The following is a 57,671-nucleotide window of genomic DNA, read 5'->3' as shown; positions in this document are numbered from 1 at the left end:
ATGCACCTCAGAAAGAGGGGTTGAATCAAAGTACTTCTCAATCTTACTTACCTTTTTTTCTACATAACTTCTTAATGCTGGAGTTATCTCTAGGTTTTCGCCACGAATGTTAAAGTTCACAGTGAAACTCCTCCTTTCCTATGTATTATAATATTCTATATACCCCTTTATTAATCCTTCATAACCTTCATTTATTTTATGGCAAAATCGTGTCAAAAAGTGTTGAAAAAGTCTAAACAGATAAAGGGACAAAAACCCTTTCAACATACTAGTTGAACTTAAGTAAAATGATTTACGTTCTTCATAACAAAACGGCATCTATTCAAAAGAAATTGCGCGAAACCGAACAACGATTAAACCGGGCACCTTCTTCCGATAGACACCTTAAAAAACAAAAACGAACTGACTACCTTTAGACCGAAAATTTTCATAAAAAAACCTGTCCCTCGCAAAAAGGAACAGGTTTGTACATTTCGTTGTATATGATGCATAAAGCTAAAAATTCATTTCCAACCTGGGATGTGAATTACAGCTTTGTTACGTTTGCAGCTTGAGGTCCGCGAGCACCTTCAACGATTTCAAATTCTACTGCTTGACCTTCGTCAAGAGATTTAAATCCATCAGAATTGATTGCTGAGAAGTGTACGAATACGTCGTCTCCATCTTCACGCTCGATAAATCCAAAACCTTTTTCTGCATTAAACCATTTTACTTTTCCTTGCATGCTTTCACATTCCCTTCGTAAATTAAATCATTGTGAAAATATTCCACAGTTTCACTATATCAGAACTTCTATATAGGCGTCAAACCCCTTTGGCTCTAAAGTTTGCGACAAATATTGACGAAAATTTCGCCCATCAATTTCCGCCCTGAATCCAGGTAATCGACTAAATTATGTTATTAAAATGTTAAATATAGTGAACTGTGGATTTTCGATATTTATTATCTCTGAAATTCAAACGAATATACGCGTTTTTGTAAAAAAATTTATCGGTGAAGATAGATTTCGCTATAAAACATGTAGTGAATTTTTATAAAGATCCTGTAAACTGCGGGGTATTATCTCAACCGCTCATCCCTACTTAAAGAGCCCTCACATTACTTTTCACCCCTACATTTTCTCACACCAAAATCACTCACAGTGTCGAAATGATACATATAAAGTTCCACCCCGCTCTCCATAATTAACTTCGATCTGTAATAAAAGTCACAATACTTTTACAATTATTTCAAGAAAATATAATTGCTAATCAATTACCTGTTTTGGTAATATAAAGTCAAGTCAGATTTTGACGAAATATAATCTTTCCTGGGGTTAAATCTAACCCTATACTCATACACAGCCGGTCATCCTCTAGAAAGAGCTGTGGACGCTTTTTACCGCTTCCTACGGGGGTTCGGTGCATAAGCTATCAACTTATGTCCCGGTCAGGTAATCAGCTCCTCCATGCGGTGTACTAGAAAAAGTAAACTGCATCCTGATCTCCACACCTACATAATACCTTCTAAATACACCGCTACTTTTTTAAAAATCAACTCCCTAAACAATAAAACCGATGCGAATTTTGTCTTAATATCACATATGATTACCCCTATTAAAAACACCAGAGGTATGCTAAAGTTTTTATTTGAAATGCGTTTATAACAAGGGGGTACTTATGAGTTCTATAAAAGCTTTACTTGCTAGCTTATCTTTTCTATTAGTTTTAGCAGCTTGCAGCAGCGGGGAAGAAACGTCTAGCCCTAATGCGGACATCCAAGACACTGAAGATGTACAATCAGTCATATCAGTAGATGAAATTATTCAAAAATCGATAAAAGCAATGAATAAATTAGAGAGCTATACGATGGAAATGAACAACGAGCAAGAGCTTGAAATGCCTGGCCAGGGCGGTTTCCAAACAAGTATGACAATGGTGGCCGACATTACTTTGGAGCCAATGAGACTATATCAAAAAATGACAATGACCGGACTTGAGGAAAGTGTAGAATTCATTGAAACCGAAAGTTACTTTACAGAAGACGGAATGTTTGTCAAAGACTCGATGCAAGATGGCTGGGTAAGGTTCCCTGAAGAATTTTCACAAGATATTCTTGAGGTATCTCACCAGCAAATGAATGCGGAAGAGCAACTAAAAGTCTTTAAACAATTCGCTGAAGATACTCAGCTTACCGAAGACGATAACCACTATATTTTAACCGTTCATGGATCTGACGATAACTTTAAAGCAATGGCACATGAAGTAATGGGCTTTATGGATGAAGCCGGCGCTAGCTTGATGATGGATGAACTCCTCGGAATGATGGAAGTTCAAACGTTCAACTATGTGATCTACATCGATAAAGACACGTTTTACCAAACGAAAATGGACGTGGAAATGCAAATGTCTATGAAAATAGAGAATGAAACGATGGTGACGAGCCAACGAATGACGGGCGTCATAACGAACTTCAACAACGTCGGGGAAATCACTATCCCACAGGAAGTATTGGACTCCGCTGAAGAGTTTAGCTTTGAATTCCTCGAAGGCTTAGAAGATATGGAAGACTTCGACCTTGAAGAATTCAACTTCGACGTGATCGAAGAAGAGGAATTAGAGGATGAGGACGAAGTAGAAGCAGACGAAACGGAAGAAGAAGCTTAAGCACGAAAAGCACTCCCACATTCGGGAGTGCTTTTGTTTGCTTTAGCACAATAAAGGTACGTGGCACCTTTAGTCCATTAAAGGTGCCACGTACCGATTATTAACGGTTCTTTTATCTTCCCTGAAACTGCCTTATCGACTTGCTCGTGCGGCTACAACTTTCCTCGTAATCCACTTTTCAATCTCAACGATGACAAAGACAGCAAACCCGATGAGAACTGGAATGATCCAGTAATCGGCAGGAATTGGTGCGGTTCCTAGTACCGTGTTCATAAACGGTAAATAAGTGACACCTAACTGAATGAAAATGAGAAGTCCTGCAACGAGGAACGCAACTTTATTCGTGAAAAAATCTTTCGTCAGAGCAAAGTTTCGTTCACTTCTACAGTTGAACAAATGGAATAACTGAGCAATGACTAACGCTTGTAATGTCACCGTGTTCACCATCGCTTGATCATAGCCGTTGTTCATTAACTCAGCGTTCATCGCTAAAATTCCTCCACCGATTAACAGCGATACAAAGATAATCCGGAAGATATAATACGGACTCAACAGCTTCGTATCTGGCTCTCGCGGTGGCCGTTCCATCGTTCCTTTTTCTAACTTCTCAAACGCAATCGCCAACGAAATCGTCACAGCGGTAATCATGTTGACCCAAAGAATTTGCACAGGCGTTAACGGCATCATCGTCCCAAACAATATAGCCGCAAAGATAAGAAACGCCTCGGCCCCATTCGTCGGTAAAATAAACAGGATCGTTTTCTTTAAATTATCATAAACACGTCGGCCTTCACGCACCGCGTTCACAATCGTTTTAAAATTATCATCGACAAGCACCATTTGCGACGCATCTTTAGAAACCTCGGTCCCCTTAATCCCCATCGCTACGCCAATATCGGCCCGCTTTAACGCTGGCGCATCATTCACACCATCACCGGTCATCGCACAAATATGTCCATGTTCTTGTAACGCTTGGACGAGTTGCAGCTTGTTTTCAGGACTCGTTCGTGCAAAGACATCATAGTCAATAGCTGCTTGCTTTAATTGTTCTGGTGTCATCTGATCGAGTTCGCGCCCTTCAACCGCTCGCGTTCCATCCCCAATTCCGAGCTGGTTTCCAATCGCAATCGCCGTTTCTTTATGATCGCCCGTAATCATTTTGACGACGATGCCGGCTTTCTTACATTCCGAAACGGCCACAATTGCTTCTTCACGTGGAGGATCGATAATTCCTGCCAAACCGAGCAAGGTCAGATCCGATTGCACGTCGACATGATCAATCGACGTCACGTCAGAACTTACTTTTTTCATCGCCGCTCCAATGACCCGTTTCCCCATCTGAGCCTGCTTCTTCATCTTCTCTTCCCACAACGTTCTTTCACTTGAGCCCACTTCTAAGCCCGCCATTTCAAACAGGCGATCAGGAGCTCCTTTCACATAAATCACTTTTTCTCCGTTCACTTCGACTAACGAAGCCATATATTTATAGGCCGAGTCGAATGGAATTTTGGAAAGCGATTCTAACTTCTCGACCGGTCGATTCGCTTTTTCAGCCACTGTCACTAAACAGCTCTCGGTCGGCTCCCCGTTAATTACCCACTGTTCTTGTTCATCTTGATAGAGACTGGCCTCATTGACCGTTTTTACACACGTTAAAAAGTCTTTTAAAGCAGCATCTTTCTCTAGGTCCGCTTCTTGGCCGTCCCATTCGATCCGACCCACAGGCTCATAACCTGTTCCAGTAATAGTAAACTCTTTTTCCGCTAAAATTAACGAAGTCACTGTCATTTCATTTTTCGTCAACGTACCGGTCTTATCAGAACAAATGACAGACACCGCACCTAACGTTTCCACAGACGGCAGGTTCCTTACAATCGCATTGTTACTAGCCATCGTTTGAACGCCTAATGCTAAAATAATGGACAAGATCGCCGGCAACCCTTCAGGAATAGCCGCTACCGCTAAACCAATGACGGCAAGTAACAATTCGGCCGCCTCATAATCATGAAAGATGTAGCCAAACATGAACATCGCCGCAGCACCAAATAAAATAACAACAGAAATCATTTTCCCGAATTTCGCAGTTTGTTTTAAAAGAGGGGTTTGTAGCTCTTCCACCTGAGTCATCGATGTATTGATTTTTCCAATTTCCGTTTGCTCTCCTGTAGCGACAACGACCCCCAGTCCTGAACCGGAAGCAATCGACGTCCCTGAAAACACCATATTTTTTCGATCACCTAGAACGGTATCTTCTGGCAACGTCTCGATTCTTTTCTCGACCGACACCGACTCCCCGGTTAAAGGAGATTCTTCCACTTTTAAGTTGTCCGCTCTCAGCACCCGTAGATCAGCCGGTATTTTATCCCCAGCACGTAACAACACAATGTCCCCAGGCACCAATTCTTTTGAAGCCACTTCCGTCCGAAGTCCGCCGCGAATGACATTCGCCTTCAATGAAAGCATATTTCGTATGCCGTCGAGCGCTTTTTCCGCTTTATTTTCCTGCACATAGCCAATGACAGCATTAATAATCGCAACGAGTAAAATAACCACGGTATCAATATAATGACCTAATACGACGGTGATGAGCGCAGCCGCCAGCAACACATAGATTAATACATCATGAAAATGTTTAAAAAACTTCTTCCATTTCGGCTCGACTTTTCCAACAGGAAGTTCATTTTTGCCGTACTGCCCCTGCCTTGCCGTAGCCTCTTCATTCGTAAGCCCTTGTTTCTCGTCGGTTTTTATTTGTTTTAACACATGATGTGCTTCGACGTTGTACCACTTTTTTTCTTCCATCTTGCTCCCTCCCCTAGAAGTCCCATCGATCCATAGTTGTTTTATTCTACTATCTACTACTCTAGAAAAATATAGAGCCTTAGATTTGTAACCGCTTAAATTCTATAAAATAGAGACGACCACTTTCATAAAATTTTAAATAATCGTATTACCTCCATTGTATCTTTATTCTGCTATCATTTTTTGATTGGATTATGGAGATTTTTAGAAACTTTGTCAGATCCCATCATTAGAAAATCAGTGACATTATTGTGTACTCTATTCCAATTATGGTGGGTATATGGTAGTATTTTTGTAATTATAAATTCCTAATAGGTGGAGATATAAGATGCTGATAGATTTAAAGCAGTTAGAAAATAAAATAGAGAAAAAAAGACAAGAAATGTTAAATCTATCATTAACGTTGGGGTTGTCATCGGAGAAAACCATTAAGGTGAGTCAAGACTTGGATGAGCTTCTAAACCAGTATGAAAAGATGAAAAGAAAGCAGAAAACCAGAAATGAACAGTTGTCGTACTCGACCTAATTCATTTCATATAATAATAAAACAAAAATGGCGGCTAGCACCTTTAAACAATCAAAGGACTAGCCGTCATTTTTTAGTTTAAGCTTTTTCGTCAATGATCAAGCCCACCTGTTCAAGCATCGATGCCACCATATCTAGTAACTCTTTCGGTGGAACTTCGCGGATGACTTCGTCGGTGTCTTTATTAATAAGTTGAATCGATACGCGATCGAGCTTATCGTGGAGTTCAAACTTAAGGGACGTTGAATTTAATTCGAAAAACTTATTCAGACTATCCACGTGCTGATCGACTTCTGCTCTTGTCATATCGTAGTCTTTTGTTTTTTTAACGCCTTCTTTAATTTTTTCAGAGGCTGTAGTTCTTTGTACGTGTTCCGACACAGCTGCAGCTTTTTCACCAGTAAATGACGGATTCTTACTCGCTTGATTTGCGACACTTATAACGTTTTGGGAGATTTCCATCGATTATTCCTCCTACCAGAATAAACCGTTTTTTATTTATATCGGTAGAAACAGTTCAAATTTCAAGAGAAGCTGTACCCTCTTCAGATAAATAAGACATTAGGCCTACCCTAAGAAGAAATGGAGCCCCTATTAAGACGAAAAAGAGCGACCAAACGGCCACTCTCTATGAAGTTCTAAAATTTACGACACAATATATGATTGAAAACTTTTTTCAAGTTCTTCTTTGTACTTCTTAAATTGAGGTACGAGCGTAAACTGTAAGATCTCATTCACTTGTCCAAAATTCTGAGCCTCAAGAGCACTCACAACAAGTTCGAATGTTTTTGTTAGATTTTCTTGAACCTCTTTAATCCCGTGATCATTTAATTCCTTTACTACGGGTGCCGTCGTATTTCCAATCGAAGTATAGGCGACTAACACATCTTCCAATAAAGAGATGGATTGTTCATGACTGCCTTCCCTTAGTAACTTCTGAATTTGCGCTAGGCCTTCCAAGATCGTTTCAGAAAGCTCAAGCGATTTTTTCATCACTTCTATATGTTTTTCCAATGATTTTCACACCTGTCTTGTTTTATGTCTTTGGTGGAATTTAATAAATAAGGTTTTTCAACCTCTACTTCTTAGATTTCCCCCATGTTCGTCCATTACAATCCTCTTTTGTCAAAAAACACACCTTCAACAGTTGTTCCTTCATAAGGGTTATCATACTTTTTCCCTTGATTTTTCTTTACCTTTATTTTCTTCAGTTCATTTCCTAAAAGGATTTTATTAGCTGTTAGTTTTTTAGAGATGAATGCATTCATTTCTACAATAGATGAGGCAAGGTGTTGATCATCTTCTTGAATAATAGGTTTATCGCGCTGGAACTGTTCTATTAATTCCTGTCGCTGTGAAAGTAATTCCTCAACAGAAGCTATATAGACTTCACTCGTTTCTTCATTATCTTTGTCAAAAGTAGTGATGACGCAATCATGAAGGTTTTTGGTCACTTCGTACAACTCATGAAGAACAGCCACTATGCCTTCCCTCCAACTGTTGCCCCATGGCGTTGTTGGCGGTCGAGTTGAACAACTTGTTTCCATGTGTCACGGAATTGAGTTACAAAATCTTCAGCTTGTTTCAACGCATTCATATCATTTTTTACATTAGCATCAATCAATTGGCTTATAATGAAATCATACATTCTCAGCATGTTCTTTCCGACTTCATTATCGGTTTTTAACGTCACCATTAATTCACGAATAATCGCTTCCGCACGAGCAATGTTCTCGTTACGTTGCTCGATATTATTTTCTTCCATAGCTTTCTTTGCACGGTTGATAAATTTAAGGCATCCATTATAAAGCATGAGCGTTAACTCTCCAGGTGATGCGGTGTTCATTGTGTTTTGTTTATATGCATTTTGGTAATTAATAGCCATAATAAGGATCCACCCTTCTTTTAAAAAATTATTGCGGCATCAGTTGCATGTAAAGCATTTCAGCTTGTGAGTTTGCTTGTTGCATTGCCTTCTCCATAGCCGTAAACTGTCGCCATAAACGATCTTCATATTGTTGCAAACGTCGTTCATAATCACTGACGCGACGGTCGATTGAAGTAATCTCACGCCCTAATGTAAACTGATGGTTTTGTCTGAACTCATTACCCGCTCGATTTTCAATAGATCTTCGAACGGTATTATCGAGAACATTTGTCAGACGACGTGATAGTCCTTGCTCTGCTCTTGGACTCGTTGATGATCCGGCCATAAACAATTGATACAGTCCTTCAGGATCTTCTTTGATCGCCTTACGTAATCGTTCTTCTCCCGTTAAACGATCAGCACCTGTTCGGTTTGGATTGAGTTCAAGTTTTCCACCGTCCATAAAGTCCCGCGTTGTAACAATACCAATTTTAGATAGTTGATTGAGGCCATCTTGAGCAATCCCATTCACCGTCTCTGATAACGCCATTCGCATTTGTGTGAGAGCACTCGATAACACCGTATCATTTCGAAGCATTCCGCTCCTAGCTTTTTCTTCCCACAACTCTACTTCGCGTTCTGACATCCCCCGACGCTGTTCTTCTGTTAACGGTCGAAAGTCGCGATGCCGTTCTTCTTTTAACTTGTCATTAACAAAGTCAATCATTTCATTATATTTATTGATAAATTCCAAAACATGGTTAAAGACTTTTTCTACATCCGTCTCAACATTGATTGTAGCGGGCGGTTCATTCTCAGCTATAAGATCTCGCAGAGTAAAAGTTGTATTATTGATCGTGAAAGTGTTCGAGGTTCGTTCCGTTTCAAGGCCATTAATAACAAATTTGGCATTTGTTCCACCTTGTTCTGTTGCCCCATCTAATTTTAAAAGCGAAGCAAGTGAACCTCCAACTTCAATTTCTTTTCCGCTATCATTAAATTTACCTGTGACAGTTCTCGTTAATGACATCCGTCCTGAGTGTTCATCAAAAAAAGCATTAACACCCACCCTTGCACCATTAATATCGGAAATCAATTGGTTAAGTGTTTTATTATCATCCACCAGAAACTTTCTTGTTTCTGGCTCTCCACTTTGATTGTATACGGTAAGTTCAAGTGCTTGTGATTCGTATTGATATCCTACTTGAATATTAACTGGATCATTTGCGTTAAAGCCACTAACTACAACTTCACCATTTTGACTAATCGTAATTTGCCTGCCTGTTCCTATGTGTTCAAATAGCCATTCACCATCATTACTGGAGTCAGCGACTAACGTAAATTCATCGGCTCCTACGGTTACACTCGTTACATTTTGAAGCGTTGTATGTCTAAGTTGAAGCTTCTCATCATTACCTTTATATTGCAGAGTTTCTGTGGAAGGCATATTCGAGCTTTTGAGACTGTCTCCAAACTGGGATTTTAGTGATTGTCTTGGATCAATTCTTTTTCCATCTGTTTGTTGAATTGGAGCAGTACTAAACGTAGATGCGGCCGTCGCCAATTGAGTGACTCGTGATATCGTATAACTCGTATCCCCCGCATCAGAACGTGCTGTAGCGGTTACTTTGCTACTATTACTACTATTAACTACCTTTGCATTTAAGTTAGCCGATCTTGAAAAAGTATCGGTTACATATTTCCTGAAATCTTGTAACTTTATATTTACTTCTCGATAAGCATCTCGCTGCCATTCTTTAATTTGCTTATCTTGAATTAATTTATCTACAGGCATTCGTCGAACACGCATCATGTCATCGACGATTTGATTAATATCCATCCCTGATGCTAGACCTGATATTCTCATTATCCTTTTTCTCCTCTCTAGCCGAACGGTAATTATATGTTTTATATCGGCACGATTCGATAAAAGTTAATAGAAAAGTTGTTAAATCCGACAATAGGTTTTTATAAATACACCAAATTTCCTCACTAAAAAAGAGCAACCTTTTACTGCTGCTCTAATAGAGTTCTTACTATTTGAATACTTACCTTGATACATCCATTAACAACCCTATTGTCGTATGTTTGGCCTTTTGAGCAATGTCAATCGCCATATCCGGTGGAAATGTCGCTACGACACTGCCACTGTTCTTCATCGTAATGCGAAATTGTTTTCCTGCCCCATGTTCATCAATAACGTAGTTTACGTTGTAGTCAGTATTCTCTACTAATTTTTGAAACCCTCGATATACTTCCTCTAGCGATTGTCTCGCAATCTGTTTTACTTGAGGATTAGCTACATTTGCTTCACGTTCTGCCTTCTGCAATGACGGTGTTTTACATTGATCGTAATTGTATTCAGGCGCATTAATTATCGGCCGAAAAATAGTATTAGACGTTTGTATCATCATCGTTTCCTTCACCTCAATTTGAAAATGGAGGATGAGATTGATGCATTGATCATTTTTATGTACGTTTCTTACTCATCTTCTATTAGACATTTAATCTATTTTTTTCTATTTGTTTCGCTCGATTTTCCTGAGCCATATCATACCAGCGGTCACGTGCCATCTCAATAAACAGCTTGTCCCGTGTCGGTTCTTTAATGTAAATTATTTTAGAAAAATATTGCGATGCTTTTGCGTAATTTTCAAAGGACCGATGCAATTCGCCAATTAAATAGACTAATCGTATAACGGACACTCCGGAATTTTTATAATCGGCTTCGTAATACGCCTTCTCAAAATTTTGAAGAGCAATTCTTTTAAACCGTAACACTTCCAGCTCATTTCCCACCGTACGATATAACCAAGAAAGACGCATCGTTAAACCTGCTATAACGATCGGCCGTTCTTTCTTTAAACTGCCGCTGTATACGGCAAGCTTGTAAGCTTCGACAGCTATTTTCACCGTACGTTCATCACTATAGTACGTTTGCCCCACCCACTTGCTAGTGACCGTATCTAGTATTAGATCTTTTGAACCTGGAGGGAAATAACGACTGGCTTCATCTGAAAAGCTATAGCCACATGAAGGACAAACATTGACATAATACAATAGCGGATTAAGGCCTTGATCTTTTTCTTCATAGAGATATTGGGTATAAAAATCCGTTTCCATCTGCCGCGCAGTCCCAAAACGAGAGCGCAACTTTTTTGTAGTAAAAGAATGATTACATAGTAAACAAGTACAAATTTTATCATACAAAGGGACTATTTCACTTTTCAACTCAACTACCCCCATAACTTTAGGTGCGGTAATATATGCCTATATAATACTACTTATGTAGTGTAAGTTAAATAGTTTTTTGGAAGTTTTTGTTTATTCTTATAAAGTACAGTGTTCTGGCTAAATAGGGGTGAGTCGTCATATCAAAAAAGCCTTTGGTATATACGCACAGTTAAATAGTTAATTTTAAAATGCAAAAGAGGACCCTAGCATAACTAGGGTCCTCTTTTGCTCTATGGTTTTGTAGTTTGCCTAACCAACTTTTCTATTATCCAAGTAATTGAAGTACAGCTTGTGGAGCTTGGTTAGCTTGAGCAAGCATTGCTTGAGAAGCTTGAGAAAGAATGTTGTTCTTTGTCATTTCCATTACTTCACGAGCCATGTCTACGTCACGAATACGTGATTCTGCAGCTTGTAAGTTCTCTGAAGAGTTGTTTAAGTTAGAGATCGTGTGCTCTAAACGATTTTGAACAGCACCTAACATTGAACGCTCTGCAGATACAGTTTCAATAGCAGTATTGATTACCGTAATAGCGGCAGATGCAGCTTCTTGGGAAGAAATATTAATCCCGCCAGCTTCAGTAGCTGGAGTACCTGGTGTAGCCTCAACAGCCCCTACTGTAACCTCAGCTTCATCAGCTAAAGCTGAAGCGGTACCGTGATACACTTCTGCACCATCTCTCACTGCTAAAGTTTGTACACCATCTTCCTCTACAGCTTCCAAGTCTTCTAGTTTATAATATCCGGACTCAATTCCTTCACCAGACCTAAATACAGCTACAACATTATCAGCTTCATCTTTTAATACATTTAGCCCACTGAATTCCACTTCATCAACTTCTAAAGTTTGGGCTGCTGCAACAGTATATTCAGTACCATCTTTAGCTTCTGTGCCTGGTGTAGCTTCTTTAGCTTCTGAAGCTACTTTTAATGCTTCTGCACTCATATTAGCAATATTTAATGTAATATCTTGTCCAGCATTAGCACCGATGTGGAATTTACCAGAAAATCCACCTTGTAATTCTCCGTCTACAGTTTCACCTAAAAGATTTTTCGTATTAAACTCCGTGTTATCAGAGATACGAGTAATTTCTTGAGCTAACTGATCAACTTCTTTTTGTAACTCTTCACGGTCTTTATCATTGTTTGTATCGTTTGAAGATTGAACCGCTAATTCACGCATACGTTGAAGGATTGAGTGAGTTTCTTGTAAAGCTCCTTCAGCTGTTTGGATTAAAGAGATACCGTCTTGTGCATTACGTGATGCTTGATCTAAACCACGAATTTGACCACGCATTTTTTCAGAGATTGCAAGACCTGCTGCATCGTCTCCAGCACGGTTGATACGAAGACCTGAAGATAGTTTTTCCATTGAGCGTTGTGCACCCATTTGGTTAACACCCATCTGACGGTGGTTGTTTAACGCTGAAATGTTATTGTTGATAATCATTATAAGTTTCCTCCTTGAATTTTGCTCCGCCCACGTCCTTGTGGTTGGATAATCATTTTATAGGCAATATGGAGGATGTACCGGCCGAACACAACTTCCATTTTGCTTTACATTAATAATATCGACTCTGTTCGGCAAATGTTTAATAGTTTTTTTTCATTTTTTTGTTGTTCAAATTTTTTTCACATATCATTGCTAGTTTAGTAGAGCTTTAGTGTTGATAATATTTCAATTAAGCAAGTGGAAACTTCTTGTTGCATTTGATCGACTTTCTTCCAAATGAACGATATCCAATACCAGCTGCTTGTGCGTCTTCTATTGAATAGCAATTTCGTCCGTCGAAAATAACAGGTTCTATTATTTTTTCTTTGTACATCTCAAGATGAAAGTATTTGAATTCATTCCATTCTGTGACGATTAAAGCTGCATAAGCACTTGTTACAGCCTCTTCTACTGAATGGGCAAAGTTTATTTCTACAGGCATCATACATTTTGCATTATGATTGCAATTGGATCATATTAGGTGCTATTAGAAAAAAAGCAAAAGAGAAGTTTGGCAGTTTAAAAGAACTGCGCATTGTATTACTCGGTCTAGCTTTTAAACTGAACACAGACGGAGAGAAGCGGCTTCATTACCATTGCTGAGAATTAGTTCGGGAAGGAGCGCTAGTTGTAGCTTAGATAGTTATTGACTTCAATTACCGATTTAGGTGAATTTCTTGCTCAACATTTCCTGCAATTTGAATGAAGGCTTTCGTATCTTTTGGGAAGCAGGAACCACCGTAACCGATACCTGCTTTTAAAAATTGAATGCCGATCCGTTAATCCATTCCCATTCCTTTAGCGACATTTGGCATCGATCTTATAGAAAAAATTGGTAATTTAGTTAATAAAACCAATTAACGTTGCTTGGAAAGCTTTAGAGTCCTACTGATCATTTCTGTGCTCTCGATGTTGGTAATTAAGAGAAGTTAACCCAAATGGACGATTGATGTCTGCAATCGTGCGGGAAACTTCGGGACAATCCGCCCCAAAACTACAGAACGTTAATAAAAAAGACAGGTAATGTCTCAAATAGACAAATACCTATCTTTAATGAAAACCATTAGTGATTGTTGAACCCTTTGGTTGTAGGAGCAAACACCGTTTGTTTTTTATTGTAGTTCCGTGGCTTTTCAGCGAAATGTTAGACCCCTTTTAAAAAATCCTTCAGCCCTGAAAGCGAGACATTGGATACAGCTTTACTGTTTTCTTCTTGGATGGCAAGATAGATTTCTTTACGATGAATTTCGATGTTTCTTGGGGCATCAATTCCTATTTTAATTTGATCTCCTTCAACAGAAAGGATTTTGATCTCAATCTCATCGCCAATTTTTATCGACTGATTCGTTTTTCGAGTGAGTACGAGCATTTACTTCGCCTCCCCAGCACTTGCTGTTTCTTGTTGAATAAGAAGGTGCTTCGTTCCGTAGTCACTTTCTGACATCACATATTGTTTTCCTTTTTGTTTTTTTCCATTGATGATTATAGGACCTTGAAGATTGACTGTGGAATCTGAAAACGGTTCTTTGACCGTAACGATAGAGAAGATTGCTACATCTTCTTCTTTCTCAATTTCAAGCTTTTCAAGTAGGCTGTCATTCAGCTTTACTGAATAGTTTTGAAAAAAATTAAACGGGTTGACCATGATAAAGGCTATATCTACTGTTTTTATCGATTGCAAAATATAGAACGGTGTTCCTTCGTCGAACGGAAGAAGCACAAACTCATTTTCTTGTTCAAATGCTGGAAGACCATTAGTGAAATGAATGACTTTATCATCAACTATCTCCATTGGTCCATTAAATTTCGTTTCTACCTTCACTACGATCACCACTACTTTCTTATGTATACATTCAATATTCTACCATATATTTAATCTGTCATACGTTTAGGTACGTTGTCGATCTTTTGAATTAGCTTGGACGGGAGCTTAGACGGATTGTTGTGTCCTCTCTATATGAGGGTCTTGCCTTTTCAATCAAAAAAGCCACCAATCCTCGATGGTGACTTATAATCCTTTATTCACATGGCCACCTACCGCTTGGAACGTGATGCTATTTTTTTGCTTTAAATAAGCGTTCACTTGCCACTTAGGAATGCTGATTTGCGGCTCATTTTGGTTGACTTGAATATCAACTGTATCTCGGTTCACACGAAAGCTCGTTTCACCAGGATCGTAACGGACTTTTACAGAAAACGGCTTCGGTACCGCCGCATACTTGAAATCGAACGTTTTAAACTTACTATTGTCCGATACAATTTGAGAGATTGCCCCTTGGCCATTTTCAATTTTCATCAGCTGATCGCCCTGCTGCACGGTTCTTTGGATGTAGTTCATCGCTTGTTGTTTGCCTTTATGGACTATATCTTTGAGCCGCCTCTCAGCATTTTTAATATTAACATCAGCAAAGGCTTCAGTTTGATCGATATGTAGTTTAGCTGCTCGTTTACTAATTTGCAGATTATCAACGTGCTGTTGCTGAATTTGTAAGTCGGCAGGACGTTGACTGATTTGCATCGGTTGTCGATTCGATTGGAGGTTGATTTCTCCTCTTGTCGTCGAAATGTGAATTTGGGGCATATTCATAATAGGTCCCCCTTAATTATATATATAGCTTTTTTAAGCGGTGCCAGGTAACTTTAGTCCACTAAAGGTACCTGGCACCACATTGTGGTATCGCATTTTTTATTAACACCGTTTTTCACTGCATCATATATTTTGTGCCTATTCTTATCTCAAGAAGTCCATAAGGCTTGGCTGCATGATGCGTGCTCCTGCTGCGAGCGCTGCACGGTGGACGCTTTCTTGTGTCATGAGTTCGATGATGACTTTTTCCATATCGCCATCTTCATTTTGGGATAGAATTCTTCTCGCAATGACTTCTTGCTCCATTAAACGGCTGTCGATCATTTCGACACGGTTTACTCGTGCCCCTAGCTCAGCACGTTCCGCAACAAATCGGTCAATGTGTTTATCAAAGTTTCCGAGCAGCTTCGTAAGATCTGTCCCTTTCGTTGAAGGGTCTTCTAGCATTTTCTCTAAGCGGATGATATCGCCAAACAACGCATTTGAGAATACGTTCGAAGGGCTAATATTCACTGGAATTTTTACTCCCTTTAATAGCTCGATCTCGACATTGTCTTTATTTTGCGATACGGCACTCTTCTCTGAGATCACGATATCCGCATCTTTTAAAGAGGTTTGAATTGCATTCATCGGATCTTGCGGGTCTGGTGAAAAATGATTGACTTCTTTTGTATTCTGATCAATCGTAATTCGACTATTTCCATTTACGTACGTGAAAACCCCATTTTCCGCACTCTCAAACGTATAGCTGTTCGCATTAAAGGTTACTTCTAAACTAGCATTTGGGAAATTAGCTAGATCATCTATTGCAATATCCATTTTCTTTAAATCAACAGGCGGATTTAACGTATCGGTTCCATTAAAAATATATTTATTATTCGATTTCGTATTGGCCATCGACTCAATATGTTCGCGCAGTTGTTTGATTTCTTTTGCAATATTAGCCCTTTGCGTTCCTTCGTACGTATCATTGGAAGCTTGGACCGCCAGTTCACGAATTCGGTGCAGCGCTTGGGTTGTTTTATCTAGCGTCGAGTCTGCTGTATCCATCCAGTTGTAAACTTCACCAATATTTCGCTTGAATTGATCCGTCTCTGTTACTTGTGTACGGTACCTCATTCCGTTCATCGCGACCACTGGATCTTGATGAGCTCGCGTGATTTTCTTTTGGCTCGCTAATTGGTCTTGCAGTTTACCAAGACGTTCATACCCCTGGCTCACATGACGCAATGTATTGAGTGAAAGCATTGATTGTGTAACACGCATTGTATTTACCTCCACTAATTAACTGTGTTTATCTTCTATAGACCCGCTCGGCCCATTCGGTTAATGATTCGATCTAACATATCATCGATCATCGTAACGTTTCGTGCTGCAGCATTATACGCATGCTGAAACTTAATGATATTTGCCATTTCTTCATCAAGAGAAACACTGCTCATAGACATTCGGCGATCTTCAACCGTCGCTTTTAGTGTGTCTGCATTTTTCATCATCCGGTTGGCTTCACTCGTATTGACGGCCATATCCCCAATAATTGCCTGGTAAAAGCTTTGGACGTTCGTCGTTGAACCCCCATAGTTTAACGTCTGGTCTTTTACATTGGCTAATGCCTGCGCATTCGATCCGTCTCCAGAAAACGACCGTTGATTCATCGTTTCAAGTCCAATCGACCAGTTCATATCTCCAGATGGACGGTTTCGCGGTAGGTTGATGACAATTCCATCTTCAAAGATATGTCCATTCACGACTTCTCGCGGCGCTGCACCATTGACAGAATAAAACCATTTGTTATCGGCTGCATTAAACTGCATATCAATTTGCTTTGGATTGGCACCGACGTACAAACCTGCTGCAGTTGGCCTCGGTCCGCTGTATGCAGGGTCAGCCGCAACTAAGTTTTTCACATTGGAAGCACCCGAAGCCGCAATATGATCCAATTCCTCTCGTATTTCTCTCGAGACTTGTAGCCTAGATGCAGCGCCTTTTACATTATCACCTGTTGGCCAAGTGCTAGCGTCACCCGAGAATGTGAAGAAATCAATGGCATCGACTTTCGTGCCATTTTTCATATCGCTCAGCGACCAACCTTGGCGATGGATCGCATTAAATTCCTGAACAAAGGTATACACCATCGTATCTAACTGGTGCAGCATATGAGGGTATTCACCTAATTCATTACCTTGCGCATCTAAGTAGCCGTATGATTCCATCTCACCGACCAACTTACCATGCGCTTTAAATTCATTCACTGTAAAAGAGGTAACTCCTCCAGAAATGTTTAAGTCTCTACCCGAACTCATAATTTGCGGCGAAGTAAAATAAATCCTTTCAATAAGCCCGTGTTCTCCGTTCGGTCCTGCTTCATATCCGACTTTAACTTCGTTCGTATTAAACGTTCGCCCATCGACTAATGTTACTCCGAATTCACGTCCATTTTCGTCCGCTAATTTTATCGTATAAAGCCCTTCAGCTACACTGGACGGCTTTCCACCACTCGGAACCGTTTCTACTTTGATATTTACAATCTTTGAAAGTTCATCCACGAGTTGATCACGGCGATCATAAAGGTCATTTGGGACATACCCATGTGGTTCTACTTTTGAGATTTGTAGATTAATATTATTAATTTGACGAATAATAGAATTCATCTGATGAACAGTACCATCAATCTCTTTTTGTAAATCTCTCTGTATCGTTTTCAAAGAATCAGAGACATAATTGAACGTTTCTGCAAGGGCATAGCCTTGTTGGCGAACCACTGAACGTGACCCTGAGTCCTCAGGATGTACAGATAGGTCTTGCAGTGCATTCCAAAATCGATCCATTGAATTGGCAATTCCATCCTCAGACGGCTCATTCATAATATCTTCCATCTTCTGCATCGCATTGAAACGAGCTTCCCAGAAGCCATGCTTTGCATTTTCATTCCGGTATTGAAGGTCTAAAAATTGCTCCCGGTACCGTTGAACGGTTTCAACTTTTACACCCGTTCCAATTTGTCCAGGAATTGAAGGTTGGTTAAATGAAGCTGTAGGAAAAGCTTCTCCTGGTGTTAAATTCACACGCTGACGAGAATAGCCAGGTGTATTTGCATTGGCTATATTATGTCCTGTCGTATGAAGTGCTGCTTGATGGGCCATGAGACTGCGGCGTGCGGTTTCTAGTCCGTGAAAAGTAGAAATCATTTGGTGTTCCTCCGTGTGATCTTTTATCTACTAGTCTATTTTTTCAGTAGATGTGGATTAATAGTTGATCGTGTTAGTTTGTTAGTAGTGCAAAAATCGTTCGTGTGTTTTTAGCGCATTAATAACCTCTTTTATGAGTAAAGCTATGCTTTTGAATCAAACATCGATCGTTTTGTTTCTGGATCGTAAGTCTTTTGAGCTGGGCGCTGATAATTAATTTCATCCGGTTCTGGCGCCATTAGGTCAAGGGAAAGGTTCACAAACCGCAACGAGTCTTCAATGAGCTGTTGATTGAGCTCATTGTTCTTTTTTAACGTATCAATCTCTGACATAAGAGCGCGATATAATTTAGTTAAAATTAGCTGTTCCTCTTTTGGCGCAATTTCTATAAGTTGATCCATCGTTACGCCTTCTGTTACCAAACCCTTGCCTTTTAAAAATTGTTCCACGAAGAATATCCGATCTTGTTCAAGCTTTCTTAATTGGTGGATCAGAGCCCCCTCTTTTTTGATGAGTACATCTAATGCCGGTATATCACTTTTACGGACGACTTCTGTTTTCTCTAGTGCAATGTCATTAAACGTTTTATGCAACTTAATGAGATCTGCTAAGACGGCGATCACTGCTTTTGCTGACATACTCACCCCTCCTGACCCTTTCAATTATCATTTGTTCCAAAAGTCGTAAAACTTATTGGCTACTGCTTGAGCATCGACCTTATAATTTCCTGATTGAATTTGTTCTTTTAATTCATTCACTTTTTCTTGACGAGCGGCATCAATTTTTGTGCTTTGTTGAAGCTCCAATGCTGCTTTTGAAATTTGAAGTTGATCTTTCTTCATCTTCGTTTCGTTAGTTGCCATTTGCTTTTCCACTTGTTTACGATACGGATTGTTTTGTATCGATTGGTATGGATTGATTTTCATTGATGACACTCCTTTCTCAGTTTCATTTTTCTTGGTCAGATAGTACTCACTATTGATATCGGTAAAAGTTATGCATTTATTGATACTACTTTCTTCTTATTTCATCGTTAAATAAGTGGTAAGTCATCCGGTTAGCCTTTTCTTTTTGGCGGTTTCGTTCGGCAATTTCTTGTTCTTTATTGTGTTGGTCAAGTCCTTGTCGGAGATTATTATTACAACTTGAACAAATTCTTCCTTCACGTATAATCGTTCCACAGGAATCACATGGATACCCTAAGTTTGGAAATTGTGCGATTTGTAATCGGCCTTCACGAATAAATTGGAAGATGTAATCTTCTTTAACTCCAGTGGCTTCTACCACTTCATTTATTGATGCTTTTCGATTTTCTCTTTTTCTAATATACGTGTATACGGTTTGAAACATTTGGTCCACTTCTTTATGACACTTATCACAAACCGACCGTAATGCTTTTATGAAAAGTCCCCCGCATCTTGGACAATTTTCTAAGTTAGCCATACGATTTCCCCCTGATCTTCCTATTATACCCAATCGTTCTAATATTACCTTTTCACATCAGATCACCGTTTACTGCAAAGCAGCAAGACAAATTATGATGGTCTGGGTAATAGCTTTATTCTTTATATCGGCAAGTATGGTGTGATTTTTTAGGATTTTGTGTATGTCTGAGGTTTTTTCTTTGATTTAATTAGGATCAGTTCAATATCAATACAGTTAGATCAGGGCGAATCGCTATTTATTGATGTGGTTTTTTTCGGTGTAATTCTTATATATTGGCGTAACTTCAGTTATTTCGGCGCAATTCTCAATATATCGGCGTAACTTTAGTTATATCGGCGCAATTCTCGATATATCGGCGTAACTTTAATTATTTCGGCGCAATTCTCGATATATCGGCGTAACTTTGGTTATTGCGATGGTATCACCCTCTTGCAACTGTCAGCGAATAAACCGACTTTGCGCCGCAGTCCAGCAGTGCCTTCGCCGCATAACGTACCGTCGCACCTGTTGTGTAAATGTCGTCGATGACAGTGATATGTGCATCTGCAATATCTTTTCGTACATCGGCAACAACGACAAACGGATTTTCAGCCTTATGAATGCGCGCCTCGCGAGTTTTCTTACTTTGCTTTTCTTCGTGGTGTGCTCGCTCCAGGGCCTGTACTGGCTCGCCAATGATACCTGCCAGGACGTGCGCTTGGTTAAACCCTCGCTCATACAAGCGCTCGTCACTTAATGGGATGGGGACGAGAACATTTCCTCTAAATTCACTGCGATACAAACGGAACAGCGATTCACCAAACGCCTCCCCCAGTACATAGTCGCCGCGATACTTAAACTGAGCCATCACTTCTTTTAAAAATGTATTGTATTGGTACAGTGAGCGGTTCTTTGTTAGAACGCCATGCCACTGCACGTCCTCCTCCCAACGGATGCAGTCCCTGCACAAGGTGCCGTTATGATAGTTTTCATCTAGATCATTTAGTGAGCGACCGCATATTTCACATAGTGGCCCGACTAAGCCTTCAAGTTTCTCGCGACATCTCTCGCAAAGCAACGCCTCTTTTTCCACCCCAAAAATCCCTGCCCAACTCGCCCGCGCTTGAAGAGCTGCATCACAATAAAGGCATTGTTTCATCCATCAAAACCTGCTTCCTTATTCATCTGCACGATGTGGCGTTTCGCTTCAACCATGGCTGTCGTTTTCCCATAATGAAAAAAAGTGATGTCACCGGTAGGGAAATCTTTGTGCCGACCAACACGACCGGAAATTTGCACGAATGCACTTTCTGTAAAAATCGCTTCTTCCGCTCCGAGCACGGCGACATCGATATTGGGAACAGTCACCCCGCGTTCTAAAATCGTTGTCGTTATCAATAGTTGAAGTTCGCCACTACGGAATTTCGCGACTTTTTCATGACGCTGTGCATCTTCTGCATGAACACTTTCACAAACAAGCCCTAACTCGCTTAATATCGGAACGAGCTGCTCGCCTACTTCAATCGTCGGTACGAATAAAAAAGCTTGTTTGTTTTTTTCAGAGCGATCGATAAGCCATTGTTGCACATTTTTCGGGAGGCTCTTCTTGGCGATCTGTTTTTTCCAGTGCCCACACCATTCAAATTGAGGAACAGGTAACGGGTGTCCGTGATATCGTTTTGGTACTTTTATATGGGGGATTTTTTTTAGTTCTGTTGAAGGGGTTGCCGTTAAAAAGACCGTCACTCCATCGTCTTTTTGTGCTTTTTTTACAGCAAACTGAAGGCTCTTATCATAGGAGTACGGGAAAGCATCGACTTCATCGACAATGATGACATCAAAATGGTTTCGGTAGCGCAGCAATTGGTGAGTAGTCGAAAGAACCAGTTGAGCGGGTTTGTCGCGATCTTCACTTCCACCATAGAGGGAGATGACGGAGGTGGTTGGAAATGCACTTCTTATTCGAGGGGTTAGTTCAATAACAACATCGGTACGTGGCGCCGCGATTAATACATATTTTCCTTCTGTTAAAGCGTACGCGATTCCTTGAAACAGCATTTCGGTTTTACCGGACCCGCAAACGGCCCAAATGAGAAAGGAAGTTCGTTCTTTAATGGCCTTGACTAGTTGTTTTGATGCTGCTTCCTGTTCATTAGATAATGTACCGTTCCAAGCAAGCACGGGTTCAGTAATTTTGAGCTGCGGCAGTGGTCCGTTCCATCGAATGAGCGGGGTACATTGCGACACTCTCCCAAGCATAATGCACTTACGGCAATAGCCACACATGCGAAGACAACGGGCGCACATAAAAGATACGATGCGATCCGTGGCGTCGTTCCCACACCGCGCACACGAGAGACGACCGGAGAGAAAATCGAGACCACGAGTATACGTAATATAGCCATTCTGATAATGTTCATCTAGTTCTTGAATCTTGAATGGGAGTTCATCAAGTAGGAGTTCACGGCCAGATAAAAAGGATTGCAATTCAGCAGAAAACGGAAACTCGGAGTTTAACGAAGGCTGCGGCAAAGAAGGAACTTGGCCAATCGATGACGGCGGCATAACAACAGACGAGGAATGATACTTTTTTAAGAGTGGTTCAGGAACTAAGTACTCGTTTCCATCCACCACTACAACAGCAAAGCGCAAAAGGTTCACCACCTTATTTAATTGGGGAATTAATATTACACAGTTGTATAATTAGACACACAACACAAAAATTCCTTTTGAAAAATGTGAAGTTCACATTTTGGCAAATAAAATGTTGAAATCGGACAATAAAATTAAAAATCAGACAATAAAGTTGTCATTTCCGCCAATAAATCTTGAAAACGGACAATAAAAGTGTCAATTCCGACAATAAGTTAGATCATGGCTCAAAGAAGGTAGCTGAACCTGCTGAGAAATCAGCTCCCCATTAACGAATTCTACTAAAACTAATGCACTAACTACAAAAATTGTGCAGCTCAACTTCGATTTCCTGAAAAGCCATCCAACCCACTCATTCCCCCAAAAAATTAAAAAAACTCCCGCACAACTACATGCGAAAGTTTATAAATAATTAGAAACTAGCTCCAAGTAGTGCAACTAGAGCGCCTACTAACACGGCTATTAATGGAATAACAATGAAGTTCACCATGAATTTATTTCTTTTTTTCTTTCTATGCATTTCCTCAGGTGTTGTGTACAAGTCCTATACCTCCTTTTTATCGCTGTTTCATCATACGGAGGACGATCAGTTCGGTAACTGGCTGGCATATTGAACAGAACTCCTTCAATGAAGCCCCTTTAGCTTTGCGTCATCATCTTTCAATGATTTTGCCCTTTTCGTATGATACGTTTTTATTATCGACACACTCCGACAAAAGTTTTAGGACTTATTTGTGACAAAATAAAAAACAACTGAACATTTACACGGATGCTCAGTTGTTTTTTATTAATTTATGCGACATACCAACTAATTCCTAGGCTTCCTTCGCCTAAATGGGTTCCAATTACAGGACCAAAGTAGCTAACCCCAACTTCAGCTTCAGGGTACTTCGCTCTTAGCTCCTCTGCAATTCTTTCAGCTTCATTTAAGCGATTGGAGTGAATGACGGTAACTTGTACGTTACTCTCCCCTGCCACGCCTTCATCCAATAAGCTATAAATACGCTGTAATGCTTTTTTCTCTGTGCGCACTTTTTCAAACGGCATAATTTTACCATCCACAAAGTGTAGTACAGGCTTAATTTTCAATAAGCTCCCGACAAATAGCTGCGCGGCATTCAGTCTCCCGCCTCGGTGTAGGTGGTTTAAATCGTCTACCATAAAGTAAGCATTTATTTTATTTCTCATAATCTCAAGGTGAGCAAGGATTTCTTCGATGTTTTTTCCTTCATTCGCAAGTTTGTCAGCCTCAAGTACAAAGTAGCCTTGCGGTGAGCAGCTGATCTTCGAATCGAAGCCTCTCACATCAAAATCCTCTACCATTTCTGCAGCGCTCATCGCTGACTGATAGGTTCCGCTAATGTCGCTTGATAACGTGATGCAAACCGCCGCATCATATCCATCGCGTTTGAGTTGCTCAAACAATTCAACATACAAACCAATTGCTGGCTGGGATGTTGTTGGTAGTTTTTCCGTCGTTTTCATTCTTTCGTAAAACTCGCTTGCTGTAATATCGACTTCCTCTTGAATCGCTTCTTCACCAAAAACAACATTTAATGGAACCATTTTAATGTTCTTCTGTTCACGCAATGTTTCTGATAAATACGCGGTACTATCTGTGACAATCGCAATTTTACTCAAAGAAATGACCTCGCTTTATGTATGTATTAATTAATTATTCACTATATTCTCTATGTACAACTTCTATAACTAATTTATTCGACGCATCATTATTTTTTCCTGCTGATTACTAGATGATAGTTGGTAGGAACTAGCTGTTCTGTTGTTCTATTTTCAACTTTACTGCTTTTATTTTTAACTTCTTTAAATTTATTTTCAACTTTACTGATATTATTTTCAACTATAGTGATTTAATTTTTAACTTCCTAACTTATATCGATTTCTCGACAAAAATACACAAAAATCGACATTCCCTACACTTTCATTTCGTAGAGATATTCGCATATTCAGCGGTCTTTTTGCCTCCATAGTATAATTAGACACCAGAACGTAACAAAGGGCACCCTAAGTCACACAGGATACCCTTCTATCATAGTCTTTATAGATTAGACTATCTCACCATTACCCAACCATTTTTAATAGATTCAACAACGGCTTGTGTACGGTCATTTACGCTCATTTTCTGTAAGATGTTACTTACATGGTTTTTAACGGTTTTTTCACTAATGTATAAAGCTTCACCAATCATGCGGTTGCTGTAACCGTCTGTCATCAGTTGTAGCACTTCACACTCGCGACGCGTTAAAATGTGAAGCGGCTTGCGGTATTCTACTTCACGGAAGCCAATTTCAGTAGTTTCGCTTGCATCGTCATTTGCTAGACGGCGATAGTCTTTGATTAAATTATGCGTGACTTTCGGATGAATGTAAGCTCCACCTTCACCAACAACTTTAACGGCTTGAATAAGTGCATCTGCGTCCATTTCTTTTAATAGATAGCCTGCTGCACCCGTTTTCAATACGTGTGTCACATATGACTCGTCGTCATGAATCGATAGGATTAAAACTTTTACATCTGGGTACTTTTGAATCAACTCACGAGTTGCTTCCATACCATTTACTTTTGGCATGTTAATATCCATTAAAATGACATCTGGGTGATGTTCCTCTACTAGAGCAAGAGCTTGTTCCCCATCTTCACCTTCTGCGACAACATCAAAGTTATCTTCCATTGCTAAAATACGTTTTACACCTTCACGGAATAGTTGATGATCATCAATAATGACAATACGTATATTTCGATCTTTATTAAACATGTTTTCACCTCTCGTTAACATTAACTGCTTCTATTATGGTTTGCTTGTCCAGCTTCAGCGTAGAGTGTTTAATGAACTTACGCTGTTCTTTATTACATCCATCGGAAAATTCTTCTAGTTATTAAATCGGTACTTCAATCAGAATCCCTGTACCTACATTAATTTTCGACTGAATGGTCATTTGGCCTTTTAGCATATTGACGCGTTCTTTCATACCAAGTAATCCAAAGGACCCTTCTTTTTTTACAGATTGATCAAAGCCTTTTCCATCGTCCTTAACTATTATTATAACCTTGTTCAACTTAATTTCAATTTTAACTTGGACCTCTTTTGGTTCGGCATGCTTATAGGCATTTTGTACTGCTTCTTGAACCAAGCGGAATAATGCAACTTCAAGTCTAGGTTGCAAACGCCGTTCTTTTCCAAGACTTTTAAACCTAATCGCTATTCCTGTCCGCTCTTCAAACGTAGCTAGGTATTTAGACAGGGTTGGTATTAAACCTAAATCATCAAGTGCCATTGGCCTCAGGTCATAAATAATCCTTCTAACTTCTGAAAGGGACGATTTCACCATTTTTCGTAAGTCTCTTATCTCTACTAGAGCCGCATCTATACCTTTATCTTGATAGGTCCGTTCAATTAATTCTGAGCGAAGCATAACATTTGCTAGCATTTGGGCTGGGCCATCATGAATTTCTCGTGATAGACGTCTTCGTTCTTCTTCTTGAGCTTCTATGATCTTCAATCCAAATTCTTGCTTTTCTTTCGCTTCTTCTAATTTTTCACCCAACTGTTGGATGTCACTCGATAGAAAGTTATAAACGACCGACATTTGACCGACTAACCGTTCCGCGCGTTCTACGGTTTCCTTCAGCGAAACAATTCGTCGTTCAATCGAGTCTCGCCTTTCTCGCAAGCGCATTTCCTCTTGTTGCAAAACCGCTAACTGAACTTGGAATTCATTAGCCTGCTCATAAGCAGCTTTAACTTCCTCTTTACTATATTTATTAAAGTTCTTACTCACTTCAGCAAGACGATTTCTCGAAAATCGCGCGTGTAACTGCGTACGGTCATTTTCTTCAATCACTTTAGCAACTTTTAAACGAATATCTTTCAATTCTTCATTTAAAATAGCAAATTCTTTTCGAGATTGTTCACCAATTCGAAAGACTTGTTCACGACTCTCGTCGACCGTCTCAATCGTTTTCTTAATTATAACCTCTAATTCGGATTGTGCCACTGCGCCCACCAACCTTAAATTCTCTTACAATAGTAATTTGGGAGTAATTAAATAAATTCTTTCATCTATTATGACACGGATTAGTTGTACATTATATATGATCATTTTACCATAACTCCCGGTGGACAAGGACAAAATTAGCATAACATTCTAATATTACAGTACTGTTTCGATGGTATGTAAAACTGTGGTATGATTTTTAGACAATATATGCCAAGCATCTATAAAAATCAGGGGATAAAGGTGGGGTTCCATTGTTACTTTCTTATTTAACCGTTAAAGGATATGGAGAACACGAGATCAATATTCAACGCTCTAGGTTCATTACTTACATCGATCGTGCAACAACAGAAGAAGAGGCCCAACAGTTTATTGAAAAGATCAAGAAAAAGCATTGGGATGCTACTCATAACTGTTCAGCCTATCTCATTGGTGAAAATGATGAAATTCAAAAAGCGAACGACGACGGTGAACCGAGCGGTACCGCTGGAGTTCCGATATTAGAAGTGTTAAAAAAGCGTCGCTTAAAAGATACAGTCGTCGTTGTAACACGTTACTTTGGCGGCATCAAGCTTGGGGCAGGTGGTTTAATTCGTGCGTATGGAGGGGCAACAAGTGAAGGGTTGAATGCTGTTGGAATCGTTGAACGAAAGCTCATGCAAGTGATGCATACTACGATTGATTATCACTGGCTAGGAAAAGTTGAAAATGAACTGCGTCAATCACCTTATATATTGAAAGAAATCAATTATTTAGAACAAGTGGAGGTACAGGCTTATGTTAAGAAAGAAGACACGGATCAATTTGTCGACTGGATGACTAATCTAACAAGCGGCCAAGCCTCTATCGTCACAGGCGTAGACCAATACCTCGAAAACCCGGTAGCAGGTACCTTTAGTGATGCACAGGACTAAAGGTACCTGCTACCGCATCTTCACTTCTTTTTCACCTCTTTTTCACCTCTACTTCCCTCTCCTCCACCGAATCAAAGTACCAACTCAAACCTGCGGAACCCCGTTAAATTCGCCCTGCCAACTGCACGGCATAAACCTCTCTAGCAGTAAGTGAAGCCCAATACCTAGAAAAAAATCATGACTAAAGTCGTTATCGTTCGACAGCATCTTTACGGAATATGTCTCATAAGGTAAGATGATTTCAATACCTAATTATTCCTATGTAACTACTATTAACCATAAGAATTCATACCTTCCATCAGACGTTAGTATTATTTTCGGGACTAACGTTGGTGACTACATAACTTAATTTACAGTGCAGGTCCTGATTCTTGACTTCTAATTTGCTAGATACCAGTTTTGGACCTGCCTGTAAATTGAACATAACTCCAGAATTGAAAGGGGGTCTATGAATTGAAAGACGTCAAATGGGGATCGCCTGTTAGCATTGCCTGCATCGGAATCTTTTTCGGTGGATTAGGTATTTTACTAGATACAATTTGGAAGTACTTTTTAAGTTTCGGATAATGATAGATGACAACAATAGGGAAAAAAATCAATAAAAGTTCGATATATTGAACAACCACAACAAAAGACTCGCCACTCTTTTTACAGTGTATTCAACATTTTCTAAAAAATTTTAACGGAGCGAGGAGTAATCTATGGTCAGAAGTAAATGGGCGATTGTATGTTTATGTATTATTCTTCTTTCTAGTTTTTACATCGGTTACGAACAACATACGAATGCCAATCAAAGTCAAATCATTGCAACAGGTACTGTTCAGGTTAATTCATTGAATGTAAGGTCAACTCCATCTACTACTGGGACAAGAGTTGGTAGTCTTTCACGAGGGGCAACCGTTTCTATTTATGAACGTAATGTCAATGGAAGCTGGTTGAAAATTCAAATGAATAATCAGTGGGCTTATGTCCATGGTGATTATGTACGTGTCACTCCAGTGAGCAATACCCCTAACAACTCTAGTAGTAACTCAGGTACAGTTGTAGCTACTGGTGCGGTTAATGTCAATTCATTAAATGTTCGGCAGTCACCGTCTTCAACAGCTGCTCGTGTTGCCAGTCTTTCTCGAGGTGCCACTGTCCAAATCTATGAAACTGGTATTAGCGGGAATTGGTTAAAGATTAGAGTTAATAATCAGTGGGCCTACGTTCATGGCGATTTCATAACGATTACAAGGAATAATAGCACCTCTAACAATTCTAATAATAGTAACAACAGCGGCAGTTCAAATTCAGTCATTGCAACCGGAACTGTTAATGTCAATTCACTAAATGTGAGACAAACCGCTTCCACTTCAGGAAATCGAGTCGGCAGTCTAGCTCGTGGTGCGACCGTTTCGATCTATGAGAGGAACATCAACGGGAATTGGTTGAAGATTAGAGTCAACAATCAATGGGCATTCGTCCATGGTGATTTTATAACAATCCGCAATAATACCAATAATCAAAGTAATAGTGGCTCTTCGTCAAACAGCAATAATAGTAATAACAATAATTCAAACTCAGTCATTGCAACGGGTACGGTCAATGTCAATTCATTAAATGTAAGACAAACAGCTTCTACGTCAGGTACTCGTGTAGGTAGTCTCGCTCGTGGAGCATCCGTCTCCATCTATGAGCGAAACGTCAATGGCAACTGGTTGAAGATTAAAATGAACAACCAATGGGCTTACGTCCATGCTGATTTTGTTACGGTTACTGTGAGTAATAACAATCAAAACAGCAATAGTGGGACTTCTAATAATAACAATAGCAATAACAGCAATAGCGATACCGTAGTAGCAACTGGTACCGTAAATGTTAATTTACTGAATGTAAGGCAGACAGCTTCTGCCTCAGGAACTCGGGTTGGATCGCTTAACCGTGGTGCTACCGTTTCCATTTATGAGCGGAACGTGAATGGAAATTGGCTAAAGATCAAAATGAACAACCAATGGGCTTACGTTCATGGTGATTTTGTAACAATTAGTAACACAAGTTCAAATAGTTCAGGGCCTTCTAATAGTAACAACAACAATACGAGTAACTCGAATGCGGTCGTTGCTACTGGGACCGTAAATGTAACGACACTCAATATAAGACAAACACCTGCTTCGTCTGGTAATCGAGTCGGGATGCTTGCTCGCGGAGTTTCTGTTTCTATTTACGAAACCAATGTTAATGGTAATTGGTTAAAAATTAAGCATAATAACCAATGGGCTTACATTCATGGAGATCATGTAACGGTTACTGTTACTAGCAACACACAAAACAGCAGTGGTTCTGCCAATAGTGGTACTGTACCAACTAATGCTTTAGCTGGTAAAACGATCGTAATTGATCCGGGTCATGGAGGAAGCGATCCAGGTGCCGTTGGTAACGGCTTACGTGAAAAAGACGTAACACTAAGAGTATCTTTAGAATTGCAAAAGAAACTTGAAGCTGCTGGCGCGAAGGTCGTAATGACCCGTACGACAGATACCTTTGTTTCTGTAAACAGACGATTTGAAATTGCCAATGCTTCAAATGGACATTCATTCGTTAGTATTCATACAAATTCACTTTCCAATTCACAGGCCCATGGAACTGAAACATTCTGGAATCGATCACACCAACATGCCCAGAGCCAACAACTTGCTCAAGTGGCTCAAAAGCATCTAGTTCAACAATTGAAAACTCGGGATCGCGGTGTAAAAGAAGGGAACTTTGGAGTTGTTCGTTATACAAGAATTCCAAGTATCCTCGTGGAATTAGGCTTTATCACAAATCCTAATGATGCTAGTATGATGAAACAAGACCGCTTTTACGAAGACGCATCAGAAGCATTATTACGAGCATTAATCGAATTTCACAAATAAATCGCACTAAGCACAAGGTTTTGACACCTTGTGCTTTTTTATCGGTACCAGGCACCTTTCACACAGTAGTGTGATAAAGGTACCAGGTACCCTCAACACTGTAAATTGTTAAAGGTACCTGGTACCTAGCATTACTTCGGTGTATGGTGAGGTGGGTTTTGGGTAACCTATCTTTTGAAGAAGTATTTCAACACAGGAGGAGCTACTATGAGAAAAGAACTTGAACAAGCTGTAGAGCACGCGAATGCAACGAATCCTTCATCTCGGTCTGGTGGGAAACCAAGTACTTCGAAAAAAGAAAAAATGAGAAAGACAAATAAGCACAGCTAAAATTCGTTATAACAACAAAAGTTTTTAACTATATAAGAAAATCTACACTGAAGGCTTATGTGTAGCTTTGATCCCGTCTAACAGGCGCTAAGACTCCCACTTCAAGCCTTTGAGGAGCAAAAAAGGCTTAGTGGGAGTCGATTGAACACAAACTTTGTCGCCACGTCCTGTGGCAACATCTGTGCCCCACATCATGGGCCTCTGTAACAACCCGATTGGTCCAACTAATTTTCAGTGGAGGATGAAGACCCCCCCCACTGAAAAACTTTCACTTTATCATTAGCCTATTTTCATCCCTACTCTTCCCTTACTATCCATTCATATGTTCTCCAATTAATACATCTACCTAAAGTAGCCACAGAAACTTCATTAATAACATTTTACCACCACCAATATATCTATACTGCCCAAAACACCTATACTGCCCCCATTTACTTTTATTATAAAAACATCACCTTAGACCCATTTACATATTCAAAAAACATACCATATATGCACCAAAAATGGTTTGTATTATTAAAAAATTGAAAAAATAGTAAAAAAAGAGTGTTTAGTTTCTACCATTGCTATGTTAGAATAGATCTATATAACGAACGTATACAAACCAAATTATAAAAATTCTATGAGAAGAGAAGTGAAAAAAATGCCATTATACCAAATGAAATCCGTATGGACACCTCTATCTTTGATCGGAATTAAAATCTTCAAATCGGATGAAGGAAAGTTCTTTCTTAAAAATCGCCAGAATAAATTAAAAAGGATCAAAATGTTTTAATTTCTAGACAATCACGACTGATTGTCTTTTCTTTTTTTTACTAATCTCACCTCTTTCTTCACAAATGCTTCTAAACTACCCTTGCCTACTTACTCTCAAGTTCATAGCTCCCCGCTCCCACATATTTTTACCCTCAGCACGATCGACCCAATTCATCAATAGAAAATTCCTTACCTCATCTAATTTGTCCATACTAAATCACTCCATCCATGAATAGGATGAAATATAACAACTAAGACAAGGAGTTTTGATATGCAGCGAAGAATACAACTCCCACCCCAACTTTTGCTGATCATACCTATGGCAGCCTTAGCATTCTTCCTATTACTGTTATGGCCATCTCAAGCAAATCAAGCACAAAAAGTCGTCAATGAATTTTATAAGTTAGAGCAACAAGGCCGGTTTTCTTCCTCTTGGGAGCTACTCCACCCCGAAATCCAAAGTCGCTTCCCAAAAGCTAACTATATCCAGGACCGTGCTCATGTATTTATGAGTCACTTTGGAGCGGATACTTTTAAGTACTCATTGAACAGTCCAAACAAAAAAAGAAATTGGAAAATGACTAACGATGCTGAACCTCTAGATACTGTTTATAATATAACGGTCACTAAATCCTATCACGGAAAGTATGGGAAATTTTATTTTAAGCAGGAAGTTTATGTCGCCAGAGAAGAACGAGAATGGCGAATTCTATGGGATTATAAAAATGGATCGTAATCTATTAACAAGTTAAAGAAGAACCAACGTTAAATCGACAATTATATACCCGCCTCAACACAGAAAAAGCTGCCTTCCTAGATTTCTCACTAGTTGGCAGCTTCTATTTTTATTTTCCAGGTTGTTCAATGAGAATACGTAAATTCTCTTCAATCTCTTTCATCAATTCTTGAAGTTGTACACCTTCTTTTTCACCTTTCGTGTAGGCCTCCAAAAGAACTTTTAATAAAGGGTCAGATTTTGACATTTTTTTGTAATCTCCTAATCTACTAGTTTCCCGTAAAAAAATCAATTAACGAACCTGCCCAAATTTCATGTCCTGCTTGATTTGGACGAGTTCTTTCCACATAATCTTTAATTTCATCGTCGGTAATATCTGGCCAGGCTTCCCAATGGTCAATATATACGTAGCCATTTTCATCTGCATAAGTCTTTAGACTTTCGACTTGACGCAAGTAAAAGTTGGGCTGATGAATAGGATTGGGTGGTTGCAGAGCAATAAATGCATTAGGCACAGTTTCGATAAAATATGCGAGGATGGTTGCAATGTTTTCTAATGTTAAATCAATAGTCGCATTTCCATTATCCCTTAATAAAAAAGGTTCAAAGACGATAACATCCGGATCAAATTCTGCAACAGCGTAGTGTATTTCTGCCTCTAAGACTTGCTGCGAAGTTTGAGCACCCGTCTCGAACATTTCAACTTCAATCAGACTATCTCCATACCTTTCATTCAAACCTTCAGTCAATAAATCCGGCCAAGCTATTCCCTCTTCATCTAAAACCATCGCGTCTGAACCAAATAACGCAATTCGAACAGTTTCATTATTTTTGAGTGCCGAATTCATTTTTTCTTTTAATTCAGGGTGAATCTCCCCTATATTCAACTCGTGTTCTTCTTCCTGATTATCATCGACAGATACAACATCTGGGCTTACAGATGAACTCAATGTTTCTCTAGCATCCTGTGCAATACTACTTAGTTTTTGATCATATTGAACTTTACCGAATATCAATAGACCGACACATAGTAAGATAGAAAAGGCAAATAAAATATTTTTCATATACAACTCCTTACCAGTTAATCCAAAATCTATTATATCGACTTTCATACCATTAGTATATATTTTTGGTACTTTTTATCAAAAAGTAAGGGAATTTGTAACCACTACATAAATCTACCTTAAAAACGATTAGTTAATGTATGTATCTTCATTTCAGCGTCAAGACTTTGAGTAAAAAACGAAAGCTGGAGTAATATGTATATCTTTTTATTAGTTTTGTGGATTTATTTACTAGTAGTTCTCACATGTACGAAAGATTTTAGTGGTTTAATTCGTGGAGAGTCGTTTTACTTTCAAGTAAACAGCAACCCTGAATTCACAAACTTCTTCACAATCGCAATCTATTTAAATCCTAGCCTACCTTTTCTCTTGCAGAAAGCCGGGCACTTTATCTGCTATTTCATTCTTGCTTTTTTACTTATTCAAGTCTGTAAAAATCTTCTCTTGTCAACTGGGCTAGGACTCTTTTTGGCAGTTGGAACAGAACTCATTCAACCTTTTTTCTATAGGGAAGGTTTGTTCATCGATGCATTAATAAATATTTTAGGAATGGTAACTTACGTGGTTCTTCATATGTTGGTTGAAAAAATTCTTTCAGCACACTTGGTTAAAAGTCAAATCAATATGTAAATAGAAGTATTATCTCCCACTTTTCCTATATATGTATGTCCACTCCAGTTCATGTCGACACTAGATCTATACACAACATTTAATGAGAAGTTTGCATCGAATACCATAATTATCATACAACTAGGGGTGGTTTCATTGTTAAGGTTAGTCCTTTTAGTTTTCATTGGACTTTTTATTGTAACTGGAACAAGTTTTGGCAAAAACTTAATGGCGGAGCATCACTTTTTTCAAGAGGGGAAACATTTTTCAGAAAAGTGGTTGGAGAGTGATACGATAGAAGGGATTAATCAAGAACAACTCGAAACATACGACGCCCTCCATACAAAAATAGAAGAGGATCAACACCTAGCAGCAACAGACGAGCCTTCATTATCAAAAGAAGAAGCGATCACTAAAGTACTAGAAGAGTTTTCAATGACGGAACTTCTCACAATAGCTGAAAGAGTAAGGAGCGGTTTAACAGAAGAAGAGATGGAGGAATTGAAGTCGACAATTAAAGACCGCTTCTCTACTGAAGATTTCGAGGCGTTAAAAGAACTCGGCAAGAACAAAATTAATAACTTCTTAAACTCAACTGAAGAATAGGACTTTATATATGTCGTTTTGTAAATAAATAGGAAATAATTAGATCTAAATTAACCATTCATATTTCGACACGTTTCGACGATAATAAAATTAAAACTACCCATTCTTTGTACGAAAAGGCAAAATCATTGAAAAGTGATGACGCAAAACTACAGGGGCTAACACACATTTTGTCACGCCAGCCAGTTACCGAATACACTACACATCACCGTACAAGTATGGCCTAATGAGGTGAACCTATGGAATGGCTACAGCTGTGGTGGCATGAATTAGCGGTTAAACACTATTTTACAAAATATAATCGCTGTCCTGACCATCAGCCATTAGAAAAAGGCAAGTTATTTCAAAAAGCATACCATCATCAAGAGCAATTGCTTCAGTTAAAGTTTAAGCAGAATAGTCTTAATAAAAGGTTAGGTCGATAGTCACATTAAGAATTGAGATTGATGCAATCACATCTTATCTTAACTGAAAAAGAGAACCAACGCTCGAGCAACTGTGAACAGTACTCGAGCGTTTTGTTAGTTTTCGATGGAAATGGAATGCCTACATATTCTTAACACTACGAAACCAACCCTAAATGAAATACCGCTCGCTCCCCTAAAAACTAACCTATCTGCTAGATTTTTTCTTAAACACTCTACTAAACAACCAATACATCCCAATCCCTACACTTGCACCAGCAGTATCAATGAGCACATCTCGCACTTCTCCAGACCGGCCGGGAACAAAGAGTTGATGCACTTCATCTGAAATGGCGTAAAGGATACATATGACTAGAGCTACTCCCATACTTCGATATCCAATGCTCCCACTTCTTCTTAAGGCGTTAATCGTCAGCATTCCGAGGACTAAGTAAGCGAAGAAGTGAGCATTTTTTCTTACCAGATGATTTAAGTTGCCGAATTCAAATTGAATATTCGGGGCGACTGTTTCAATGATTTCTATGATTACCTCTGTAACTTCTGAACTTAACTCGCTAGACACTGTTGCTGGTTGATGCGATAAGTAGAAAATAAGCGCCATCCAAGCGATCACAGCTGTCCAGGAAAACCATTTAATCATGCAATGAAAAACTCCCTACGATGCTGCTAAAATTTGACCTTTTAGTCAATCAAGTCGTTATCTATTATTTTAACGCTTTAGCTAGGATTAGCAACAGCCCAACTAGTTAATTGTTCTTATTTAGGAAGATTTGAAGCAGAAAAAGAGGGAAATGAGAGGCTAGCGAGAGTAAGATGAGGGGAAAATCCCCAACTAAAAAAGCAGGTACTTAACCTACTTTTTTATCAGAATAAACTCTTGGAGATAAGGTATTGATCACTATTCTTTTTGGTGATCAAACTCAAATTTCTGAACAAACCCACAATGTGAACAAGCTTTCCCTATTTGTTGTTTCGACTCAGGCTCAACGTAGTAAATTTCTTCGTGGCCGCATATTGTACAATCAATAACATGGAACAATTCTCTCTTTCCTAGTATCGCATCTAGCACCAACTCAAAGGACATCTTATTCACCTCTGTAATCGTTTTCATATACTTTACCAAATTTTACTTTTGAAGTAAGGCGAAACTTGTTGAGGAGATTATTTTTTTTACGACAATGTGTGACTTTCTTTCTGGTATACAGGTCTTTGATCCTAGGTTTCGTTATTTTTACTAGAATAGACTTAAACAAAGGAAATTGGCTAAAAAGTAATTCGTAATGAATTTCTCTCAACGAAATTAAGGTTGGATTGGATGATCGTGTTGGGGTTACTAATCACTACTAAGACGTTCTGTGACGCAATCCAAATCATATTCTTCATCTATAATTAATATATTTGTTATTAGCACATAGTAGGGAGTGAGTATATTACGCTGGTTGTAAGAGAAACCCATGTCGTTTATACCGTCCAGCCTGGCGATACGTTATTTTCAATTGCTGCTCATTTGGCAGTACAGTCTTGGGGATTAAAGAGCCAACCATTAAATCCACCAATAACGGATCCAAATTTAATATTTCCAGGTTGGACTCTTATTGTTCCTGTCCTTGTGGAACCTACTTTTCGTACCATTTATGTTACTCCCCCTACAGATTCGCTGTTTCGTATTGGTCAGCGGTTTTCGGCCCATACGGATCTTCTCGCTGGGATGAACCAGCTTCAGGATGCAGATGCTCCGCCTGCTTACGGGTATTTTTCTAAAACCGTTGTGTTTGACCGAACACCAACCACAACTGGCGGACAATTATGGGTCTACTTTCAAAGTGGGATCGACGGCAGTATCATAGATCTTGTACTTTGGATGGCAAAGCTGATGCAGCGGTAAGAGTTACGTTTACATAGAGGTCTGCCCCCCATTATTGGGTATACTGTGAATTATGTAGAAAATTGTTGAGAACTTAGTATTGATAAATTCAGAATATTCCACTATAATCTGACAGGAATGGGAGCTTTGAACTATATTCTACATACGGGCACTTGGGATATAGGGAGCTAGTAGTGCGACCCACCCTCTACAAAAGCATTAGGAGGAGATACATATGAAGAGCAACATATCATTAGAAAAGGCGTTTAGATCGAACGCTAAATTTTTGTGCCTATTATTACTAGTATCCCTATTGGTAATGACAGGTTTTTCTCACCCTTCAGAAAGAGGAAATGGCTTTATCAGTCATGAAATTTGGGTAGCCGATCAATTAAATAATGAGATCCATATTATCAATGGAGCAAATCACCGAATAGAGCAGACGTTAACTGAAGATGATGGTGTAGGGAAAACACCGCATATGTTAGTCTTTGATAACAAAGGTGAATATGCGTATGTCGCTAATATGACTAGTGGAGATGTTTCAGTGATTCGCGGGTCCGACAAAGAAGTTATCGCAACGATCCCGACCGCTCCAGGGGCTCATGCTGCCATACCAACGAATAAACGAGATAAAGTCATCGTGTCGAACACCCCTAGCAAAAGTATCTCTGTTATTGAAACCGATGTAAAAAATGAAAAATTTAAATATGTGAAAACCGTCGAATTAGAAGATTACGAGGAACTCACCGAAAAAGAACGCTTCCCAAATACTACGCCAGTATGTCACTTCTTTACAGCGGATGATAAATACTTTTATGTAACACTTGGAGGCGGCGGTTTACTCATATTTGAAACGGACACTTTAGAGCTAGTGAAAGCTTACGATAAGGATGATGTCAAACCACATGGCTGTGGGTTAATCCTTTCTCCCGATGGAAAAACGATGTATGCGAATGCAGGAAGTGCTGATCTCGGTGAATTGTATATTTTTGATACCGAAACTCATGAATTAATCGAGACAAAAGACACATTAGGTAAGGATGCTCATGGGGTTGCGATTACACCAGATAACCAAAACCTTTGGGTGATTAATCGGATGACAAATAATGCAACGATATTTGATATTGAGACAAATGAGGCCGTAAACCAAGTGTCCTACATTGGAAGCGCACCTGACTTAATGAACTTTTCACCAAACGGACAATGGGCTTATGTGACAACAAGAGGACCAGAACCAGCTACAGGGACGCATGCCATTGCCGGTCAACGCCCAGGAGTATCCATCATTAATACGCGCTCGCTAAAGAAAGTCAAACAAATTGAAATGCCTGGTGGAGATATCCATGGTATCGATGTACGCATAATTAACCGTTAACTTTAATGAAAGAGCCTATTAGGATCTCTCTTATATAAAAAAACCTGGGTCCTTATTGGATTAGACCCAGGTTTTTTTATACCCACACAGTGGGGCAGCATCACTTCTTATTATTTTTAACTTCGGCCGATATATTTTCAACTTTTCGCCAAATATTATCAACTTCGACTAAAATATTTTTAACTTTAGTCGATTTATTTTTAATAGCAGATAAAACAATAACTTCGCCTCTCAATCTATCTACTAACTTGAAACAATATTTTTCGGGGTGTCACTGTGACGGTTTCATTCGGTTTCATTTAATTTGATGAAATATCTGTAATTTGTGAAGTTTATATTCCACAAAGTAAAAACAAGGCTATAAAAAGGAAGACTAAGGTACAGGTCCCTCGATTCTAGATGTGGATAACTATATATAAATACCTATAAACCCTTTCGATCCCTGTGTGTAACTCGTAAAGGTGGATAACCCTCTGTATAAATAGAAGGTTATCCACCTTTTTGGTGATAACATGCTTTTTTCTTAGATATTAGTTTTTATTTAATCCACAATCAGCTCACTAGGACCTGAACCTGTTTACGTTTGGAGGCATGCACCTCGTCCTGGATTTACCAAAAAGGTTGCATTACCTGAAAGAGTGTAAAAGTTAACATTCACTAAAGCTTTTTAATACATCAACTCCCTCCCACTTTTCAACAAAGTTCGGGTAGTCACTGTGAACATCTCCAATTAATCTAAATCTACTCTTGTAAAACGGTAAAACTTGTAATCTCAACTTCTGCGTTTCCAACGAGTGCAGAAATGGTTACATGGCTAACCTCAACAACACGTTCTTCTGTTTCTCTTCCTTCACCATACACTTCTTCTTCAACCACTACTTTGATCGATAGCATGAAGTCTTTACCGTTGTTTTTAGCGACTTTCTCAAGGTCAAAGTCTGCTAATGGGATTGTGTATGAACCGGTTCCTGTTTGAAGTTCAAGCTTAGCTTCCGGCTGTGATTGTTTCAATTCTTGAATTTCACTTGATGGAAGTTGAACTTCAATCACATTGTTAGCTTGCCCCTCTACTTCGACAATAAAGCGGTCAACTCGATCACTATTTTTCGCTGCATTTATTAATGCATTCTCAGTAATCGTTGTTTTTACTTTATCTTTACCATTTTCTTGTGTTCTTTCTACTTGGCCGTTTTCAACCTTAATTTCTTGACCTTTTGCTTGTCCTTTACCTTTCTTCTCAACCGCTGAACCAACAGAAGCATAAATGCTGTTTGCAAGTAGACGGTAGCTGTGTTCTGTATGAGCTCTAAAGGCTAAGTCGTTCGCAAATAAAGTAAATGTTGTGTCTTCCGTTGACGTCGTAAATGCTAGAGTTTGTCCTTTTGCATCTTGGTGTTCTGGCCACCAGCCAGCGACATAGAAGTCATCACTGTCACTGAACGTAGCTAAAACGTCTGCGCCTTCAGGAACTGAATTAATCCATGCTCCCGTCGTGACATAAAGAAGCTCTTCTTCCCCGTAACCTGAAGTTAAAAGGTGCTCATTGACATTCGCTTTTACAAGTCCTTCATGGTTGGCTCTTGTGAAACTCCAAGTAAATCCAGGAAGCAAGCCGCTATTACGTGCAGCATTTAAAGCATGAACTCCCATACCAATATACGATTTTCCATTTACATTAGCCGCATTAAACGTACTACTATCACTCACAATCACATCAGCACTCGCTGCATCCACTAAATTAAATCCAAGCTGATTTAATGAAAACCTCAACTGTGCAGAACCTGTTACAGCGACTTTTGGCTGCGTAAGGCGGTTTGTTTTAAGATTTTGTCCATTCCCTAATGGGAGCGTTTCAAAGTAATACTTGCCCTCATATGAACGAAGATCCTTTGTTGCAACGATAAAGTCTCCTTCGTTTACACGGTCATTGGTTTCCATTGCTACTTCGACTGTTTTCCCATTTTTCAGAAGCTCATTCACAAGTTTGATCGTATCATTATTCGTATTTTGCAAGACTTGTTTTGGTGTGTTTCCAGTGACACTGCCTTTTGGAAGCGTAACGTTTTCTACTGCAGCTGTTACTCCAGCAAATGCACCCGCCTCACGAACAGTATCAATATCAAACCCTCTTAACGCCGGGAAGTTAACGACGATTGGGTCATACATCGCATTCCAATCAGATACATTATCACCTTGATAAAGTACTGCATTAGCTAGACCGCGTTTTGCTTGATTCATTGGAACAACATATGTGCCTTTCGGGTAAAGCGTCCCGTTCACTTCGATATTTTTCGTTGTTTGCTCGACATTGACACCGTTGCGAAGCAAATAATCTGCCATTTTATGTGCTTCAAGTAGGTTTTTTTGTTCTTTCGCATCGGTCGGGATTACATAGTAATCGGGGAAGAAGTTGTCATGCTCTCCTCTCACTCGACCAATCGATTCACCTGCTGCATTGACAAAATGCTTATCGACTGCACGGTTATCTTCACCATTCACGCCACGGTTGAAGATCCCTAGCTGATTAGCAAATAATTCATTCTTATTTTCTGTAACAAATTGCGTTGCCCCTAATCCTGTTCCGATCATTGCATACAACGAATCTTGGCTTAATTCTGGAACTTCAATTGTGTGCCCTAAAGAACCGTGTAACATTGCATAGATTGCCGTATAAGCTGGCGTCATATCGTCCCAACCACTACCCCAATCTAACTTCGGAATAAAATATGAATCTAGCTTTGAAAGACCAATTCCTGCTTGCCCCATTGCATGAGCTTGTCCAAGCATATTGTCCGACAGCAAATCATACTCAAAGTTCGGGTTATGAGGCGGTGTCGCAGGCTCAATTAAAAATCCAGTTACGTACCCGTGCATATCAATAAAAGAAATCGGCGTCCACTGAGCAATGATTTCATTGACCTGTTGGGTTTCTATTTGGGTTTGGTACGCGTTGTCACGGTTTAAGTCAAAACCGTTCGCATTCGCTCTCGTGTTAGCCACACGTCCATCCGGATTGTTTGTAAATAAATATAAGAAAATCACATCATCTAATACTTCATCGACATTAAGAGTAACCTCTTCACTATCTGTTCCTGTAGGAAAAGTAACTTCATCCTCTAGCGCAAACTTCTTAAATAATTCAACTTGTGCATCCACACCTTCAACTTCATCAGGGTGAATATTGTTAAACCAAATCGGAACCTGGTAGTCTCCCATTGTTCCATTTTCTAATTTTTCTAGTAAACTAGCAGGATTTTCTAAAGCTGTTGGCAATGTTTCATTTAAGTATTTCTCAACCGCATTTTGATCACGAGCTAAAATAACAAAATGAATATCGCGTCCCTCAACAGACGTACCTACATTTTGGTACTCCAGGTAGCGATTGTTTGACTCATCCGCTTTAGCATCTGCGAATACTTGATCAATAGTTGGTTTTAATTCCTCATAGAAAAGAAACTCATCATAAACATTCAGTTTAACTTCTGTCGCAGCTTTAGCTCCAGTTTCCGAGTTAACTAGAGCTAACTCGTAATCACCAATAAACTGTTGATACTGCACACGAATCGTTCGGTTTGATAAATTCGTGCGGTCATAAGGTAACCCAAACTCTAAAGTCGCTTGAATTACTGTTGTGTCGTCTACAAAGTGTGGTTCCTCGATGACCGTAATAAATGGCTCACCGTTATAATTTGTTCCCCCACTCCACTTTTTCCATTCAGCAAGGCTTTTTCCACCAAACTGAAATTGTAATTGACTTAAATCTACTTCTTTACCAAAATCCGCTTGTACTTCTACCGTTCGAACTTCAGTAAGAGAAAATAACGATCGACTAACCTCTAATTCTACAACTTCACTAGCTTCTACTGTGTTAGCTGAAGCAAACGTAGCTGGTGTAATTAATGATAGCAACATAATGATTGCTGCAAAGACTGTCATAAGTTTTTTCATATCCAAATCTATCCTCTCCTCTTAATTCTACTAAAATAACATACCAGAATATTTCGTAGAGTGAAAGAATAAATATACAATATTTTTGATTTTTCGTTCGACATATTTCACAATGTACGTTTATTTACATACCTATCAACGAACTCAAACCAAACGCTTTTACCCCATATTAAACAAGTGTTTAAATCTATTTTAGATAAAACCACCTTGTATTTACGTCTTTCGTATTGTGAATATTTAACTATGCATTATTATCAATCTAATTGTATATAAAGTGAATATAGGTCGAATGCATCATATAATAATTAATGAGGATACCATAACCGTCAAAGAACCCAAAATCCTCTTCCAACCAAAAAATGCCAGACCCCATTAATAAATGGTACCTGGCACCGTCATTAATCCTTTTCCACTTGGTCATACAGTCGTTTTGACTCGTCAATCTTGGCTTCTCCTGCTCGTAATAGCTTTTGAGCATCATCCAACTCACTCTCATCACCAAACTCGATGACAATCCGATGCAACCATTCGAGTGCATCTTCGACCTCATCTAACCCTTCCAAGTATTTGGAGTAAACATGGTCATAGTGTTCGGGAACTTCCTTTCTATCCTGAAAAGCATTGATCCAGTTGGTCAATTGTCTGCTGTATTCACGGAAATCCTCCGTCCACATGTCACTCATCTCATAGTCAGAAAGATGACTGTCCAAATCTTTAATCGCTTCTTTTATCCGCAAATGAACCCTCTCATAAAATACTTCATAGTCTTCCGCTTGACCAGCTACATTCACGTTAGCCTCCATTGCATCAACATCGTCTATCGTGGCATTCTCAACACTGGTAATTTCAACAACACCTGTAAAGGGACCAATAAAATCAGACTTGTTAAATACATACATACCCCCAACAATAACGACCATTAACCCTAAACAACTAAGTTCATATTTGATGTTACTCCAACTTTTTCGCTTCAAAACAACAACCTTTACTAGTAAAATTACCGTAACTACTAATAAGATGACCAATGAGATCACAAATAACTGCTGAGATAGCATGTTTTTCACTCCTAAAGTTCCACACCCCTCTTCCATGATTGGAAGAGTTTGAAACTCGTTTCATTATGAGAAAACAATAAGACGTCTTCAATAAAAAATCAAGTGGACAAATAATGCTTTATAGAGTGAAACCTATTCAACATAAGAAATAGGCACTAAATTCCTTACACAAAAAATAAAACCTCCCTTTGGATAAAAGGAGGCCTCTACTAACTGAAATACACTTCAGCTAAAATCTAGTGTACTAACACCAAAACGATCAATCCGAATGCACATACCCCGGTTTGCCAGTTGGAGTAATCTCATCGTGAGCCATGACTCCTGTAAAAGAAGTGAAAAAGATCCCCACTACCATGGCTGTTAATACTAAAGTCTTCTTTGCTTTCTTCATCATCATCCCACATTCCTCCTAACATTTTGTTACTCTATTATGCCATACTTATCAAAAGATTGTATCCTTAGAATTTTATTAATTTTTAGAAAATATAAGCCGAAATCGGGTTTTTATATTATAATAGCGATACTTATATTAAAATATTAATATTTTTATCAATGGAGGGATCTTAATGTCATATTCCATCGGCCAGCGTATCAAGGATTTAAGAGAGTACTTCAACATTACGCAAAAAGAACTATGTAACGGAATATGTAGCCAAGGGTTAATCAGCCGCATCGAAAAAGACGAAGTCTCTCCAACCGCACTTGTTTTAGAGCAAATTGCTAGACGATTATCGGTCGATATGAACTACTTTTTTGATGAAATTCGCAACTACGGCAACAACTATATTGAACGGACTAAACGTACGATTGATAAAAAAATTAGAGAATGCAATTACGAAGAAGTGCTGCAAATCATTACATTAGAAAAAAACAGTCCTCTTTTTAAAAGTGATCAACTAAAGCAATACATCTTATGGCGAGAAGCAATCTGTGTCTTTCATGTTAAACATGACGAGAAACGAGCACTCGAATTATTAGAGTCCGCACTGAATATAGGAACCGCGTCCCCAAAGATCATATCAGAATATGAACTGCATATCTATCAATCAAAAGCCATTATCTACAGTATGACGAATAAACTAGATGAAGCCGCGCAAATCTACAAGCAACTCGTCCAAAAAATCAACAGTCTTACGCACATTAAACATAAACGATTAATGATCAATATTTATTACAACGCCGGGATGAATGCCTATGATCGGCACGACTATGCAGAAGCGATTAAACTCGTCGATTATGCCCTAACTTTATGCATTGATGAAGATTACTTATATTTACTTGGACAACTATTCTTTTTATACGGCATCGCATTGTTTGATTACGATCATAAAAATAAAGACGAAAGCTTGAAGTACCTGGATAAAGCGTTATTTATTTTTACACTAAAAAACAATCAAGCGAATATTGAAAGTGTCGAAGAAGAAAAAGTTCGAGTGGCGAACACAAAGGTAACCTAACCGGATACCTCCCTATTTATGAGTAAATATGTGAAATACTGTAAAAGTCTATGAATATATTAATTTACATCTAAAAAATACCGCACACGATAGGATTACCCTCTCTTTTTCAACGATTTTTGTAATCTATTAATCTCTCAACCACTTTGCGTAAAACTAACTTTCCGGTTGTAATGGAGATGTAGCGCTACAAATCACTTTTTTTGGGAGGGTATTTATGAGAAATTTAAGATGGTTAGGTTTTATTGCAGTTTTTGCCCTCTTGTTTACGCTAATCTTTCCACATGTCGGTTCATTGGCAAATGAGCGTGGAGGCGTTGAGAGGCACGAGTACTTAATTGGGTTTGAGAAAAATGTCAATGCGAATGTCGTCAAACAAGCGGGTGGCGAAGTTTTACACGAATTTCAATACATGCCTGTTCTACACGTCAAGTTACCAGAGCAAGCAGTAAAAGCTCTAGAGAAAAACCCAAACATTGCTTATATTGAAAAAGATGAAGAAGTAAAAATATCTCAAACTACTCCTTGGGGAATTAGTCATATCCAAGCTCCAACCGTTCACTCTTGGGGCAACCGCGGGAATGGTGTAAAAGTAGCCGTACTTGACACAGGAATTGCGACACACGAAGACTTACGAATTTCTGGTGGTGCCAGCTTCATTAGTTCTGAGCCGTCGTATCAGGACTATAACGGTCACGGTACACATGTTGCTGGAACGATTGCAGCCTTAAATAACAGCTATGGCGTTATTGGTGTTGCTCCTTCTGCAAACATTTATGCGGTAAAAGTTCTCGATCGAAACGGTAGTGGTGCGCTAAGTAGCATCATCCAAGGTATCGAGTGGTCGGTTAGTCAAAGAATGGATATTGTTAACATGAGCCTAGGAACGTCCTCGGGATCGACTTCATTAAGACAAGCAGTCGATAATGCGTATAATCGTGGTTTACTTCTGATTGCTGCGGCAGGTAATACAGGAACTTCAGGTATTATGTTCCCAGCTGCTTACAATTCAGTTATGGCCGTTGGAGCCGTCGATTCCAACAACAACCGAGCATCTTTTTCAACATATGGAAGCCAAATGGAAATCGTAGCGCCAGGTGTATCCGTTTTAAGTACATACACGTCGAATCGCTATGTTTCACTTAACGGAACATCAATGGCAACGCCTCACGTAGCAGGTGTAGCTGCACTTGTTAAAGCTGAATATCCTTGGGCGTCTAACGGACAAATCCGCCAACGCCTAAGAGACACAGCCACTCCACTTGGAAATTCATCTTTCTATGGCAGTGGACTAGTGAATGCGTTAAGAGCTGCGTATTAATTTAACATGCTGAAAAGAGAAAGCCTAGGGGCTTTCTCTTTTATTTTAATGGGATTTATTTTCAACTTTGGTTTGTTTATCTTCAACTTTTGCTGATTTATTTTCAACTTTAAGGGATTTATTTTCAACTTTTCATCATTTATTTTCAACTTCGGCTAATATATTTTCAACTTCTGTTGATTCATTTTTAAATAGGAGAAAAACAGCAATTACGTTTCATTTCATACTCACGACCGTATCAGAAGTTGCTAATTCTCTTCTATACTTTACAAAAAAGACCCCTTCACTAGTAGTAAAGGGGCAATCAAACTTGCATTTTGTGTAGGGAACAGAACCACTGTTTTATAAAACTCTACATGACCTCCCTATTTCTTTACTTACCTACTTTCCCTTGCGCCCCAGGAATACGGTGCTTTTTCAAGTCATTCCAGATGACTTCACTCGCATTGATGTGATAACTTGTCTTCCCGATAAGCGGTACTGGGAGATACTGCGGACCACCTGGCCATGTATGTCCTCCATCTTTAACCGTATATAGGATAACTTCAGATTGGTGTTTGCCTCTCGTAAATGCTTCACGTCGAATTTCTGTATCATCACCTTCAATTATTTGTGGTAAATACGTTACTTCCGATTTTGGCGCAGTACGGTTTGCCTCGTTCCAGTAAGAAATCGAATGATCTACCGAGAACGTCAGTCCAGGAATGCCACTTGGGGGAACTGTAGGGTCTTGATCACCCATGACATATACAACCGCAACACCGCGCTTCGGTTTTTCCGTTGGTGTCGTTAATCCCATTTGTCCGGTTACTGCTCCAATCCCAGCAATTCGGTTATTTAAATGAACCGCTAAGTGATTAGAGAAAAAGCCGCCATATGACATACCAGTTGCGTAAACCCGACTAGGATCAATATGATACTCATCAATAAAGTAATCAATGAGTTTCGATGTAAAACCTACATCATCAATGGTCGCTAATGTTTGAGAGGCAGCGTTAAACACCGGCGCATTAATATTCCATCTTCTAATTAATGGTGACGCTGGATCGTATTCACTACTTTCAGGAATAATAACTTCTCCTGCTTGGTTAATAACCGTACTATCCGGAAATACGACAATAAACCCTTCTCTTTCTGCTACTTGATGGTAATTCGTTAATAATATTTGGCCGTCGGCAGAGCTTCCAGATCCATGGAAAGATAACATAAGTGCGAGTTTCGTCTTTCCATCATAAGAAGATGGTACATAATATTTAAATGTTCGCTCGTACCCTCCTACCTCCATTTCACCACTTTTAATAGGCTGACCTAGCTCGGCTGCAGATACACTAGAGAACGTAAACAAAACAACGAATGCAATCACGAGCATAAATGAATTTTTCACCATATTCCTCATTCAATCGACACTCCTTTTCTACTATTTTGATTTTGACCCTTAAGAGATTTGTCTTCTTGTCATTAATTCAAATAACTAATCACTACTCTATGTAAATAATCAAAGCGTTGACTGTTCCCTGTAACGACTAGTAACCTAATCTAGCCTCCCTTACTAGTAGAATACTGATTTAATTATTGAATATTCAGTTAATTTACTCAAGGAAAAGTCAAACAAAAATAACAACAAAATAAGAAAATGTAGTATGAGAATTGTCTTGAAATGTAAAATACAACAAGCTTTGAAATTTCTTTTATAATACAAGTTTAACTAATTGTCGCACCTGTTTGGTGGTATTTTAAAGCTCTTCATTTTTTCAAAATCGGTTCCCCTTGGTAGTAACCCGATTCTAGCTGTAATAATAAGACCAAGATAAACCCCTGATGAGAAGGTTCAACCTCTTTTCATCAGGGGTTTCCTTTGAGACTCTTACTGTTTTTATTTGTATAATTCTTTAATTGCTTTTAATAGTTTTTCCCCACTTAATCGCTCAATTGCAACGGTTTCTTCGTAATTGTTATTTCTTCCAGTGTTCCATTCTTCTTCATGCATAAAGTAGCCAAGTGTGTTGTCCGTTAACCCTAGAAGGAAATTATATTGCCCACCCATTACCGATTTAATTTCAATCCCAAGGTTAGTTAACACCTCTCCAGGAGCGGTAACCATTTCTATTGCATGATTACGATGACCAAGTGATATACGGGTGATAGGACTTTCTATATACAGTTTAGAGTTTTCTGTTTTCACAATATAATCATTAGAAAAGTATCCTAATAGGTGTGCCCCAATAAAATTAGGGTTTTGCATTTCAAAACTTACATTTTCTGATTTAATTTGCAGACCAGGTGGAATATTTTTCCCTTTTTCTATTGCTTTTATTGCATATTCGGCAAGGATGTTCCCATAATTGAGTGCCCTTTCATACTGATCAGCTCCACTCGCTCTTGGTGAAACATCACCTAAAGCCCCATTGATAAATATAGTAATTCCACCAAACTCCTCTTCTACTGATTGTTCAAGTGAAGTAACGAAATCACCTGCTAAAAGTTTATTGCCTGAACCTAAGACTGTTGTATGAGCCGCATAGTTAACGAGGGTAACTAGCGGTTTTCCAAATTGTTTAAACTGAAGAACAGCCATTTCTGTGTCAGTATATCCCCATCCTCGTCTGTTATTAGATAACTCTTGTGGAACATCAGTAGTACCAACTGTTAACGTCGCTTGGTTCAGGTTACTATTTGCTTCTACAACCGAATTTACACTTTGTAACAAGACATACTCACGATAGCTATCGGCCACTCCGCCCCATTGCCCTTGAAAATCAGGCCCTGCATGGGTATGAGTCGAGGAGACTAATATGTTTTCTTTTGGTATATTTGTTTTTTCAAAGACTCGTTGTTTAATTTCTTCAATGTTTTTATTCCCAAATCCAGGTACATCAAGCCTTACAAGGGCAAGTGTATTACCTTCAGATTGAATGACAATACTTTTAGAAAAAATATCACCTAAAACACCTTCTGCAACCCCTCTGGATAAATAGCCCCCATAACCACCCATATAAATCCCGTCTTCAAGCATTTCATCAGTTGGTGCAATGGATTTAGTCGATACGCCTACTTTGAAAGCTGTACTTCCATTGGATTTTGCTTGTGATATCCCTCCTGCTGTAAAGGCAATTAATACAATTAGTGCTACAAAAGTCATACTAATTTTTTTCATTTGAACCTCCATTTTGATATTTTATACCGTTCGATTCGTTCTTCTAATAATATAGGTTATCGCTTTTTCTAGGATTGTTCCAATTAGTTATAACTCTAATTTCATTGTTAGATCTAAACGAGAATGTACTCCATATGAGGCGTTTACCTATTCTATTAACCTCCTTTTACATAAAACACTAACTTAATTATTGAATATTCAGTCAATTAATTCAAGGAAAACTCCCACAAAAATAACAACATGAATAGACAATGTATTATGAGGATTGTCTTGAAATGTAAGACAATCGAATCAATAGCGTTACACCCAGAAAGCGCAAAGAGTATGGTAAGTATAATAACTAACTGGTACAAGCTTCTCATTAACATTCTCCTATCCAATGATTTCTCTTGGTATTTATCGGCAATTCAATGGAAGCTCTGAATAGGTTTATTGGTAATCTGCAAGTAAAGTTTCGTCATACTTTCCCAGGATCCGTCGAAAAACGTACACGAAAGTGGAGGTGAGACCTAGCTCTAAGACGTTGATTGTGCATGAAGCTACAGTGTATAATATAAACATAGCACACATAAAATAAAAAATGACTGAGTGCAGAAACACTCAGCCAAAGCAACTACATGCCGCTTGAAGAGCGGCTGACCAGTTGAATTAAGTAGATATCTTATAGAAAAAAGTAACCTATCCTAACCTTGGTCGGGCGCTGGACGGTTACTTTTTTCTTTCTTTGACGAATACTAAGATCAATGTGATTACACCTATCAAAACTAAATTTGATTGTAGTGCAACAGTTATTGCTTCGTAAGTCGTCACCTTACCACCTCCCTTCTTTTGGGAGATGATCAACCGCCCATCCGCTTTATGTAATTGCCACACTAATTATACCAAACATACATTCGCTATCCTATGATGTTGTTTTGAATTATCTAAAAATAGTACTAGGTTACCCTTTATATCTCGTACCTTTAACCTATTAATGCAGAGGTGGTATACCCCTGTAACTTCGTTTTATCGATGAAGCTGACTACGTCTTAAAGCCTATATTCTTAATGAATAATCTTAAATACGATTAACTTGATATTAACTTGATATTAACTTGATTTATTAACATATTAAGGACAGATTTCCCATCATTTTTTTAATGTCTTTAAGTCAAGACCTTAGAGTAATTGCTATATACTTTTTTCCATTGACTGTCAGGTAGGATCTGACTTAATAATAAGTTCTTCCCCCGGTCAGGCTTTTATTTATGAAGTTAACTGTACTTCGGCTGGTTACCGCACAACTAGATTTTTGTGTTAGCGTCAGAACTCGACCTCAATTATTCAAAAGGCAAGATAATAAAAAAACCGCCAAGCCAATGGCTCAGCAGGCAGGTTCACGTTCAATCCTCTTAATCGCGGCTAAAGAGGTCACGTGTATATACTTTGTCTTCTACATCGCGTAAGTCATCAGATAGTCGATTGGCTACAATCACATCTGAAATTTGTTTAAATTCCTCAAAGTCTTTAATCACTCTTGAGTTATAGAACGTGTCTTCTGTAAGGGCTGGCTCAAACACGACGACTTCAATCCCCTGGGCTTTAATACGTTTCATAACTCCTTGAATGGCCGACTGTCTAAAATTATCGGAGTCCGTTTTCATCGTTAATCGATAAATCCCCACAATCTTTGGATTACGTTTCACAATCATTTCTGCCACATGATCTTTTCTCGTTCGATTCGCATCAACAATGGCTGCCATAATATTATTCGGAACATCGGCATAATTGGCTAGAAGTTGCTTTGTATCTTTCGGTAAACAGTATCCACCGTAACCGAACGAAGGATTATTATAATGCGTTCCAATACGCGGGTCTAGACCGACACCCTCAATGATTTGCTGAGAATTCAACCCTCTAACCTCTGCATAGGAATCGAGTTCATTAAAGAAAGCCACACGCATCGCTAAGTAAGTGTTCGCAAATAATTTAATCGCTTCCGCTTCCGTTGAGTTCGTAAACAAAATATCAATATCCTCTTTCAAAGCTCCTTGTGCCAATAAGTCGGCAAACACTTTTGCTCGTTCTGACTGTTCACCCACAATAATACGCGATGGATATAAGTTGTCATATAAGGCCTTACCTTCTCTTAGGAATTCGGGTGAGAAGATAATATTTTCAGTTTCAAACTTTTCTCTGACTTGTTCTGTGTATCCAACAGGTACCGTCGATTTAATAATCATCACTGCATTTGGATTAATGGATAATACGTTAGTAATTACTTTTTCAACTGTACTTGTATCGAAATAATTTTTATCTGGATCATAATTAGTTGGTGTCGAAATAATAACAAACTCAGCATCTTTAAATGCCTTATTATTGTCGGTGGTTGCTGTTAAATTTAGGTTCTTCGTGCTTAAGAACTCCTGTATTTCTTTATCCACAATGGGAGATTGTTTATTGTTGATCATATCTACTTTTTCTTGAATAATATCGAAGGCAATAACTTCATTATGTTGAGCCAATAAAACGGCGTTAGATAAACCTACATAGCCTGTTCCAGCAACTGTAATTCTCATGTTATACACGTCCTTGTTCATAATAAATCCACAGAAACTATATTACTTCATAAGTACGTCTTTTTCAAAGGGAAAGCGGCGAACAGCCCCCCCTACTTTACGTTCCAACTGGTTATAACAGGTAAGGACAATATGATTATTAGAAGTATGTAAATTTATGAAAAGATCTTGCTAAATTGAAACTATATCAAAAAATTAGCCTAAAACTGAACACAATTAGCAACAGGAAGATCTTTTGATAGAGAAGAAGTCTTCAAGTTATTAAAACAAAACGTGAAAGAATGTAATATAAAATAAAACACACCTTTTAAAGAGTGGTCTATTGAGTATTCAAAAATAAGATCTTTATAAACTAAAAGAATTTTTTGGTACGTTATACCATTGTGTTTGTCTTACTACGCTTCATATCAACTCATAAAACGACTCTTTTCCTAGGTGCTGGGTGAAATCTTGAACCAGCTTCTCTAAATCGTTGGATTGGTCCAGAAAAATCCAATCATCGATTCCACCCTTATAACAGAAGCGTTCCACTTCATATATACGTTCCTCTTTGTCTACTAACACAAAACGTAAGTCTGTAACGTATTGTTTATATTTGTGCAGGAGTTGTTTTGGGATAGAACCGTTTGTAATTGAAGGATCAACCGTATAGATATAAACTACATTCTTTTTAATATCTAGCTTAAAATCTTTTATTTCCGAGTACTTTATCATTCCATTATTAATTACGTTAATTTCCTCAGTATGTATAACAGGCTTCTGCTCTTTTCTCATATACACGTTTCCATTGGGATTTTCATAGATTTCATATCCACTCGGAACCTCGTCCAACTCCGCAGCCCCTTCAGCTTCTTTTGAGAAATAGTAGGTGGTGTTTCCTTTTGTGGTTAGCTTACTATGCAGATAATAAGTATCATCCCTGAAGTTCTTATAAGATATTGGCATTGGTTACCCTCTCCTTTCACTACTACATACTTAGAAGACCTCATTCCACTCATCCGTTATATCAACCATTTTAATGTTTGGTTCTATTACTTATAGTTTAGACGACTCGAATACTAAGTAAACCGATTCGACAAATTCTGAGGTGACACTGTGACGGCTTCTCCTGTGGATAAATATACATAACTACCGATATTCCTTTCGCCCCCTGTGTGTAACTCGTAAAAGGTGGATAACCCTCTGTATAAATAGAAGGTTATCCACCTTTTTGGTGAAGATATGTTTTTTCTAGGTTCTGTTTTCTTTATTTTAATCCACAATCAGCTTACCAGGGACTGATTTGAACCTGTTTATGTTTTGAGGGCATTCAAATTCGTCCTGGATTTACAACAAGATTACACCCTATTATTCATCAGAACAGTATGAGTTGACCTTCACCTAGTTGACATTCCTACATAACGTGAAACAAGATTATTCGGGTGTCACTGTGACGGCTTGCGAAACGATAGCCGGTGAAAGGTATTAATATACACAAACAGTTCTTCGCCATTTACCTTCCTCGAATCGGCAATGAGAGGAAGATACATGGCTCGGTAGGTTTCTGGGACCCAAATGTAGTGATGGACATACTCTGTGAGAAGAAAACCACATGATTGCCAAAAGTCGATACGCCTTTTATTATCTGTTGTTTCCTCTGACTCGGCCTCAATAATTATTTTTTCATATCCCTGTTCAACTGCCTTCTGTCGTATGTAATCAACAAAGTGTTGGCCAAGTCCACGGCCACGCTCTTTTTCAGATACTGCCAAATAATCAATAATCATCACACCGTCAGATAAGAGTTTCCCTGTGAGAGCCATAAGAACCACACCCGAAATGTTGTACCCCACATGAAGTTCCGCCATTCCTTTTGAAAACATATTTTTGATGATCCTCGTAGGTTTAGCCCCCTTATTTCCAAATGCCTCTAAATAGAGGGGAGCCGCGTCCTGCCAAAGTTTATCATCCCAATTACAAACGGTAATAATTTTCATAAAAGTTTCTCCTATAGTGGCGTTATCTCCACTGCATGCTTTAGTGGTGGCTGGCCAGACCGAACCATTCGTCATATTTTCCACATATTTATTATATATTTTGTTAATCGTGAAAAAACGTATTGATGTTTTCACTACCCTTAACAACAAGACTACATCCCCAATTATCACGATGATCATAGGTACAAAGGGAGTGAATGATATGCCTATTGTAAGACAAACTCATGTTGTCTATACCGTTCAGCCAGGGGATACGTTATATTCCATCGCGGCACGGTTTGGCAGTACAGTCTTGGGGATTCAAAGGGCGAACCAATTAATTCCACCGATCACCGATCCAGGTTTGATTTTCCCTGGATGGACGCTCATCATTCCCGTCCTTGCCGAACGTCCTTTTCGTACCATTTATATTACTTCCCCTACAGATTCACTGTTTCGTATTGGGCAGCGGTTTTCAGCCCATACCGATCTCATCGCTGGGGTGAACCAGCTTCAAGATCCAAATCTGATCTTTGTCGGTCAGCCACTATGGGCTCCAGCGTTTGTGTACGAAATTGAAATGGGAGATACACTATTCAGTATCTCCCGACGTTTCCAAATTCCAATGGCCAACATTATAGCAGCCAACGATGGAAGACCTGGATTTTCACTTGATTTGATCTATGCTGGGTTTCGCCTGCTTCTTCCCCTTCCATCTTCAAGGAATATCGTCGTCATTCGTCCTCTTCCAGGAGATATCATTCGGGGTGGCGACCGTATCGAAGGCTTCGCCCGTGTCTTTGAAGCCAATGTTTTAATGCAAATTCAAGATGACAACGGTGTAGCCGTCTCACAAGAACGTTTTACAACAGCGTTAGAAGGTCCGCCTGCATATGGTTACTTTTCTGAAACAGTTGTCTTTGACCGAACCCCCACTACAACAGGCGGAAAAATATGGGTCTACTCCAGAAGTGCGATTGATGGTAGTATCATAGATCTGGTTCAAGTAAGAGTTGCATTTGTGTAGGGTTACAGCGACGACCCTATAATCTGCGAATAATACTTACAACGGTTATAGCATTTTTGATATTCCCTGCTGAATCTCTTAGGGAATGCGAAGCTTTAATTACTCTAGTAGCAGCTCTCAGTCCTTCTCTTTTACGGTACATGTTATCAAATATTAATAATGCATCGTCTGTACTCATCCCTCTATTAGTCCTTAAATAGTTATTAAATTGAGTAACAGGGGTAACACCTCTATTCATACCAGGAAAATACTGAGTTCCTGTCTCAGTTGATGTAGCTAAGAAGGTTAAAATTGTTCTTTTGTCATGAAGGTTATTCAGTTGATTAAGTGTAATTATTCCGTCAGCAATGCTACTTTTATTCTCAATACTTTTTAAAAAATTTGTTAAGTCCCTAGTTTCCCTTATAAAAACTCGTTTTTCACTATATCTTATATTCATAGTTTTGCAAAATTGTAAAAAATTCGCTCTCTGAAATCTTTGTTGATGACTCGTTCTATCAAAAACAACTAGTGAGATAGGAACATTTTCCCCAGCAAACCTTACAGTGGTTTCAAATAGTGTTGCATTCGCAGTAATGTTTGAACGTGCCTCAGATTCATTAGGGAAAAAAGTTAAAGTAGATAACGCCATAATTATTGCTAAAAAAATTTTTAAACCTTTCATATCCAGTTTCTCCTTTTCAATGTTTTTTAGGACAATTATACCAATTTAACGTATTGTAGACAATAAAAATAAAATTAACTTATAGTTAATTAAAAGAGAGGGAGTCTGTCCCCCACTGCGGTAATGCTTTACCATTGTGGGGGTCAGACCCCGCCTTTTCCTGGCTTTATTAATTCCCCAGTTTTAATCAGTTCCGAATGTATTAGGAGTTACCGCAGTGAAAAACCATCTAACCTACTAGGCTAGATGGTTCTCTTCTTTATAGATTTTTTTTATCCACTACTCATCTTCTGATCAGAACTTCGATAGTAATGAAGGGATGCTAGACTTTCAGGGAGTCGTTCGATTGATTGGTTGACCAGGTCTAGCTTTTTTTCGACGCGATGCAGCAAGTAGAGAGTCACCATGACAGGAAAGCCAAACTCACTCAAAAGCGGCAGCCACATTTCCATCCTTAGAACCTCCTTTCATTATGAAAAAGGAAGAGGTCGAGCCTCCTCCCTTCCAAAATCAATTATTTATTAAAATTCAATCGTTTCCACCGTGCGATCAACAACACGAGCGCTTTTCTTCGCTACCAGGTTACCGCCAGATGATGTAAAAGCATTCTGTGCTATAATTTCATCCATCGCTGCACTAATCGCAGCAGGATCGACTGGATAAATAGGGTTGTCCAATGAAATCGTGACGTTTTTCGCTAATTCGTTTTCAAATACTAATTCAAGTTTCTTCGTCATTTCAGTTCCTCCTTTCTAATTATTTTCCTTCAATTAAAGGTCAAGCGCGTACGTGTTCGCACGGTCCACTTGATAAGGCATCCAGCCTTGAAGTGGAATTAACGCATCGGCAACAGCTTTTAACTGTTCGTTTGTCGCACCGGTCTTGATGTTATTAAAGCTCTTCGTTTTTAAGATCGGTTCACCAATTTGGTTGTAACCTGACTCAAATACTATGACTAATCGTGAGTTTGAAAGCATCCTTGTCACCCCCTTTCACTATGTATATATGGTGGAAGGGGCGAAAACGGTGTATAAGATTAAAAAAAATTTTTGAATGAGTACTTAACTGCGGTTTTGATTGGTGGTTTGTAGTTAAAAAGTGACCTTAAGAGGAGAGTTAATTAGTGTTTTCTCTACTTTCCTACTCAATATAAGTCTCTACAGCACTGCTCATGGACGTCTTTAGGAAAAAACTAGCAGTGTGGGGGCGAACCTGTATTAGCACATTAAGCTACGTGGTTTTTTTGTGCGTATTCACTGCCTCAGTACTAATGCCCTGTAGTAATTGAAGCGGCGGGGGACAGACCGCTATCTTTCTATCTTTTTTTCATTTTGATACCTATCGTACGTCGTAAAAACCTTTTTGTTATCTGATTATAGTAGATAAAAAGGGGCAAGAACGGTGGTAGAACAAGAGAAAATAGCAGAAAATCTAGAACACTATGTAAACACAATCATCGGAAAAAGAATTAGAGCCAAGCGTAAGAATTTAAAACTATCAAGCGCTGAAGTTGCGTTTAGAGCAAATATCACTCGTGCTTATTTCGGTCGCATTGAGCGGGCTGAAGTAACGGCTTCCCATTTCATCATTCTAAAGATTACCCAAGTCCTTGACCTCAACCTAAATAAACTTTATGAAGATGTAACAGACGAAGTTAACGAATACTTAAAAAACTTTCTCCCCGACAATGACAATTAGAAACTAATATTTTTTTTAGTAATATTGACCCATTTTCTTTATAAACCAGTTTCTATGCCCCCCTATCCTCTTTCATCAATTATCACCAGTTCCACACCAATTCCCCCAAATAAAGGAGCCCCGACTCATGACCGAAATTATCCTTCCCCACTATGAAATTAACCCAAACACGATGGCTGTCCTTCCTGCCTATCATATCGACTACCAAGCGATCGTCTGGGAGCGCACCCAACACTATTACGTGAAAAAGCCCTCGCTTCAAATCATTAAAGAGGCCTGCTTAGTAGGAGGTGCCGATTTTGACGGCAGGAGAGCTGCCGTTACATACAAAACAGGAATAACTTCGAAATCACCCATACCTATTCATCCAGGGGAACAAATTTATGCCTTTCCCACCCATTCCCCTAAGCTGCATGAATGCCATTGGCTATTCTATCACCACATCAAGTCGCTTCACCGTCACCCGGACACGCCCACACACACCATCGTTACGTTCCATGATGAAAAAGAATTGTTACTCCCTGTGTCTCTCTACTCAATGGAACGGCAAATGCAGCGCACCTCTTATTGCATTGTGCGCTTTTCACAACACCCCACTGAGTTTACACATTATAAGTGACACACATTAATCAAGCGTTTTCCCTTCTGCTCTCTATGCTCTTCATCTCGCATATTCAAACTACCCTATTCATTATTAGATCGAAACAATGTACAAATGAATTCCCCATAAAAGAACATAATCCAAGGAGGCACTCCCCGTGAAACCAGGCCACATCGACCAATTCTCGCATTTAAGTCCGTTCTCTTCGGTAAAAGATTTCAATG

General features: G+C 39.0%; 60 protein-coding genes and 3 riboswitches (1 of these 63 running past the window's edge). Of the genes, 17 read left to right on the top strand and 43 right to left on the bottom strand.

The features are described 5' to 3' along the window. Positions 1-120, bottom strand: partial view of a ribosome hibernation-promoting factor, HPF/YfiA family gene (gene hpf, locus AC2VNP_RS12395; protein WP_486917621.1) — the 5' portion only. 429 nt of this gene lie to the left of the window's left edge; the window shows 120 of its 549 coding nt (coding positions 1-120); its start codon is at positions 118-120; the stop codon falls past the left edge of the window. A gap of 406 nt (positions 121-526) precedes the next feature. Continuing rightward, positions 527-724 carry a cold shock domain-containing protein gene (locus AC2VNP_RS12390; RefSeq protein WP_275118786.1) on the bottom strand — a complete coding sequence of 66 codons (198 nt, stop codon included), beginning with the start codon at positions 722-724 and terminating at the stop codon, positions 527-529. A 934-nt stretch (positions 725-1,658) separates the two neighbouring features. Here AC2VNP_RS12390 and AC2VNP_RS12385 point away from each other — a divergent pair. Continuing rightward, entirely contained in the window at positions 1,659-2,645 is a 987-nt protein-coding gene (locus AC2VNP_RS12385; RefSeq protein ID WP_486917620.1) for a DUF6612 family protein, read from the top strand. Between the two features lie 132 nt (positions 2,646-2,777). Here AC2VNP_RS12385 and AC2VNP_RS12380 read toward each other — a convergent pair whose 3' ends face one another. Next, positions 2,778-5,447, bottom strand: a complete 2,670-nt coding sequence (locus tag AC2VNP_RS12380) for a cation-transporting P-type ATPase (RefSeq protein ID WP_486917619.1) — start codon at positions 5,445-5,447, stop codon at positions 2,778-2,780. A 328-nt stretch (positions 5,448-5,775) separates the two neighbouring features. Between AC2VNP_RS12380 and AC2VNP_RS12375 the strand changes: the two genes are divergently transcribed. Then, complete coding sequence (locus tag AC2VNP_RS12375; protein WP_486917618.1) at positions 5,776-5,973, top strand: Spo0E family sporulation regulatory protein-aspartic acid phosphatase; 198 nt, start codon at positions 5,776-5,778, stop codon at positions 5,971-5,973. 78 nt (positions 5,974-6,051) lie between these two features. Here the strand turns inward: AC2VNP_RS12375 and AC2VNP_RS12370 are convergent, their stop codons facing one another. The 20 genes from AC2VNP_RS12370 to AC2VNP_RS12275 all read right to left on the bottom strand — a co-directional run bounded on the left by AC2VNP_RS12370 (position 6,052) and on the right by AC2VNP_RS12275 (position 22,022). Then, entirely contained in the window at positions 6,052-6,435 is a 384-nt protein-coding gene (locus tag AC2VNP_RS12370; protein WP_486917617.1) for a flagellar protein FlaG, read from the bottom strand. Between the two features lie 183 nt (positions 6,436-6,618). Continuing rightward, positions 6,619-6,987: a DUF8042 domain-containing protein gene (locus AC2VNP_RS12365; RefSeq protein ID WP_486917616.1), complete on the bottom strand. Its 369-nt coding sequence runs from the start codon at positions 6,985-6,987 to the stop codon at positions 6,619-6,621. 95 nt (positions 6,988-7,082) lie between these two features. Further along, positions 7,083-7,454: a flagellar protein FliT gene (fliT, locus tag AC2VNP_RS12360; protein ID WP_486917615.1), complete on the bottom strand. Its 372-nt coding sequence runs from the start codon at positions 7,452-7,454 to the stop codon at positions 7,083-7,085. After that, a complete protein-coding gene (gene fliS / locus AC2VNP_RS12355; protein ID WP_486917614.1) occupies positions 7,454-7,858 on the bottom strand; it encodes a flagellar export chaperone FliS in 405 nt (134 codons plus the stop codon). The genes fliT and fliS overlap by 1 nt, the downstream gene beginning before the upstream one ends. A gap of 28 nt (positions 7,859-7,886) precedes the next feature. Continuing rightward, positions 7,887-9,707: a flagellar hook-associated protein 2 gene (locus AC2VNP_RS12350; RefSeq protein WP_486917613.1), complete on the bottom strand. Its 1,821-nt coding sequence runs from the start codon at positions 9,705-9,707 to the stop codon at positions 7,887-7,889. A gap of 181 nt (positions 9,708-9,888) precedes the next feature. After that, the gene (locus AC2VNP_RS12345; RefSeq protein ID WP_486917612.1) at positions 9,889-10,254 is read right to left on the bottom strand and encodes a flagellar protein FlaG; all 366 of its coding nucleotides are present in this window, start codon (positions 10,252-10,254) and stop codon (positions 9,889-9,891) included. An 82-nt stretch (positions 10,255-10,336) separates the two neighbouring features. After that, positions 10,337-11,071: a DUF2225 domain-containing protein gene (locus tag AC2VNP_RS12340; protein ID WP_486917611.1), complete on the bottom strand. Its 735-nt coding sequence runs from the start codon at positions 11,069-11,071 to the stop codon at positions 10,337-10,339. A 268-nt stretch (positions 11,072-11,339) separates the two neighbouring features. Next, complete coding sequence (locus AC2VNP_RS12335; protein WP_486917610.1) at positions 11,340-12,521, bottom strand: flagellin N-terminal helical domain-containing protein; 1,182 nt, start codon at positions 12,519-12,521, stop codon at positions 11,340-11,342. A gap of 232 nt (positions 12,522-12,753) precedes the next feature. After that, positions 12,754-13,008: a UDP binding domain-containing protein gene (locus tag AC2VNP_RS12330; protein ID WP_486917609.1), complete on the bottom strand. Its 255-nt coding sequence runs from the start codon at positions 13,006-13,008 to the stop codon at positions 12,754-12,756. A 211-nt stretch (positions 13,009-13,219) separates the two neighbouring features. Continuing rightward, the gene (locus tag AC2VNP_RS12325; RefSeq protein WP_486917660.1) at positions 13,220-13,333 is read right to left on the bottom strand and encodes a hypothetical protein; all 114 of its coding nucleotides are present in this window, start codon (positions 13,331-13,333) and stop codon (positions 13,220-13,222) included. Positions 13,334-13,707: 374 nt separating this feature from the next. Next, a complete protein-coding gene (csrA, locus tag AC2VNP_RS12320; RefSeq protein WP_486917608.1) occupies positions 13,708-13,932 on the bottom strand; it encodes a carbon storage regulator CsrA in 225 nt (74 codons plus the stop codon). Further along, positions 13,933-14,385: a flagellar assembly protein FliW gene (fliW, locus tag AC2VNP_RS12315; protein ID WP_486917607.1), complete on the bottom strand. Its 453-nt coding sequence runs from the start codon at positions 14,383-14,385 to the stop codon at positions 13,933-13,935. Positions 14,386-14,571: 186 nt separating this feature from the next. Further along, positions 14,572-15,150, bottom strand: a complete 579-nt coding sequence (locus AC2VNP_RS12310) for a DUF6470 family protein (RefSeq protein WP_486917606.1) — start codon at positions 15,148-15,150, stop codon at positions 14,572-14,574. 144 nt (positions 15,151-15,294) lie between these two features. After that, positions 15,295-16,416 (bottom strand): flagellar hook-associated protein FlgL, encoded by a 1,122-nt coding sequence (gene flgL, locus AC2VNP_RS12305; RefSeq protein ID WP_486917605.1) that lies wholly within the window; start codon positions 16,414-16,416, stop codon positions 15,295-15,297. Positions 16,417-16,451: 35 nt separating this feature from the next. Further along, positions 16,452-18,338 carry a flagellar hook-associated protein FlgK gene (gene flgK / locus AC2VNP_RS12300; protein ID WP_486917604.1) on the bottom strand — a complete coding sequence of 629 codons (1,887 nt, stop codon included), beginning with the start codon at positions 18,336-18,338 and terminating at the stop codon, positions 16,452-16,454. Positions 18,339-18,481: 143 nt separating this feature from the next. Further along, a complete protein-coding gene (locus tag AC2VNP_RS12295; RefSeq protein ID WP_486917603.1) occupies positions 18,482-18,976 on the bottom strand; it encodes a flagellar protein FlgN in 495 nt (164 codons plus the stop codon). Positions 18,977-19,003: 27 nt separating this feature from the next. After that, positions 19,004-19,264, bottom strand: a complete 261-nt coding sequence (flgM, locus tag AC2VNP_RS12290) for a flagellar biosynthesis anti-sigma factor FlgM (protein WP_486917602.1) — start codon at positions 19,262-19,264, stop codon at positions 19,004-19,006. Positions 19,265-19,349: 85 nt separating this feature from the next. After that, positions 19,350-19,781 carry a TIGR03826 family flagellar region protein gene (locus AC2VNP_RS12285; RefSeq protein WP_486917601.1) on the bottom strand — a complete coding sequence of 144 codons (432 nt, stop codon included), beginning with the start codon at positions 19,779-19,781 and terminating at the stop codon, positions 19,350-19,352. A gap of 424 nt (positions 19,782-20,205) precedes the next feature. Continuing rightward, positions 20,206-20,922: a ComFC family protein gene (locus AC2VNP_RS12280; protein WP_486917600.1), complete on the bottom strand. Its 717-nt coding sequence runs from the start codon at positions 20,920-20,922 to the stop codon at positions 20,206-20,208. After that, positions 20,919-22,022 (bottom strand): ATP-dependent helicase ComFA, encoded by a 1,104-nt coding sequence (locus AC2VNP_RS12275; protein WP_486917599.1) that lies wholly within the window; start codon positions 22,020-22,022, stop codon positions 20,919-20,921. Before AC2VNP_RS12275 ends, AC2VNP_RS12280 begins: the two co-directional genes overlap by 4 nt. Positions 22,023-22,201: 179 nt before the next feature. Here AC2VNP_RS12275 and AC2VNP_RS12270 point away from each other — a divergent pair, with 179 nt between their 5' ends. Then, positions 22,202-22,330: a hypothetical protein gene (locus tag AC2VNP_RS12270; RefSeq protein WP_486917598.1), complete on the top strand. Its 129-nt coding sequence runs from the start codon at positions 22,202-22,204 to the stop codon at positions 22,328-22,330. 497 nt (positions 22,331-22,827) lie between these two features. On the opposite strand, the gene AC2VNP_RS12265 is transcribed toward AC2VNP_RS12270, so the two are convergent. The 4 genes from AC2VNP_RS12265 to AC2VNP_RS12250 all read right to left on the bottom strand — a co-directional run bounded on the left by AC2VNP_RS12265 (position 22,828) and on the right by AC2VNP_RS12250 (position 26,431). Beyond that, positions 22,828-22,956, bottom strand: coding sequence for a hypothetical protein (locus tag AC2VNP_RS12265; RefSeq protein ID WP_486917597.1), 129 nt, complete (start codon positions 22,954-22,956; stop codon positions 22,828-22,830). A 49-nt stretch (positions 22,957-23,005) separates the two neighbouring features. Further along, positions 23,006-23,099, bottom strand: a riboswitch (cyclic di-GMP riboswitch). Between the two features lie 108 nt (positions 23,100-23,207). Next, a complete protein-coding gene (locus AC2VNP_RS12260) occupies positions 23,208-24,056 on the bottom strand; it encodes a DegV family protein (RefSeq protein WP_486917596.1) in 849 nt (282 codons plus the stop codon). A 430-nt stretch (positions 24,057-24,486) separates the two neighbouring features. Next, positions 24,487-25,191 (bottom strand): response regulator, encoded by a 705-nt coding sequence (locus AC2VNP_RS12255; RefSeq protein ID WP_486917595.1) that lies wholly within the window; start codon positions 25,189-25,191, stop codon positions 24,487-24,489. A gap of 121 nt (positions 25,192-25,312) precedes the next feature. Beyond that, positions 25,313-26,431 carry a sensor histidine kinase gene (locus tag AC2VNP_RS12250; protein WP_486917594.1) on the bottom strand — a complete coding sequence of 373 codons (1,119 nt, stop codon included), beginning with the start codon at positions 26,429-26,431 and terminating at the stop codon, positions 25,313-25,315. A gap of 254 nt (positions 26,432-26,685) precedes the next feature. Between AC2VNP_RS12250 and AC2VNP_RS12245 the strand changes: the two genes are divergently transcribed. From AC2VNP_RS12245 to AC2VNP_RS12230, 4 genes are all read left to right on the top strand, one after another. Beyond that, on the top strand, positions 26,686-27,345 hold the full coding sequence (locus AC2VNP_RS12245; protein WP_486917593.1) for a YigZ family protein: 660 nt from the start codon (positions 26,686-26,688) through the stop codon (positions 27,343-27,345). Between the two features lie 701 nt (positions 27,346-28,046). Beyond that, positions 28,047-30,242 carry an N-acetylmuramoyl-L-alanine amidase family protein gene (locus AC2VNP_RS12240; protein ID WP_486917592.1) on the top strand — a complete coding sequence of 732 codons (2,196 nt, stop codon included), beginning with the start codon at positions 28,047-28,049 and terminating at the stop codon, positions 30,240-30,242. A gap of 207 nt (positions 30,243-30,449) precedes the next feature. Continuing rightward, positions 30,450-30,572, top strand: coding sequence for a hypothetical protein (locus AC2VNP_RS12235; protein WP_486917591.1), 123 nt, complete (start codon positions 30,450-30,452; stop codon positions 30,570-30,572). Between the two features lie 1,027 nt (positions 30,573-31,599). Continuing rightward, positions 31,600-32,064: a hypothetical protein gene (locus AC2VNP_RS12230; protein ID WP_486917590.1), complete on the top strand. Its 465-nt coding sequence runs from the start codon at positions 31,600-31,602 to the stop codon at positions 32,062-32,064. A gap of 109 nt (positions 32,065-32,173) precedes the next feature. Here AC2VNP_RS12230 and AC2VNP_RS12225 read toward each other — a convergent pair whose 3' ends face one another. Both AC2VNP_RS12225 and AC2VNP_RS12220 read right to left on the bottom strand, forming a co-directional pair. Continuing rightward, a complete protein-coding gene (locus tag AC2VNP_RS12225; RefSeq protein ID WP_486917589.1) occupies positions 32,174-32,311 on the bottom strand; it encodes a YwzD family small protein in 138 nt (45 codons plus the stop codon). Positions 32,312-32,333: 22 nt separating this feature from the next. Next, positions 32,334-33,128 (bottom strand): SGNH/GDSL hydrolase family protein, encoded by a 795-nt coding sequence (locus AC2VNP_RS12220; protein ID WP_486917588.1) that lies wholly within the window; start codon positions 33,126-33,128, stop codon positions 32,334-32,336. 216 nt (positions 33,129-33,344) lie between these two features. Between AC2VNP_RS12220 and AC2VNP_RS12215 the strand changes: the two genes are divergently transcribed. From AC2VNP_RS12215 to AC2VNP_RS12205, 3 genes are all read left to right on the top strand, one after another. Continuing rightward, positions 33,345-33,758 carry a VanZ family protein gene (locus AC2VNP_RS12215; RefSeq protein WP_486917587.1) on the top strand — a complete coding sequence of 138 codons (414 nt, stop codon included), beginning with the start codon at positions 33,345-33,347 and terminating at the stop codon, positions 33,756-33,758. 135 nt (positions 33,759-33,893) lie between these two features. After that, positions 33,894-34,343, top strand: a complete 450-nt coding sequence (locus AC2VNP_RS12210) for a hypothetical protein (protein ID WP_486917586.1) — start codon at positions 33,894-33,896, stop codon at positions 34,341-34,343. A gap of 108 nt (positions 34,344-34,451) precedes the next feature. Further along, a riboswitch (cyclic di-GMP riboswitch) is annotated at positions 34,452-34,537 on the top strand. 45 nt (positions 34,538-34,582) lie between these two features. Next, on the top strand, positions 34,583-34,768 hold the full coding sequence (locus AC2VNP_RS12205) for a hypothetical protein (protein ID WP_486917585.1): 186 nt from the start codon (positions 34,583-34,585) through the stop codon (positions 34,766-34,768). Between the two features lie 187 nt (positions 34,769-34,955). Here the strand turns inward: AC2VNP_RS12205 and AC2VNP_RS12200 are convergent, their stop codons facing one another. After that, on the bottom strand, positions 34,956-35,408 hold the full coding sequence (locus AC2VNP_RS12200) for a VanZ family protein (RefSeq protein ID WP_486917584.1): 453 nt from the start codon (positions 35,406-35,408) through the stop codon (positions 34,956-34,958). A gap of 258 nt (positions 35,409-35,666) precedes the next feature. Next, positions 35,667-35,852: an acyltransferase gene (locus AC2VNP_RS12195; RefSeq protein WP_275118634.1), complete on the bottom strand. Its 186-nt coding sequence runs from the start codon at positions 35,850-35,852 to the stop codon at positions 35,667-35,669. 423 nt (positions 35,853-36,275) lie between these two features. Between AC2VNP_RS12195 and AC2VNP_RS12190 the strand changes: the two genes are divergently transcribed. Together AC2VNP_RS12190 and AC2VNP_RS12185 are read left to right on the top strand one after the other, a co-directional pair. Further along, a complete protein-coding gene (locus tag AC2VNP_RS12190; RefSeq protein WP_486917583.1) occupies positions 36,276-36,653 on the top strand; it encodes a hypothetical protein in 378 nt (125 codons plus the stop codon). A 111-nt stretch (positions 36,654-36,764) separates the two neighbouring features. Further along, positions 36,765-36,847, top strand: a riboswitch (cyclic di-GMP riboswitch). 20 nt (positions 36,848-36,867) lie between these two features. Then, positions 36,868-38,010 carry a YncE family protein gene (locus AC2VNP_RS12185; RefSeq protein ID WP_486917582.1) on the top strand — a complete coding sequence of 381 codons (1,143 nt, stop codon included), beginning with the start codon at positions 36,868-36,870 and terminating at the stop codon, positions 38,008-38,010. A 741-nt stretch (positions 38,011-38,751) separates the two neighbouring features. Here the strand turns inward: AC2VNP_RS12185 and AC2VNP_RS12180 are convergent. The 3 genes from AC2VNP_RS12180 to AC2VNP_RS12170 all read right to left on the bottom strand — a co-directional run bounded on the left by AC2VNP_RS12180 (position 38,752) and on the right by AC2VNP_RS12170 (position 43,410). After that, positions 38,752-41,958 (bottom strand): M14 family metallopeptidase, encoded by a 3,207-nt coding sequence (locus AC2VNP_RS12180; RefSeq protein WP_486917659.1) that lies wholly within the window; start codon positions 41,956-41,958, stop codon positions 38,752-38,754. A gap of 398 nt (positions 41,959-42,356) precedes the next feature. Continuing rightward, the gene (locus tag AC2VNP_RS12175; protein ID WP_486917581.1) at positions 42,357-43,013 is read right to left on the bottom strand and encodes a hypothetical protein; all 657 of its coding nucleotides are present in this window, start codon (positions 43,011-43,013) and stop codon (positions 42,357-42,359) included. A 259-nt stretch (positions 43,014-43,272) separates the two neighbouring features. Then, on the bottom strand, positions 43,273-43,410 hold the full coding sequence (locus AC2VNP_RS12170; protein WP_486917580.1) for a hypothetical protein: 138 nt from the start codon (positions 43,408-43,410) through the stop codon (positions 43,273-43,275). Positions 43,411-43,579: 169 nt separating this feature from the next. Between AC2VNP_RS12170 and AC2VNP_RS12165 the strand changes: the two genes are divergently transcribed. Together AC2VNP_RS12165 and AC2VNP_RS12160 are read left to right on the top strand one after the other, a co-directional pair. After that, positions 43,580-44,470 carry a helix-turn-helix domain-containing protein gene (locus AC2VNP_RS12165; protein WP_486917579.1) on the top strand — a complete coding sequence of 297 codons (891 nt, stop codon included), beginning with the start codon at positions 43,580-43,582 and terminating at the stop codon, positions 44,468-44,470. Between the two features lie 217 nt (positions 44,471-44,687). Further along, the gene (locus AC2VNP_RS12160) at positions 44,688-45,791 is read left to right on the top strand and encodes a S8 family peptidase (RefSeq protein WP_486917578.1); all 1,104 of its coding nucleotides are present in this window, start codon (positions 44,688-44,690) and stop codon (positions 45,789-45,791) included. Positions 45,792-46,164: 373 nt separating this feature from the next. On the opposite strand, the gene AC2VNP_RS12155 is transcribed toward AC2VNP_RS12160, so the two are convergent. From AC2VNP_RS12155 to AC2VNP_RS12135, 5 genes are all read right to left on the bottom strand, one after another. Then, complete coding sequence (locus tag AC2VNP_RS12155) at positions 46,165-47,187, bottom strand: CE1 family esterase (protein WP_486917577.1); 1,023 nt, start codon at positions 47,185-47,187, stop codon at positions 46,165-46,167. 477 nt (positions 47,188-47,664) lie between these two features. Beyond that, complete coding sequence (locus AC2VNP_RS12150) at positions 47,665-48,945, bottom strand: neutral/alkaline non-lysosomal ceramidase N-terminal domain-containing protein (RefSeq protein WP_486917576.1); 1,281 nt, start codon at positions 48,943-48,945, stop codon at positions 47,665-47,667. A 1,390-nt stretch (positions 48,946-50,335) separates the two neighbouring features. Then, positions 50,336-51,502, bottom strand: coding sequence for a nucleotide sugar dehydrogenase (locus AC2VNP_RS12145; RefSeq protein WP_486917575.1), 1,167 nt, complete (start codon positions 51,500-51,502; stop codon positions 50,336-50,338). Between the two features lie 402 nt (positions 51,503-51,904). Next, positions 51,905-52,447 (bottom strand): hypothetical protein, encoded by a 543-nt coding sequence (locus AC2VNP_RS12140; RefSeq protein WP_486917574.1) that lies wholly within the window; start codon positions 52,445-52,447, stop codon positions 51,905-51,907. Between the two features lie 479 nt (positions 52,448-52,926). After that, the gene (locus AC2VNP_RS12135) at positions 52,927-53,613 is read right to left on the bottom strand and encodes a GNAT family N-acetyltransferase (RefSeq protein ID WP_486917573.1); all 687 of its coding nucleotides are present in this window, start codon (positions 53,611-53,613) and stop codon (positions 52,927-52,929) included. A 67-nt stretch (positions 53,614-53,680) separates the two neighbouring features. On the opposite strand from AC2VNP_RS12135, the gene AC2VNP_RS12130 reads away from it, so the two are divergent. Then, the gene (locus tag AC2VNP_RS12130) at positions 53,681-54,484 is read left to right on the top strand and encodes a LysM peptidoglycan-binding domain-containing protein (protein ID WP_486917572.1); all 804 of its coding nucleotides are present in this window, start codon (positions 53,681-53,683) and stop codon (positions 54,482-54,484) included. Positions 54,485-54,500: 16 nt separating this feature from the next. Here the strand turns inward: AC2VNP_RS12130 and AC2VNP_RS12125 are convergent, their stop codons facing one another. From AC2VNP_RS12125 to AC2VNP_RS12110, 4 genes are all read right to left on the bottom strand, one after another. Further along, on the bottom strand, positions 54,501-55,148 hold the full coding sequence (locus AC2VNP_RS12125) for a hypothetical protein (RefSeq protein ID WP_486917571.1): 648 nt from the start codon (positions 55,146-55,148) through the stop codon (positions 54,501-54,503). A gap of 272 nt (positions 55,149-55,420) precedes the next feature. Further along, entirely contained in the window at positions 55,421-55,600 is a 180-nt protein-coding gene (locus AC2VNP_RS12120) for a YvrJ family protein (protein WP_486917570.1), read from the bottom strand. A gap of 69 nt (positions 55,601-55,669) precedes the next feature. Further along, on the bottom strand, positions 55,670-55,885 hold the full coding sequence (locus AC2VNP_RS12115; protein WP_486917569.1) for a DUF2922 domain-containing protein: 216 nt from the start codon (positions 55,883-55,885) through the stop codon (positions 55,670-55,672). Between the two features lie 33 nt (positions 55,886-55,918). Beyond that, entirely contained in the window at positions 55,919-56,125 is a 207-nt protein-coding gene (locus AC2VNP_RS12110) for a DUF1659 domain-containing protein (protein ID WP_275118605.1), read from the bottom strand. 424 nt (positions 56,126-56,549) lie between these two features. On the opposite strand from AC2VNP_RS12110, the gene AC2VNP_RS12105 reads away from it, so the two are divergent. Both AC2VNP_RS12105 and AC2VNP_RS12100 read left to right on the top strand, forming a co-directional pair. Then, complete coding sequence (locus tag AC2VNP_RS12105; RefSeq protein ID WP_486917568.1) at positions 56,550-56,846, top strand: helix-turn-helix domain-containing protein; 297 nt, start codon at positions 56,550-56,552, stop codon at positions 56,844-56,846. Between the two features lie 127 nt (positions 56,847-56,973). Further along, complete coding sequence (locus AC2VNP_RS12100) at positions 56,974-57,465, top strand: competence protein ComK (protein WP_486917567.1); 492 nt, start codon at positions 56,974-56,976, stop codon at positions 57,463-57,465. Positions 57,466-57,671: the final 206 nt, after the last annotated feature.

This window comes from Alkalihalobacterium sp. TH-98, assembly GCF_057473385.1.
Note: the sequence above shows the minus strand (reverse complement) of the source record. Positions and strands in the feature narration are given on the sequence as shown.

Bases quoted from the DNA above. Each gene is read 5' to 3' on its own strand.
- AC2VNP_RS12390 (WP_275118786.1), bottom strand. From the start codon at position 724: ATGCAAGGAAAAGTAAAATGGTTTAATGCAGAAAAAGGTTTTGGATTT.
- AC2VNP_RS12385 (WP_486917620.1), top strand. From the start codon at position 1,659: ATGAGTTCTATAAAAGCTTTACTTGCTAGCTTATCTTTTCTATTAGTT.
- AC2VNP_RS12380 (WP_486917619.1), bottom strand. From the start codon at position 5,447: ATGGAAGAAAAAAAGTGGTACAACGTCGAAGCACATCATGTGTTAAAA.
- AC2VNP_RS12375 (WP_486917618.1), top strand. From the start codon at position 5,776: ATGCTGATAGATTTAAAGCAGTTAGAAAATAAAATAGAGAAAAAAAGA.
- AC2VNP_RS12370 (WP_486917617.1), bottom strand. From the start codon at position 6,435: ATGGAAATCTCCCAAAACGTTATAAGTGTCGCAAATCAAGCGAGTAAG.
- fliS (WP_486917614.1), bottom strand. From the start codon at position 7,858: ATGGCTATTAATTACCAAAATGCATATAAACAAAACACAATGAACACC.
- AC2VNP_RS12350 (WP_486917613.1), bottom strand. From the start codon at position 9,707: ATGAGAATATCAGGTCTAGCATCAGGGATGGATATTAATCAAATCGTC.
- AC2VNP_RS12345 (WP_486917612.1), bottom strand. From the start codon at position 10,254: ATGATGATACAAACGTCTAATACTATTTTTCGGCCGATAATTAATGCG.
- AC2VNP_RS12335 (WP_486917610.1), bottom strand. From the start codon at position 12,521: ATGATTATCAACAATAACATTTCAGCGTTAAACAACCACCGTCAGATG.
- AC2VNP_RS12330 (WP_486917609.1), bottom strand. From the start codon at position 13,008: ATGATGCCTGTAGAAATAAACTTTGCCCATTCAGTAGAAGAGGCTGTA.
- csrA (WP_486917608.1), bottom strand. From the start codon at position 13,932: ATGCTCGTACTCACTCGAAAAACGAATCAGTCGATAAAAATTGGCGAT.
- AC2VNP_RS12310 (WP_486917606.1), bottom strand. From the start codon at position 15,150: ATGAATATGCCCCAAATTCACATTTCGACGACAAGAGGAGAAATCAAC.
- flgL (WP_486917605.1), bottom strand. From the start codon at position 16,416: ATGCGTGTTACACAATCAATGCTTTCACTCAATACATTGCGTCATGTG.
- flgK (WP_486917604.1), bottom strand. From the start codon at position 18,338: ATGATTTCTACTTTTCACGGACTAGAAACCGCACGCCGCAGTCTCATG.
- AC2VNP_RS12295 (WP_486917603.1), bottom strand. From the start codon at position 18,976: ATGTCAGCAAAAGCAGTGATCGCCGTCTTAGCAGATCTCATTAAGTTG.
- flgM (WP_486917602.1), bottom strand. From the start codon at position 19,264: ATGAAAATCAATCCATACCAATCGATACAAAACAATCCGTATCGTAAA.
- AC2VNP_RS12285 (WP_486917601.1), bottom strand. From the start codon at position 19,781: ATGGCTAACTTAGAAAATTGTCCAAGATGCGGGGGACTTTTCATAAAA.
- AC2VNP_RS12280 (WP_486917600.1), bottom strand. From the start codon at position 20,922: ATGAAACAATGCCTTTATTGTGATGCAGCTCTTCAAGCGCGGGCGAGT.
- AC2VNP_RS12275 (WP_486917599.1), bottom strand. From the start codon at position 22,022: ATGCTTGGGAGAGTGTCGCAATGTACCCCGCTCATTCGATGGAACGGA.
- AC2VNP_RS12270 (WP_486917598.1), top strand. From the start codon at position 22,202: ATGGGAGTTCATCAAGTAGGAGTTCACGGCCAGATAAAAAGGATTGCA.
- AC2VNP_RS12255 (WP_486917595.1), bottom strand. From the start codon at position 25,191: ATGTTTAATAAAGATCGAAATATACGTATTGTCATTATTGATGATCAT.
- AC2VNP_RS12240 (WP_486917592.1), top strand. From the start codon at position 28,047: ATGGTCAGAAGTAAATGGGCGATTGTATGTTTATGTATTATTCTTCTT.
- AC2VNP_RS12235 (WP_486917591.1), top strand. From the start codon at position 30,450: ATGAGAAAAGAACTTGAACAAGCTGTAGAGCACGCGAATGCAACGAAT.
- AC2VNP_RS12230 (WP_486917590.1), top strand. From the start codon at position 31,600: ATGCAGCGAAGAATACAACTCCCACCCCAACTTTTGCTGATCATACCT.
- AC2VNP_RS12225 (WP_486917589.1), bottom strand. From the start codon at position 32,311: ATGTCAAAATCTGACCCTTTATTAAAAGTTCTTTTGGAGGCCTACACG.
- AC2VNP_RS12220 (WP_486917588.1), bottom strand. From the start codon at position 33,128: ATGAAAAATATTTTATTTGCCTTTTCTATCTTACTATGTGTCGGTCTA.
- AC2VNP_RS12205 (WP_486917585.1), top strand. From the start codon at position 34,583: ATGGAATGGCTACAGCTGTGGTGGCATGAATTAGCGGTTAAACACTAT.
- AC2VNP_RS12200 (WP_486917584.1), bottom strand. From the start codon at position 35,408: ATGATTAAATGGTTTTCCTGGACAGCTGTGATCGCTTGGATGGCGCTT.
- AC2VNP_RS12195 (WP_275118634.1), bottom strand. From the start codon at position 35,852: ATGTCCTTTGAGTTGGTGCTAGATGCGATACTAGGAAAGAGAGAATTG.
- AC2VNP_RS12185 (WP_486917582.1), top strand. From the start codon at position 36,868: ATGAAGAGCAACATATCATTAGAAAAGGCGTTTAGATCGAACGCTAAA.
- AC2VNP_RS12180 (WP_486917659.1), bottom strand. From the start codon at position 41,958: ATGAAAAAACTTATGACAGTCTTTGCAGCAATCATTATGTTGCTATCA.
- AC2VNP_RS12175 (WP_486917581.1), bottom strand. From the start codon at position 43,013: ATGCTATCTCAGCAGTTATTTGTGATCTCATTGGTCATCTTATTAGTA.
- AC2VNP_RS12170 (WP_486917580.1), bottom strand. From the start codon at position 43,410: ATGATGATGAAGAAAGCAAAGAAGACTTTAGTATTAACAGCCATGGTA.
- AC2VNP_RS12165 (WP_486917579.1), top strand. From the start codon at position 43,580: ATGTCATATTCCATCGGCCAGCGTATCAAGGATTTAAGAGAGTACTTC.
- AC2VNP_RS12160 (WP_486917578.1), top strand. From the start codon at position 44,688: ATGAGAAATTTAAGATGGTTAGGTTTTATTGCAGTTTTTGCCCTCTTG.
- AC2VNP_RS12155 (WP_486917577.1), bottom strand. From the start codon at position 47,187: ATGAGGAATATGGTGAAAAATTCATTTATGCTCGTGATTGCATTCGTT.
- AC2VNP_RS12150 (WP_486917576.1), bottom strand. From the start codon at position 48,945: ATGAAAAAAATTAGTATGACTTTTGTAGCACTAATTGTATTAATTGCC.
- AC2VNP_RS12145 (WP_486917575.1), bottom strand. From the start codon at position 51,502: ATGAGAATTACAGTTGCTGGAACAGGCTATGTAGGTTTATCTAACGCC.
- AC2VNP_RS12140 (WP_486917574.1), bottom strand. From the start codon at position 52,447: ATGCCAATATCTTATAAGAACTTCAGGGATGATACTTATTATCTGCAT.
- AC2VNP_RS12130 (WP_486917572.1), top strand. From the start codon at position 53,681: ATGCCTATTGTAAGACAAACTCATGTTGTCTATACCGTTCAGCCAGGG.
- AC2VNP_RS12125 (WP_486917571.1), bottom strand. From the start codon at position 55,148: ATGAAAGGTTTAAAAATTTTTTTAGCAATAATTATGGCGTTATCTACT.
- AC2VNP_RS12120 (WP_486917570.1), bottom strand. From the start codon at position 55,600: ATGGAAATGTGGCTGCCGCTTTTGAGTGAGTTTGGCTTTCCTGTCATG.
- AC2VNP_RS12115 (WP_486917569.1), bottom strand. From the start codon at position 55,885: ATGACGAAGAAACTTGAATTAGTATTTGAAAACGAATTAGCGAAAAAC.
- AC2VNP_RS12110 (WP_275118605.1), bottom strand. From the start codon at position 56,125: ATGCTTTCAAACTCACGATTAGTCATAGTATTTGAGTCAGGTTACAAC.
- AC2VNP_RS12100 (WP_486917567.1), top strand. From the start codon at position 56,974: ATGACCGAAATTATCCTTCCCCACTATGAAATTAACCCAAACACGATG.